Annotated in this window: 52 protein-coding genes (1 of these 52 running past the window's edge); 25 read left to right on the forward strand and 27 right to left on the reverse strand. The window is 49.5% G+C overall.

Annotated features, from left to right (window positions below; all coding sequences use genetic code 11):
• Positions 1 to 134 precede the first annotated feature (134 nt).
• Both KJI95_RS02565 and KJI95_RS02570 read right to left on the reverse strand, forming a co-directional pair.
• Positions 135 to 1,619 carry a putative bifunctional diguanylate cyclase/phosphodiesterase gene (locus KJI95_RS02565; RefSeq protein WP_214505592.1) on the reverse strand — a complete coding sequence of 495 codons (1,485 nt, stop codon included), beginning with the start codon at positions 1,617 to 1,619 and terminating at the stop codon, positions 135 to 137.
• A gap of 87 nt (positions 1,620 to 1,706) precedes the next feature.
• Entirely contained in the window at positions 1,707 to 2,549 is an 843-nt protein-coding gene (locus KJI95_RS02570; protein ID WP_214505593.1) for an HDOD domain-containing protein, read from the reverse strand.
• A 229-nt stretch (positions 2,550 to 2,778) separates the two neighbouring features.
• Here KJI95_RS02570 and trhP point away from each other — a divergent pair, with 229 nt between their 5' ends.
• On the forward strand, positions 2,779 to 4,170 hold the full coding sequence (gene trhP / locus KJI95_RS02575; RefSeq protein ID WP_214505594.1) for a prephenate-dependent tRNA uridine(34) hydroxylase TrhP: 1,392 nt from the start codon (positions 2,779 to 2,781) through the stop codon (positions 4,168 to 4,170).
• A gap of 84 nt (positions 4,171 to 4,254) precedes the next feature.
• Here the strand turns inward: trhP and KJI95_RS02580 are convergent, their stop codons facing one another.
• From KJI95_RS02580 to KJI95_RS02605, 6 genes are all read right to left on the reverse strand, one after another.
• The gene (locus tag KJI95_RS02580; RefSeq protein WP_214505595.1) at positions 4,255 to 4,497 is read right to left on the reverse strand and encodes a hypothetical protein; all 243 of its coding nucleotides are present in this window, start codon (positions 4,495 to 4,497) and stop codon (positions 4,255 to 4,257) included.
• A gap of 316 nt (positions 4,498 to 4,813) precedes the next feature.
• Positions 4,814 to 5,311 carry a DUF4144 domain-containing protein gene (locus tag KJI95_RS02585; RefSeq protein WP_214505596.1) on the reverse strand — a complete coding sequence of 166 codons (498 nt, stop codon included), beginning with the start codon at positions 5,309 to 5,311 and terminating at the stop codon, positions 4,814 to 4,816.
• A 111-nt stretch (positions 5,312 to 5,422) separates the two neighbouring features.
• Positions 5,423 to 6,025: a DUF805 domain-containing protein gene (locus tag KJI95_RS02590; RefSeq protein WP_214505597.1), complete on the reverse strand. Its 603-nt coding sequence runs from the start codon at positions 6,023 to 6,025 to the stop codon at positions 5,423 to 5,425.
• Positions 6,026 to 6,236: 211 nt separating this feature from the next.
• Positions 6,237 to 7,028 carry a nuclease-related domain-containing protein gene (locus KJI95_RS02595; protein WP_214505598.1) on the reverse strand — a complete coding sequence of 264 codons (792 nt, stop codon included), beginning with the start codon at positions 7,026 to 7,028 and terminating at the stop codon, positions 6,237 to 6,239.
• Between the two features lie 393 nt (positions 7,029 to 7,421).
• A complete protein-coding gene (locus KJI95_RS02600; protein WP_214505599.1) occupies positions 7,422 to 8,429 on the reverse strand; it encodes a DUF4917 family protein in 1,008 nt (335 codons plus the stop codon).
• A gap of 66 nt (positions 8,430 to 8,495) precedes the next feature.
• Entirely contained in the window at positions 8,496 to 9,062 is a 567-nt protein-coding gene (locus KJI95_RS02605) for a hypothetical protein (protein ID WP_214505600.1), read from the reverse strand.
• Between the two features lie 1,279 nt (positions 9,063 to 10,341).
• Between KJI95_RS02605 and KJI95_RS02610 the strand changes: the two genes are divergently transcribed.
• The 3 genes from KJI95_RS02610 to KJI95_RS02620 all read left to right on the forward strand — a co-directional run bounded on the left by KJI95_RS02610 (position 10,342) and on the right by KJI95_RS02620 (position 11,833).
• Positions 10,342 to 10,734, forward strand: a complete 393-nt coding sequence (locus tag KJI95_RS02610) for a hypothetical protein (RefSeq protein ID WP_214505601.1) — start codon at positions 10,342 to 10,344, stop codon at positions 10,732 to 10,734.
• Positions 10,735 to 10,829: 95 nt separating this feature from the next.
• Entirely contained in the window at positions 10,830 to 11,228 is a 399-nt protein-coding gene (locus KJI95_RS02615) for a hypothetical protein (RefSeq protein ID WP_214505602.1), read from the forward strand.
• A gap of 353 nt (positions 11,229 to 11,581) precedes the next feature.
• A complete protein-coding gene (locus KJI95_RS02620) occupies positions 11,582 to 11,833 on the forward strand; it encodes a hypothetical protein (protein WP_214505603.1) in 252 nt (83 codons plus the stop codon).
• 145 nt (positions 11,834 to 11,978) lie between these two features.
• Here the strand turns inward: KJI95_RS02620 and KJI95_RS02625 are convergent, their stop codons facing one another.
• The 4 genes from KJI95_RS02625 to KJI95_RS02640 form a co-directional block, all read right to left on the reverse strand.
• A complete protein-coding gene (locus KJI95_RS02625; RefSeq protein ID WP_214505604.1) occupies positions 11,979 to 12,263 on the reverse strand; it encodes a hypothetical protein in 285 nt (94 codons plus the stop codon).
• A 219-nt stretch (positions 12,264 to 12,482) separates the two neighbouring features.
• On the reverse strand, positions 12,483 to 13,127 hold the full coding sequence (locus KJI95_RS02630) for a hypothetical protein (RefSeq protein WP_214505605.1): 645 nt from the start codon (positions 13,125 to 13,127) through the stop codon (positions 12,483 to 12,485).
• Between the two features lies 1 nt (position 13,128).
• On the reverse strand, positions 13,129 to 13,911 hold the full coding sequence (locus tag KJI95_RS02635; protein ID WP_214505606.1) for a DUF4276 family protein: 783 nt from the start codon (positions 13,909 to 13,911) through the stop codon (positions 13,129 to 13,131).
• A gap of 155 nt (positions 13,912 to 14,066) precedes the next feature.
• The gene (locus KJI95_RS02640; RefSeq protein ID WP_214505607.1) at positions 14,067 to 14,984 is read right to left on the reverse strand and encodes an FRG domain-containing protein; all 918 of its coding nucleotides are present in this window, start codon (positions 14,982 to 14,984) and stop codon (positions 14,067 to 14,069) included.
• A 323-nt stretch (positions 14,985 to 15,307) separates the two neighbouring features.
• Here KJI95_RS02640 and KJI95_RS02645 point away from each other — a divergent pair, with 323 nt between their 5' ends.
• A complete protein-coding gene (locus KJI95_RS02645; RefSeq protein WP_214505608.1) occupies positions 15,308 to 15,658 on the forward strand; it encodes a helix-turn-helix domain-containing protein in 351 nt (116 codons plus the stop codon).
• 484 nt (positions 15,659 to 16,142) lie between these two features.
• On the forward strand, positions 16,143 to 16,448 hold the full coding sequence (locus tag KJI95_RS02650; protein ID WP_214505609.1) for a helix-turn-helix domain-containing protein: 306 nt from the start codon (positions 16,143 to 16,145) through the stop codon (positions 16,446 to 16,448).
• Positions 16,449 to 16,705: 257 nt separating this feature from the next.
• Here KJI95_RS02650 and KJI95_RS02655 read toward each other — a convergent pair whose 3' ends face one another.
• The 4 genes from KJI95_RS02655 to KJI95_RS02670 all read right to left on the reverse strand — a co-directional run bounded on the left by KJI95_RS02655 (position 16,706) and on the right by KJI95_RS02670 (position 19,979).
• Positions 16,706 to 17,479 carry a hypothetical protein gene (locus KJI95_RS02655; protein WP_214505610.1) on the reverse strand — a complete coding sequence of 258 codons (774 nt, stop codon included), beginning with the start codon at positions 17,477 to 17,479 and terminating at the stop codon, positions 16,706 to 16,708.
• A gap of 106 nt (positions 17,480 to 17,585) precedes the next feature.
• Positions 17,586 to 18,167 (reverse strand): SOS response-associated peptidase, encoded by a 582-nt coding sequence (locus KJI95_RS02660; protein ID WP_250885542.1) that lies wholly within the window; start codon positions 18,165 to 18,167, stop codon positions 17,586 to 17,588.
• A gap of 53 nt (positions 18,168 to 18,220) precedes the next feature.
• Positions 18,221 to 19,030, reverse strand: a complete 810-nt coding sequence (locus KJI95_RS02665) for an NYN domain-containing protein (RefSeq protein ID WP_214505612.1) — start codon at positions 19,028 to 19,030, stop codon at positions 18,221 to 18,223.
• Positions 19,031 to 19,196: 166 nt separating this feature from the next.
• Positions 19,197 to 19,979, reverse strand: a complete 783-nt coding sequence (locus KJI95_RS02670) for a metallophosphoesterase (protein WP_214505613.1) — start codon at positions 19,977 to 19,979, stop codon at positions 19,197 to 19,199.
• A gap of 141 nt (positions 19,980 to 20,120) precedes the next feature.
• Here KJI95_RS02670 and KJI95_RS02675 point away from each other — a divergent pair, with 141 nt between their 5' ends.
• Together KJI95_RS02675 and KJI95_RS02680 are read left to right on the forward strand one after the other, a co-directional pair.
• Positions 20,121 to 20,366 carry a type II toxin-antitoxin system CcdA family antitoxin gene (locus KJI95_RS02675; RefSeq protein ID WP_214505614.1) on the forward strand — a complete coding sequence of 82 codons (246 nt, stop codon included), beginning with the start codon at positions 20,121 to 20,123 and terminating at the stop codon, positions 20,364 to 20,366.
• A complete protein-coding gene (locus tag KJI95_RS02680) occupies positions 20,366 to 20,683 on the forward strand; it encodes a CcdB family protein (RefSeq protein ID WP_214505615.1) in 318 nt (105 codons plus the stop codon). The genes KJI95_RS02675 and KJI95_RS02680 overlap by 1 nt, the downstream gene beginning before the upstream one ends.
• 45 nt (positions 20,684 to 20,728) lie before the next feature.
• Here KJI95_RS02680 and KJI95_RS02685 read toward each other — a convergent pair whose 3' ends face one another.
• From KJI95_RS02685 to KJI95_RS02710, 6 genes are all read right to left on the reverse strand, one after another.
• Positions 20,729 to 21,439 (reverse strand): hypothetical protein, encoded by a 711-nt coding sequence (locus tag KJI95_RS02685; protein WP_214505616.1) that lies wholly within the window; start codon positions 21,437 to 21,439, stop codon positions 20,729 to 20,731.
• Positions 21,440 to 21,562: 123 nt separating this feature from the next.
• Positions 21,563 to 22,381 carry a DUF2971 domain-containing protein gene (locus tag KJI95_RS02690; RefSeq protein ID WP_214505617.1) on the reverse strand — a complete coding sequence of 273 codons (819 nt, stop codon included), beginning with the start codon at positions 22,379 to 22,381 and terminating at the stop codon, positions 21,563 to 21,565.
• 161 nt (positions 22,382 to 22,542) lie between these two features.
• Positions 22,543 to 23,853 carry a hypothetical protein gene (locus KJI95_RS02695; protein ID WP_214505618.1) on the reverse strand — a complete coding sequence of 437 codons (1,311 nt, stop codon included), beginning with the start codon at positions 23,851 to 23,853 and terminating at the stop codon, positions 22,543 to 22,545.
• 1,026 nt (positions 23,854 to 24,879) lie between these two features.
• A complete protein-coding gene (locus KJI95_RS02700; protein ID WP_214505619.1) occupies positions 24,880 to 26,502 on the reverse strand; it encodes a UvrD-helicase domain-containing protein in 1,623 nt (540 codons plus the stop codon).
• Positions 26,499 to 28,202 (reverse strand): ATP-dependent nuclease, encoded by a 1,704-nt coding sequence (locus KJI95_RS02705; RefSeq protein WP_214505620.1) that lies wholly within the window; start codon positions 28,200 to 28,202, stop codon positions 26,499 to 26,501. Before KJI95_RS02705 ends, KJI95_RS02700 begins: the two co-directional genes overlap by 4 nt.
• Positions 28,203 to 29,394: 1,192 nt before the next feature.
• Complete coding sequence (locus KJI95_RS02710) at positions 29,395 to 30,351, reverse strand: hypothetical protein (RefSeq protein WP_250885545.1); 957 nt, start codon at positions 30,349 to 30,351, stop codon at positions 29,395 to 29,397.
• Positions 30,352 to 30,906: 555 nt separating this feature from the next.
• Between KJI95_RS02710 and KJI95_RS02715 the strand changes: the two genes are divergently transcribed.
• The 3 genes from KJI95_RS02715 (at position 30,907) to KJI95_RS02725 (ending at position 31,989) form a co-directional block, all read left to right on the forward strand.
• Positions 30,907 to 31,101 carry a hypothetical protein gene (locus tag KJI95_RS02715; protein WP_214505621.1) on the forward strand — a complete coding sequence of 65 codons (195 nt, stop codon included), beginning with the start codon at positions 30,907 to 30,909 and terminating at the stop codon, positions 31,099 to 31,101.
• A gap of 57 nt (positions 31,102 to 31,158) precedes the next feature.
• A complete protein-coding gene (locus tag KJI95_RS02720; protein ID WP_214505622.1) occupies positions 31,159 to 31,344 on the forward strand; it encodes a helix-turn-helix domain-containing protein in 186 nt (61 codons plus the stop codon).
• 459 nt (positions 31,345 to 31,803) lie between these two features.
• Positions 31,804 to 31,989: a helix-turn-helix domain-containing protein gene (locus KJI95_RS02725; protein WP_214505623.1), complete on the forward strand. Its 186-nt coding sequence runs from the start codon at positions 31,804 to 31,806 to the stop codon at positions 31,987 to 31,989.
• 231 nt (positions 31,990 to 32,220) lie between these two features.
• Here KJI95_RS02725 and KJI95_RS02730 read toward each other — a convergent pair whose 3' ends face one another.
• Both KJI95_RS02730 and KJI95_RS02735 read right to left on the reverse strand, forming a co-directional pair.
• Positions 32,221 to 33,846, reverse strand: coding sequence for a tyrosine-type recombinase/integrase (locus KJI95_RS02730; RefSeq protein WP_214505624.1), 1,626 nt, complete (start codon positions 33,844 to 33,846; stop codon positions 32,221 to 32,223).
• Positions 33,847 to 34,229: 383 nt separating this feature from the next.
• On the reverse strand, positions 34,230 to 35,852 hold the full coding sequence (locus tag KJI95_RS02735; protein WP_214505625.1) for a site-specific integrase: 1,623 nt from the start codon (positions 35,850 to 35,852) through the stop codon (positions 34,230 to 34,232).
• Positions 35,853 to 36,104: 252 nt separating this feature from the next.
• On the opposite strand from KJI95_RS02735, the gene KJI95_RS02740 reads away from it, so the two are divergent.
• Positions 36,105 to 36,356 (forward strand): YfhL family 4Fe-4S dicluster ferredoxin, encoded by a 252-nt coding sequence (locus tag KJI95_RS02740; RefSeq protein ID WP_214505626.1) that lies wholly within the window; start codon positions 36,105 to 36,107, stop codon positions 36,354 to 36,356.
• Between the two features lie 98 nt (positions 36,357 to 36,454).
• Here the strand turns inward: KJI95_RS02740 and ubiT are convergent, their stop codons facing one another.
• Positions 36,455 to 37,024: a ubiquinone anaerobic biosynthesis accessory factor UbiT gene (gene ubiT, locus KJI95_RS02745; RefSeq protein ID WP_214505627.1), complete on the reverse strand. Its 570-nt coding sequence runs from the start codon at positions 37,022 to 37,024 to the stop codon at positions 36,455 to 36,457.
• A gap of 150 nt (positions 37,025 to 37,174) precedes the next feature.
• On the opposite strand from ubiT, the gene ubiU reads away from it, so the two are divergent.
• Positions 37,175 to 38,176, forward strand: a complete 1,002-nt coding sequence (gene ubiU / locus KJI95_RS02750; protein WP_214505628.1) for a ubiquinone anaerobic biosynthesis protein UbiU — start codon at positions 37,175 to 37,177, stop codon at positions 38,174 to 38,176.
• A 23-nt stretch (positions 38,177 to 38,199) separates the two neighbouring features.
• Complete coding sequence (locus KJI95_RS02755; RefSeq protein WP_214505629.1) at positions 38,200 to 39,051, forward strand: U32 family peptidase; 852 nt, start codon at positions 38,200 to 38,202, stop codon at positions 39,049 to 39,051.
• Between the two features lie 124 nt (positions 39,052 to 39,175).
• On the opposite strand, the gene KJI95_RS02760 is transcribed toward KJI95_RS02755, so the two are convergent.
• Entirely contained in the window at positions 39,176 to 39,874 is a 699-nt protein-coding gene (locus tag KJI95_RS02760) for a DUF998 domain-containing protein (RefSeq protein ID WP_214505630.1), read from the reverse strand.
• 307 nt (positions 39,875 to 40,181) lie between these two features.
• Between KJI95_RS02760 and KJI95_RS02765 the strand changes: the two genes are divergently transcribed.
• The 11 genes from KJI95_RS02765 to torD all read left to right on the forward strand — a co-directional run bounded on the left by KJI95_RS02765 (position 40,182) and on the right by torD (position 56,110).
• Positions 40,182 to 41,726: a methyl-accepting chemotaxis protein gene (locus KJI95_RS02765; protein ID WP_214505631.1), complete on the forward strand. Its 1,545-nt coding sequence runs from the start codon at positions 40,182 to 40,184 to the stop codon at positions 41,724 to 41,726.
• 234 nt (positions 41,727 to 41,960) lie between these two features.
• A complete protein-coding gene (locus KJI95_RS02770) occupies positions 41,961 to 42,173 on the forward strand; it encodes a hypothetical protein (RefSeq protein WP_214505632.1) in 213 nt (70 codons plus the stop codon).
• Positions 42,174 to 42,395: 222 nt separating this feature from the next.
• A complete protein-coding gene (locus KJI95_RS02775) occupies positions 42,396 to 43,754 on the forward strand; it encodes a YjiH family protein (protein ID WP_214505633.1) in 1,359 nt (452 codons plus the stop codon).
• Positions 43,755 to 43,864: 110 nt separating this feature from the next.
• Positions 43,865 to 47,572: a sensor histidine kinase gene (locus KJI95_RS02780; RefSeq protein ID WP_214505634.1), complete on the forward strand. Its 3,708-nt coding sequence runs from the start codon at positions 43,865 to 43,867 to the stop codon at positions 47,570 to 47,572.
• A gap of 387 nt (positions 47,573 to 47,959) precedes the next feature.
• Positions 47,960 to 48,802 carry a UDP-2,3-diacylglucosamine diphosphatase gene (locus KJI95_RS02785; RefSeq protein WP_214505635.1) on the forward strand — a complete coding sequence of 281 codons (843 nt, stop codon included), beginning with the start codon at positions 47,960 to 47,962 and terminating at the stop codon, positions 48,800 to 48,802.
• Positions 48,803 to 48,930: 128 nt separating this feature from the next.
• Positions 48,931 to 50,721 carry a bifunctional ornithine lipid synthase OlsF gene (gene olsF / locus KJI95_RS02790; protein ID WP_214505636.1) on the forward strand — a complete coding sequence of 597 codons (1,791 nt, stop codon included), beginning with the start codon at positions 48,931 to 48,933 and terminating at the stop codon, positions 50,719 to 50,721.
• Positions 50,722 to 50,893: 172 nt separating this feature from the next.
• Positions 50,894 to 51,313 (forward strand): CBS domain-containing protein, encoded by a 420-nt coding sequence (locus tag KJI95_RS02795; protein ID WP_214505637.1) that lies wholly within the window; start codon positions 50,894 to 50,896, stop codon positions 51,311 to 51,313.
• A gap of 168 nt (positions 51,314 to 51,481) precedes the next feature.
• Positions 51,482 to 51,646 (forward strand): periplasmic nitrate reductase, NapE protein, encoded by a 165-nt coding sequence (locus KJI95_RS02800; protein WP_214505638.1) that lies wholly within the window; start codon positions 51,482 to 51,484, stop codon positions 51,644 to 51,646.
• Between the two features lie 18 nt (positions 51,647 to 51,664).
• The gene (gene torC, locus KJI95_RS02805) at positions 51,665 to 52,840 is read left to right on the forward strand and encodes a pentaheme c-type cytochrome TorC (protein WP_214505639.1); all 1,176 of its coding nucleotides are present in this window, start codon (positions 51,665 to 51,667) and stop codon (positions 52,838 to 52,840) included.
• Between the two features lie 13 nt (positions 52,841 to 52,853).
• The gene (gene torA / locus KJI95_RS02810; RefSeq protein WP_214505640.1) at positions 52,854 to 55,340 is read left to right on the forward strand and encodes a trimethylamine-N-oxide reductase TorA; all 2,487 of its coding nucleotides are present in this window, start codon (positions 52,854 to 52,856) and stop codon (positions 55,338 to 55,340) included.
• Positions 55,340 to 56,110, forward strand: coding sequence for a molecular chaperone TorD (gene torD, locus KJI95_RS02815; protein ID WP_214505641.1), 771 nt, complete (start codon positions 55,340 to 55,342; stop codon positions 56,108 to 56,110). Before torA ends, torD begins: the two co-directional genes overlap by 1 nt.
• Positions 56,111 to 56,177: 67 nt before the next feature.
• Here torD and torS read toward each other — a convergent pair whose 3' ends face one another.
• On the reverse strand, positions 56,178 to 57,671 hold the 3' end of the coding sequence (torS, locus tag KJI95_RS02820) for a TMAO reductase system sensor histidine kinase/response regulator TorS (RefSeq protein ID WP_214505642.1). The gene runs 1,728 nt beyond the window's last position; the window shows 1,494 of its 3,222 coding nt (coding positions 1,729-3,222); the start codon falls outside the window, past its right edge; the stop codon is at positions 56,178 to 56,180.

Consider the following 57,671-nt stretch of genomic DNA (forward strand, 5'->3'; position numbering starts at 1 on the left):
GTATTACAGCAACAAGCCGACTAAGGGTTGGTGAGTTGCCGCCAGCCGCAGTCCGTCACGCAGACTGGCTTTGGCGCTTCAAGCGCATGATGCTTTCGGGTATTTAAGGCTTTGGCGCTTAAAACCATACGCGCTTATGCGCCGCAGGCGATACCCAAACGGCGTAAATCCACCTCAAGCTCCATCGCCCGCATTGGCCGGGCAAAAAAATCGCCCTGGATATTATCCGCCCCCATGTGCTTGAGAATTTGCCGAAGCTCATGGCTCTCGACCCCCTCAACTGTCACCTCAAAACCCAGCCCCTTGGCGAGCTGAATGCTGGTCGCCATGATATTTTGCGCCCGGCTGTCGTGCTCTATCCCGCTCAAAAAGGCTTTATCGATTTTCACTTCATCGGCGGGCAAATCTTTAAGGTAGGCCAGCGACGAGTGGCCGGTGCCAAAGTCATCTATGGCAATTTTAACGCCAAGCGCCCTGATTTTATTAATATTCTCAGTCGCTTTACTGGGGTTTGACATCAGAGTGCTTTCGGTGATTTCAAGCGCCAGCACTTCGCCGGGCAATTGATGGCGTGCCAGCGCCTGCTCAACGGTCAGCGGCAGGTTACCCTGCTGCAAATCTTCCACCGACAGATTTACCGCAACCCTCAGCATAATGCCTTCACGGCGCCAGCGGCCTTGCTGCACCAGCACCTGTTCAAGCGCCCAGGCGCTGACCAAATCTATCATGCCGGCGTATTCGGCAAGCGGAATAAACTCCCCCGGTGAGATAAAGCCAAGCTCGGGATGATCCCAGCGAATAAGCGCCTCGACCTGCTCGCAGCCGCCCCGGTGCAGCGACTCCTTGGGCTGATACACCAGATACAGCTGATGCTGCGCCAGCGCCTTGGGCAGGCTGTTGATAATGGAGAGCTCCCGCCGCTGACTGATGTCATCATCCAACGCATAGGCGGCTATCATCTCTTTGTTGCTGCGGGCGCGCTTCAGCGCCAAATCCACCCGGCGCAGCATTTGGCTTACATCGGCATGGTGCTCATCAAGCTGCAGATAGCCAAGCTGAAGCCTTAGCGCCACCGGGGTGTCGGCTATCAAAAACGGCTGCTGCAACCTCTGTTTGATGTCACTGAGCTCGGCCTCATCGAGCGCCGTTTCGAAATACAGTAAAAACTCATCACCATTCATCCGTGCCAGCAATTTGGGCCTTGGCGTCATCAGCCGCAGCCGGTCGGAAAAACCGTGCAGTAACTTATCGCCAAACACAAAGCCAAACAGGTCGTTAACGTAACGAAAGCGGTACAAGTCGATAAGCACCAGGGTGCCGCAGGTAACAGGCATGGCGTGGGCCATGGCGCGTTTAAAGCCAACCCGATTGGGCAGGCCGGTCAGCTTATCTTTACCGCTGTGGCTTGGGGCGCTTTGCAGTAATTGCTGCAGATTTTGCAGCAGCGGCCAGAAGGCATCGGGGACTGACGTGAGACTCAACGGTTGGCGGGTTGGCGTTTTAGCCGCAAGTTCCTGGCTCAGGCGGTGCAAAAACAGCTCAAGCTGACGCGACTGGCGATACCAAAGCCAGCACACCAGTACAAGCACCAGCGCCAACAACACTGCAACGTAAATCATCGGGCAACCTTCAGTCCAACATCACTTGGATGGATAATGGAATATGCCCCATCCCTGGGAACGCATCAATCACACCAGGGCCTTAAGTTACTCGTAACTGGCCTTGATGGAGTGGTAAATATCAAGGAAGGTGTCGCTTGCCAGCTCATCCGGCGTCACCGGCAGGCCTCGGGCGGCGAATACTTCAAGACGCTGCTCAAGCTCGTTGCCGGCACGCAGCTCGCCGGTGTAAAACGCTGCCGCGCGGATAAAGTCAAGATACGTGACCTTTTCAGGCAGATAGGGCAAATCTGCCCAGCGCTCAACCACTTCCATTACCTCAGGCGCAAAGTCCCAGCTCTTGAGTACCGCGCGGCCAATCGGCCCCTGCATCTTACGCACCAGTGAGCGCAGATGCTCGATATTGGTAAAGAGCTCGGGATGGGCTTCGGCTTCAGTGAGCACAGGCAAGGCGCCGATATTGTGCACCAGACCCGCCAGGGTCAGGGTGTCGTAGTTCAGCCCGCTGCCGGGGCGCTTTTTATTGTAAATCTGCAGCAGTGCGCAGGCGGCGGCCGTTACGTCAATCGAGGTGCGCCACACTTCATCCATCACTTCCCACACCATTTCGTTGGTGGAGATAAACAGCTGCTCCATGGCCACCGAGGTCGCAATGGATTTAATCTGAGTCAGACCGATACGGGTCACGGCGGCATTGATGTTCTCGGCGGGCACACCGCGGCTGTACAGCGCGCTGTTGGCCACCTTGATGATACGGGCGGAGATTGCGGCATCCTGACCAATAATTTCGGCCACTTGCTTAAGGCTTGAATCGGGACGGCTTACCACTTCCTGAACCCGCATGGCCACTTCCGGCAGGGTCGGCAGCACCAGGGCATCGTCCTTCAGTTTTTTAAGCAGTCCGACCAACAGCAGGTGATCGTTCGACATCTTGGCTCCCATCTATAAATATTTATTGCGATGATGTTTGCAGTATATCAGTCTGAAGCCGCAGGCGAAGTTCAAAATTTCACCAAGCAATGACAAAGCAGCAACATTTTTACGGTGTTTGCAGGTAATTCCTGACTGCTACACTCAGGATTTGCACATTGGGGTCAGGATTGAGTAAAATGCCGCCCCGCTAAACGCGAACCGTTAACCATTTTCTTCGGGAATTATTATGTTCAAACCTGAGCTTCTGTCGCCGGCAGGCACACTGAAAAACATGCGCTACGCCTTTGCTTACGGTGCAGACGCCGTGTATGCGGGCCAGCCCAGATACAGCCTGCGGGTACGTAACAACGATTTCAAACTCGAAAACCTGAAGACAGGCATCGAAGAAGCCCATGCACTTGGCAAAAAACTGTACGTGGTAAGCAACATCGCCCCGCACAACGCCAAGCTCAAGACCTACCTTGACGATATGGCGCCGGTGATAGACATGAAGCCGGACGCGCTTATCATGTCTGACCCAGGTCTTATCATGATGGTACGCGAAGCCTTCCCCGACCAGGTAGTACACCTGTCGGTACAGGCCAACGCCATCAACTGGGCCTCGGTCAAATTCTGGCAATCGGTTGGCATCAAGCGCGTCATTCTGTCCCGCGAATTGTCGCTGGATGAAATCGAAGAAATCCGTCAGCGCTGCCCGGACATCGAACTCGAAGTATTCGTGCACGGCGCCCTGTGCATGGCCTACTCCGGTCGTTGCTTGCTGTCTGGCTATATTAACAAGCGTGACCCCAACCAGGGCACCTGCACCAACGCCTGTCGCTGGAAGTACGACGCCCACGAAGCCACCGAAAACGAAGCCGGTGACGTGGTGGCCATTCATACCCCAGAAAGCGCTGTTCAGCTCGAAACCCCAACCCTTGGCAATGGCCCGGTGACCGACAAAATCTACCTGCTGCAGGAAGAAAACCGTCCCGGCGAATACATGCCAGCCTTTGAAGATGAGCACGGCACCTACATCATGAACTCCAAGGATCTGCGTGCCATCCAGCACGTAGAGCGCCTCGCCAAAATCGGCGTGGATTCATTGAAAATCGAAGGCCGTACCAAGTCATTCTACTACGTGGCCCGTACCGCTCAGCTGTACCGTCAGGCCATCGAAGATGCCGTGGCTGGCCGTGGGTTCGATCCACATCTGATGACCCGCCTCGAAGGTCTGGCCCACCGCGGTTACACCGAAGGCTTCCTGCGCCGCCACGTGCACGATGAGTACCAGAACTACGACTACGGCTACTCCATCAGCGACAGCCAGCAGTTTGTGGGCGAGTTTACCGGTAAACGCAACGAAGCAGGCCTTGCCGAAATCGATGTAAAAAACAAGTTTATCGTGGGCGACAGCGTCGAGATGATGACCCCGCAGGGCAACATCAACCTGACCGTTGACACCCTTTACAACCGTAAGGGCGAAGCCGTTGAGGCCGGTCTGGGTTCAGGCCATATGGTGTACCTGCCGGTACCGGCCGAAGTCGACGTGAACATGGGCGTGCTGCTGCGTAACCTGCCAAATGGCAACAATACCCGTAACCCACACGGCGATGCCATTCCGGTGAAAACCGAATAAGTCGGGCCATATACCATAAAAAAGGCTGCACCTCTGTGCAGCCTTTTTGTTTTGCAAATTTAAGCTTACCGTAGGCTACTGCCTCTAAAGCGAAAATCGGTGCTTTAGCCCCTTAAGCAGACTCTCAGAGCCGGACAAACGCCACTCAAGCCAATTGTCCCACTCCAATTTCAGGGTATCGCCCGAACGCACCAGCTCATAGCTGTCGTAGTCGATACCCTTGTCAAACGCGAAGGGGCTATACTGGGTTTTCACCTGCCATCCTTCGGCCTTTAGGCTTTCAAGTACCTGATTTCCTTTATCGGTAGCTATCCATTCAAGCATCATGGCATATCTCCTTTGCCAAGTTCACTCTGGCTCGCCAGCGAGAAAATCGTCCCCGCCAACTGCGCTAACAGAAAATCGGCGGACACGGCTTAAAAATGTAGCACATCGGCAAGCCTTGCGGGTATGCGCCAAAAGCATCAAGCTGCGCAAAATTCAACCTTGATTGCGACCTTTTCGCGCTCAATACCAAGAGGCAATCCGGCAAGCAGACTGCTGGATAAGTGGGCTGTTAGATAAGTGGACTGCTGGATAAGCGGACTGCTGAATAGGTGGACCGTTAAATGGTTGGCCAAGTGGAAAACCGGCAAGCAGCCGGTTATGCCCCTCGCGGTGCCAGCGCCGCAATCGCCGCAGCAACGGTCGCAAACTGAATTTTGATAAGGCAGGTTTGGGCACGGCTGAACTCATGGGCCTGAATAAGGGCCGACATAGCCACAGCGTCAAGCTTTGTTGGCAAGCCCTTGAGTGGCAAGCTTTTGAGTGACAGGCTCTTGGGTAACAAGCTCTTGAGTGACAAGCTCTTGGGTAACACTAGCGCCTCAAATTCAGTTCCATTAAGTCCAGTTCCGTAGGCGCTATCAAGCGCAAAACAGCAACCCCCTGAATCGATTAACATGTCACCGTCACACACAATCAGGCCGTCCAACTCCGCAATTAGCGCCGCTTCGTCGGCGAGATACGTCAGCTCATCCTCGCCGCCGAGTTTCAGCACCGCAGGCCAGCTTATTTGTATCCATGACCCAGCCGTCTTTTCTGAGACTGCAGCCAAATCTGCCTCAGCAGCCACCTCGTTGTGCTTGCCTGAATCTTCCATATCACCTCACTTTTGTTCGTCAACTCGGACCATCATCGCTACACTGCCACTGTCGCCACACTGGCACAGTCACCACGCTGATGTCAGCGGTAGCAGTTTATCGAAGCAAGCTCAATTTGACGTCGCATCCTGCGATGCAGCCACTTTGGTCGGTAGAGTCAGTAAATACAGCAGCACCAAAATACCGGCTACCGGAACCAAGCTGATGAGCTGCCACCAGGGACTGAGTCCGGCATCACGCAGGCGGCGGGTGCAGGCAGCAACCCACGGCAGCAATACCGCCAGTGAAGCAATCTGCAATGGCAGCGGTCCAAGGGCTTCACTGAGGAGCTTTGCGAAAGCCAAAAACATCACTACACCGAGCGCAAACCACCAGAAATCGGTTCGCGGCGTACTGCCTGTGAATTCAAGGCCAGCAATAACCCCTTCACGCATCGCTTTGAGTGCTGTTTTGCCGAGCTCAGGCCGCATCTCAGGCTCAGGCCTAGTCTCTGGCTCAGGCTCTGGCTTAGTCTCAGAGCTGCTAACCAACAAACTCTCGGCCGGCACCTCAAGACTGGCCGCCAATGCCCGCAATGATTCGGTCGATATTTTCGCACCTGACTCCAGGCGTTGAATGGTACGCAGGTTTAAACCACTGACACTGGCCAATTGCTCCTGCGACCATTGGCGGGCAAGGCGCAGCTCCCGAAGTCGGCTACTGTTCACGTACATGATAAAGGCTTCTCCATAAAGGCTCTGTCAGCCGCTATTATTGGCGCAAACGGCGCTGCAGCGTGACGACATGAGCACGGCACTAGCACGACATCAGCCCGACATAAGCCCGATATAGCGCTTTCGGCCCCGTGTTAACAGCAGAGCAATCGGCCCAAGGGACATTTGCAGCTTTCAGTGTACTTTGGCGTCGGCAGCAACTGAAATACAATCAGCTCAGTTCTTCAATAGCCCTGCATTTGGGGTAGGAGGAACAACCCCAGAACTGTTTGCCTTTGTTGTCACCGCGCTTGGTTTCCCGCATGACCATTTCTGAGCCACAGCGAACACAGCGCTTAGTTTGGCTTTTGGAAGCTACCAGCGCCTTCACATGCTGCCTGTGTTTGATGTCGGTGAGGATGCCACGCGTTAACTTCACCTCATGTATCTGCTCAATGAGCCTGCGGTACTCCTCATCTGAAAAAACCACCTTTTCGAAGGTTTTGATATACCGCGAGCAGCCGCCAGCATAAGTGACATTGTCCGGCATCTCGGTCTTAAATGTGCTGTCACCGATGAATACAATCACAGAGTGCAGCTTATCGATGTCAATACCTAACAAAGATTCCAGTGTTTTGATGTGCTTGTAGTTTTGATGCAGCGGATTCTGAAATTTGGAGGAATGGCGATAGATTTTCTGTGTCCATTGCCTTTGTTTCTCGGAGCCAAAAATCCAGCCTTTCATGTTCTTGGTTTCCACCACAAACACGCCAAAGCGGGAAACCAGAATATGATCAACCTGAGTGGTGCCATCCTCGGTCGGTAAGGTCACATCCTTGACCAGCGTATAGTCCGCCGTTGTTTCTTTAGCTGGTCGGCACAGCTTCAATAGCTGCCGATTTACCAAAAACTCACCAAAGACGCCTTTAAACCAGCGACTCTTAAAGAGAAGCGCAACGATGACCAACGGAAAAACGTACCAAACTTCGGCAAACGCACCTGAAAATAGCGCCCAAAAATCCACAAAACCTCCTTGTTTGCTCGCGATGAATTAAACCCGTTTGGATTACTGACGGGACAGTTTATCTCCCTTGGCAGGGAGTCGCTTTGCAAGCGACTGAAATCGAAGCCTTCCAGGCTTCACCCGGGGAAAGGGGGCAGTATCGACTTGCCCCCTTATCCAATCCCCCAGCGACCCCAGACGAAGCCGAGCACTTTGGCCTTTTGGGCTGAAAACGGCCACCGCGACCGACTCGCTCCTGCTCGACGGTCTCTGCCTCGATGTCCCTATCTCGGCTTGCCCGTTTCACTCAGCCCAACGCCCAAAGCGGCTTCGATGGGGTTCAAAAACCGGCGCAATCTGTACGTGAAGAATTGTGCCTGCCCTATCTTTCATTAATCACTCTTAAGTGATTTGTTATGCTACAGATTCGTTTAAATCCAACGTTCCAAGAGGATGTGTCGTAGAGTCAAAGAAGTATAAGTCTTTGCCTTGTAAGCATTGAGATAATCGAGATTTAAACGAAACGATTTCAGCATTATCGAGAAGCGGCCACACACTTACAGCAACACGAGATATACCGCTGTCGTTAATCGCATCAATGATATGTTGATCGTAATCCTTATGTAACGAATGCCCGAGCACCACTAAGCCACCCTTGGTTTTGGTTAGTTTTTCAAAGCAGAAACGCAAATAATCGTTACGTTTAATTCTTGATAATTTCCATTCGGAACTACCCTCAGAAATGAATAGCGGAAATCTTTCAGGGTGGGCAAGATCAAATAGGTCTGTTAAACGTTCTAACCCGTTAGCTGTTAGCTTTTGAGTTGTCCCGTCACTTCGTTCAACCAAATGTATAGCTCCATGCAGATAGTGAAGCTTAGTTCTATCGGCTGGCACTTCTGTGTCTGAGACATCAAAACAGTTTCCCTCACCCCAGAAATAGTCCTTGAAGCGCCATAAATCTGAGTCCATAACTGCCCAATAGGGAATTAGATCATAATTTGTTGTAAATACATTTTTGTATGGTCTTAACTGTCTATTGATCTCCGCCACATCTGCAACACCTGGCGCAATATGTGCGTAGTTAACAGCAGATCCGAGCGCATTCTTAGTGTTTTCATACAAACGCTGGATGTCGTCTTTCTGTGGCTCACCAAGCTGTTCATCGACTAACTTAGCGTGATACAAAATCCTCAATACATCTTCAAAGTTTGAACTATTTAAGTGATCAAATAGTGCTAAGCCCTCAGCTTCAAGCTGAACATCAACACGATCACTTTTAGCAAGGTCAAAGAGTGTCCCATAACCAAACTTTTCCCAAATATTGATACTAAAGCCGTTTCCCAAAAGTAAATTTTTCCAGCCGTGTTCGGAAAGTTCGTCCCACTGTACTAAATTTTCATCAATCTTTAATTCAGGCAATTTAGCCTCCCAATTTGATATGTAGCATAACGCTTCAATAACCGGCGCGCGAAGTTAAATGACTTGTTATGTTTTATTAGCCAGTTCATTAAATACTCGTTCAAAGCGTCTAGCTAGAGAGTTTGGGTCTGCTAATGATGAAAGCCGTGCGCCTACATGTTTAGCAAAGTCTTCAAGGACTACTAAATTGTCATCACTTGGCATCTCTGGTTTCGCCAGTTCATCCCGTAATGTGCTGAATGACATTACAGAAAGGAGGGATTCCTTATCTTGATCTGTAACTGTTCCTGATAAATTGTGGGCTAATTGATTTCTAATTTTGTTTAGGCGTTTAATCCCTCTAGCCAGCTCTTTAGTCTCTTCTGAATAGCCTTCTATCAAAGTTAGTTTCTGAGAAAAAGTCAGGCGCGCTTCCTTAATGTTCCCGAGTGCCGGATTAAACGATACCAGACACTCGGTTATAAAGTGCTCTACAAATAAATGCGCTCTCAGAATACGACCAATAGCATCAACATCTTGATTCCACTTTTCGTTGATTTTAGCGAGCTTGCTATCCATTTCCTCATTGAGCTTATCTTTTCCTCCCGATAACTCTATGACTCGTTTTACTACTTGTTCATGGTCAATATTCAAACTTCCTCCTGAAGACATAACATTTTGTTCATACGACCATGCAAGGTTATCCAAGCTTGTAAGCGGGCCCAATCTTGCAAGGTAGCTCTATTTCTCAATAACGACTCGGCTGCTGACGGTTACTCCCCTCCCCCTCGAAGCCGCTTTGGCTGTTGGGCTGAGTGAAACGAGCGAGCCGAGGCATGGATGCCTCGGCAGTGACCGTTGAGCTTGGAGCGAATCGGTCACGGTGGTCGTTTTCAGCCCAAAAGGCCAAAGTGCCCGGCTTCGTCGGGGGGCGCCCTCGGGTTTCCAAAGGGCGCTGGGCGAGCAGCGCCATTTGGTCGGGTGTGGGGTGAAACTCCACGACTTTCGCCAAGCGCAGCTTGGCATGCCGCAGGCATAAAAAACGCCCGACAGTTGCACACAGCAACACCAAATAACCAATAAAAATAACGCTATAGCAGGATGAAGAAAGGTTCTGTGAACAAGATCAGAAGACTGGCTGCATCCCTGCGCAATTGCGGATATCTAAGGGTGATTTCTGTCGCTGACGGCTCAATCCCAATAAACCAACAACCACACACTAGCGACCCAATCTACCCGAGCAAACACCCTAAAACAAGCGTACAAACCAGCAAAAAACCAAAACAAAACATGATGCTAACTCAAGAAAGTAAATAGCGAAAAACGCTGAGAGCAAACCACAAAGTTCAAACTGCTCGACAGCGGCCACGGGATACACCCAAACAGCTGCCATGGCGCTCAGCCAAGCGCCCAGCAACCTGTGGGCAGAGCCTCCCAATGAGTGGTATACTCCCCGCCCCGACGGCAAAGCTGTAGTAAAGAGCCATGCTCTGTGCCCAGCGCCAACAGCCTACAGCGGAGCAAAAGCGCAAGCCGGTTTCATCGTGTGACCACCGCCCAAAGCGGTAATATTTTCGAGGTTTTTCAAGGCAATGGCCTTAATAATTGACGACAGCTGCATTAACTGCGCTGTTTAAAACATCACTCTTTTTCAACTGCCTTTTCAATTACTTACCATGTCGTGTTACGAAACGTGTTACAAACTCCCTGAGTTAGGCCACACGTTCCGCATCTCCTTATAACACAACTCTTAACCCGAATCAGTCCCCCTCCGGCAGCAGTAACACAGCTACGAGTCAGTGCGTTATCTGTTCAATATCCACTCCCATCAAAACAGCAAACTTACGCTTCATTGAAGTAAGGATTTAGCATTCAGTTCCCCTCCCCCGCACCTACTTATCGATGACCTTAATTAACTACTTTGGAGGACAGAATGAATCCACTGGTCATCGAACAAACACGTAAGGGCTCTCAATTCGGTATGCAGCGTCACAGGGTACTCCTGTTGGCAGACACCAAACTGAATGAGAAAGGACAGCTTGAGCCAAAGATGAGCCGATACATAGTGCTGCATTACAATCTGCAGGGACATCAAATCGGGATCAGCATCAGCAGGTCGATTCGGGCGAAACATCCTGAGCTTGCAGGCAACTACCTTACTGGTAATGCCATGGCGGCGATCTTAGACCACTATCTGAAGGACATCGAAGCGTTTTGCGAGCAGTTCAGTGAGCCTTTTGAACAGCTTTTCGGCAAACCGCCCAAGGTGTTCATCGAGGAAACTGAAGCCCACCTGGCAACAGCAGTCCTTGAATTTAGGCACTAAAACCTGAGCGAGCCACATGGCTCGCTCTTTCATTAGCAATTTCCCCTCCCCGCGAACCTACCTATCTTCGAGGACACATAAACAAGGAGACCATAATGTCTGTCGCAGATACTCAGTTCGTTCGCATCTACAAACGCAAGTCCAAATCCCCGTGGGATGACCACAACACCATGCTGTTGCTGGCGGATGTGGTAGACAGTGATGAGGACTCAATCGAGCTCGGATTCTCACGCTACATCTACCTGCACCGCAATATCCTTGGCCAGATCCTGGGGATCAGTACCAGCAAGTCTATCCAGGCAGAACACCCTGAGTTTGAAGGCCAATACCTGTCAGGAACCGACATGTACGCCATCCTGCTGTGTTATCTGGATGAAATAGTACGCTTCTGTGATTTGTATCGGGATGAGTTCAGGCAGGCGTTTGGGTTGACGCCGGAGGCCTTCTTTCAGGCCGCTGAGGACTTATGGATAAGAGAACTGACGGAGGATTAATCCTCCAAACTCAAAGCGCCCCAGTGGGGCGCTTTTTTAAGGCTGTGCTGGCTACTTCCCAAGCTTGCTTGGCAGATATTCTACAAACAGCAGCCAGAGCGTGAGGCCGAAAGCAGCTATCGATAACAGAGCCATGGCAACACTCATGGTACATCCCCTTAAAGTGGTTGAATTAAAACTTTATCTCATTAAATTCAATACTAATGATGCAAGTGATCTTTGCAAGGGCTGTTCGTTTCCCCCGCAGTAAAGGCAATACAGAAACCATAAACCCGAGCGCTAGAACGGCACTCGTCAGCAAACACAGCCTTAGTTTTGGTTCTACCCAGTTGAATTGAATAAGGGACTATTTGATGCAAGTAAAAACCGCTGTCGACTACGCATTTGTCATCGCATTTCTGATGACCTATTACATCCTCAAAGAGCTGGGTTGGCCACTGCTGGGCTCAGCCATGATGTCCATACAATTGCTGTCATTCGCAGGCTATCGTCGATACCACGTACCCAGGTCAGGTGAGTCTTTCAGCATGGCGCTGAAGTACACCTACTTACTGTGGATAATCCTCCCCGTGACGTGGGCACTGAGTTACCGCTGGGGCAAGTGAAGTTACAGGACGGAAGAGTGGTAATGTATGGAGGGGTAGAGATGCGTGCCCACAGCCTTGTTGGGAAACAGGTCACGTAAGTGCACCCGCTGTGGGTTTAAGCTGCAAATGGTGGAATGCCACGGTCACTTGTTAGGAGCAGTGGTCACATCAAGTCTATCAACGGTAAATGCAGTGCTTCCCCTACACCCCGTGGGTCACCACTATCAATTGGTGCTGAAAGATGTCTGATACGTACATCCACATCTATGCTTGTCACTATACCATCAGCCCAATAACGCCGTCCCGATTGATGCTCTAGTTCTTTCTTGGCTTTGGGATCAACAAACAACAGTGACTCCCACTCATCGTCTTCATAGAGGAGGCCAACTGATAAACGGATATCGATATTTTCTCTTTCCTGATATCTATCGCCTCCAGATTCATCCATAGCAACAATCGTGACACCATCAACTACGATGGTCGCCTCAAGATAACCGCTTTCCGTATTTTCAAAATTTCTTTCAAATATTCCCGACAGCTAACGTCCTGTTAAAGTTTGAGCAATATAATAGCTTAGCCTCCGCATGCCGCCTCAAACACTTAAACTAGCGCATAGTGAAAATTCCACGCATTGCAAATCACTATTAAACAGTTTGCTATAAATATATTACCAAAGAATCGGAGCTGGAGCTCCAGGGTGAACAACTGAACCATATCCTGGTAACCAGATTTTTTGTTTTTCCCACATCTGCTTGACACTAATATATGCAGATAAAGTCGGTGGTCCACCATTTGACAAGGTTATTCCATCTATATGCTCACTTTTATGAGCACACAACAACTTTAAGTTGTCGAGAAAATTCAGCGCTGAATTATCACAAGACACATTAGGGAAGTTTTCGAATATAAAACTAAAAATATCCACATAAACATTTAGCAAAGATGAATCAGTCTCCGGAGGGTTGATTGGCTCAACAAATCCAAACCACTTAATATTATTCCGAGCTGCTACCTCGCCCAAAACTCTTGACGTATTACATGCATAAGCAAAAATATTGAAAGATTCACTAGCAGATAAGGAAGCCAAAATTTCTTCGGTAAATGTATCATTACCCTGTTGATCGCAAAGCTTGTTATCATCTCCATGAGACATGGCAAATACATCTCTTGATACTACAGTAAGCTCAGAAACCAAATTTCTAGCTATAGCATTATCGCCTAATAATGAAATAGTTGGGTTAAGGCCACAATTACCGTACACCTCGTAATTACAAGATGTTGCCTCATCATAATTAGTAACAAATGAAATCATATTATTTCTTATGAGCCTCTCTACTTAGTAGGTCTCTAGCTACTCTCAAAACCTCAACTGAGTAAGATATCCCTATTTCTGTACCATCATGGATTTCCCGGACCATCTGCCCAGCGGTAATAGATTGACCATTAAGTGTCTTGTACAAAACAACATCGGCGGGTGTAACTTCATCAACCAACTTAGAAAAAATATCTCTTCCCGATGTTCTTACGTACTCTCGTTCCCAATTCAGAGTCGCCTCAACACCTAACAACTTTCCAACCCCAGTAATAAATTTTCTAAGAGATGGAGATCTTGATGCCGCCACGTTTATATTAATGTCTTGATTTACCAGCTCAAACTTTTCATCTAATTTGAAAAGCCTTGTTGCTAGGTACTTAGGATAAGGAATATCATCGGGTAGAGATACTCTTGACAACAACTCACTTGCTCTCTCTAAGTTTCTAGCTTTAGTTTTAGCTGCATTTAGGTCTGCAAACAACCATGATTCAATTTCAGGAACAGCTGTGAACACAGAGATAGTTGAATCAACAAGGTTATATTTGGTTATAGCCTTTTTTTCCGATTCAAAGTTATCATTAGAATCAAAATCTATTAACACCGCCACTTGAGATTCAGGCTTGTTATTAATTATTGATTTCGCTAATTTAATTGAGTTAACTAGACTATCTGCCACAATAAAATTTATTCTATTTATAGGGAGTCCTGCCGCTGATAGAAATGCAGAAGCTAACCTACAACCAAAACTACCTTCCACTATTAAATATAAAACATTATTCATATCTTTTTCACTATATTGAATATCTATAACGCCACAACCAAGGTGTGAGACTCACAATGCCATTGCGAGTGCGAAACACCTTAATAACTAAAGTCAACGTATAGTAAAAATACCACTAACGCCAGACCACTAATAAATTTTTCATTATTCACTTTCTATAATTCAAGCTTAGATTTCGTCATTTTAACCGCAGTATCAATGATGTCGAGGTTTTGGTCCGCATTGGGATAAACAAACACTTCGTTTATACCAAACTTGCTCTCCAACCTCCTTAATATTGTTGGTTTAAGTTTATTGGGGATTTTATATACTCGACGCCCTGGGTAGTAGGGGTCCGTTGATGCGGTGTACATAAGTTGATCCATTGGAACTACATCTCGATGGTATATGAAAGCTCCCTTTTGATTCAGTATGCGCTGTCCGTATTTGATCTTATCAAGTTCAATCACGGGGGTAACAGTCGATAGTCCATTCCTCGATAGTTTTGTACAAAGTTCTCTAGCATGATCCGCTCTTTCACTTGGTTCCATCAATGAACCATTTGGCTTTTTACAATACCCAATAGCTCCGGAGGCATACAGCTCCATCATTTCTTTTACACGGGAATAAATATCAAACATATACACACTACAATCTTTTTCAGGCATCTCACAACACGCAAAATATAAAGCTATTTTTGGATCATAACTAAAGTCGATCAAGTCCGTCGGCAATCCATAATGCTGTGCTAGGTATGCAACTGTTTCAAATGATAGTTCTTGAGAGCCAAGCTTCCTTAAATTGTCATAAAAAACATCAAGAATTTGGAATGACAGTCTTTTATATTCGTCTAGATCGATTTCTGGGAGTAGAACCTTTGAGTTAAAGCCGACATCAACTTCGGACCAGTTCAGAACACGACAAGAGATGAAGTATCGGTAAAAGCTGGATATACATACAAAGTCATAATTTGGCATCCCTCTAAAGAACAACTCACCATCTACCTTCTTGTTAAAAAACGCTTCTTCAATTTGTTCAATAGTAGTTAATTCCGTTTGATACCACTGTCTAAAATCAAATGTTGGAAACTGCATAAAAAACTCCAAATTTATTAAAAATGCAAAACATTTTAATAATGTACCCTCGCAAGTTTCCCATACACTTCACACATGTCCTAGCTTTCATGATTGCATCTACCCTAACCAGCTTTTTATTCACGTCAGCGGAGCAGTGGTTATTGGCCAAGCTAAGTCACAAGGTATCAGCATCACACTAGCACCTACCCCAGAAGCGGGACAAGCTCTCGAGTGCCTTTTTACGTTCCTGTTCCGCCCACTTTCAATAGTGCAAATTTACACTATAATGGCGATATGCCGCCTCTATATTGCACACAAGCACTATTATGATAGACATCAGAATGAGCAACAAAGCCATAGCCGTGATGATTGGCGAAAGATTCACACTGGCCCGCATCAATGAGGGGCTTGAGCAGACCGAGCTTGCCGAAAAGGCTGGCGTTAACGTCAGCACAGTGCAGAGCCTTGAAAGTGGCAAGCGAAGTGTCGGGCTGGAAAAAATCATTGCTATCCTGCGTGCGCTGGACAAACTGCATGAGCTGGACAACTTTATTCCTGCGCCGCCTATACGAGCTGCATCCTTGCTGACCACCAAAAATCAGCTCAGAAAGCGCGTTCGCAAAATCAAAAGTCAGAACCAGGAAAGCACGCAACCTTTTGCGTGGCGCAGAATAATAAAAACTGAAGAATAAACTGACTAAGGGTTACGCCCAATCACCTGAGCAAGCAGGTGTTTGCCATTGGGTTGCTAAGGTTTGTAAAGCAACAGGGCAAAGGAACCACGGCCTCTTTATGCGCGATGCGCCACAGCGAACTCTGACATTAAACCCTGGGCATCGAACATTTCGCATTGAACTTTTCGCATCGAATCTTTGTCATCGAACCTCCGTCATCGGACTGCGCCAGTCACCGCGCCTCCTAACAACAAGCCTTAGTCATTTAGCGAAACTAGTTGGAAACCGTCGAAGTGCTTGGCTCAATCGACTGGAAGTTAAGCTAACAATCATTAGGCTAACGTTCGTTAGCTTAGCGTTTTTCATCGACTTACCTCTGGTGGATTGTGGTGTTTAGGCGCTCGTATCATCGCTTTGGACAATGTCTAAGCCAAACCGAAAAGTGGTACAATAATCCAATTATATGCAGAAAAATGGGAATACAGTCCCACTGGATGATGCAATGGCTAAGCGTAATTTACACAATGTATTGTTTCCAAAGCAGCGTCAAATCCTGACTAGTTTTGGTGAGGATTTGCTGTTGGCGATGAAACGACGTGGTTTTACTAAAAAGCTGCTGTGTGAGCGCACTGGCTTTGATCATAAAACCGTAAACAAAGTCTTCGCAGGCGATCCAGGCGTTGCCATAGGCACTTACCTAAAGGTTATGGCCGTACTTGGCATGGAGAGAAATTTTGCAGAAATGGCCGCCCACGACGAAGTTGGTATCAAGCTGCAAAACATAAAATTGCTGGAAGGCTCAAGATGAGCCGTGAGACCGTCGAAGTCTATGCCGACTGGTAACCAATCGAAACGCCTTTGCTAATTGGTCAGCTTGCTTACAGCGATTCCTACCGAGGTGGCGAGTTTAGTTTTGCCTACGGCAAAGCGTTCAAACCTCAGCCTATCGCTTGCAAATCAACCCAATCCTGACGTTTTCAGTCTGGCGAACTCTACACCGATAAAGCCGATAAAAAAGTCCGTGCATTTGTCGATTAATCGCTCAGCCCTCACTCTCTTAATTCTTTATGCCTCTGCGTCCACTCCTTCGTTATCCACAATATCAGGTTCCGTAATAACCTTTAATAGGTATCGTATTGGTTTACTGACGATTTCCTTTAGTTTTAAGGCTCTTGCGGTAAAAGAGTCCAACTTGTCTATTAACTCACCTAATCGCTCAATTACATCTTGGTTTTCATTTCTAACCGTACGCAACTCTTCCTGATTTGCGACTATCGCACCAATTGTTCCCTGTAATGCATCCTTCAAACCCTTAGCCCCTTTGATTTGATACATTGTTACAGCATGTTTAAGACGTGCAACTTCTTCCAAAATGGTAAGGCGTAAAGTGTCTGGTAGATTTGAAGAATTTACCGAATCGAATAGTGCTTCAATTTTACTAACTATGTTCTTTAGCTCCTCTTCTGATAAACTTTCCTCAGTATAAAAGCGAGAAAGTTCTTCGGCACAAAACTGGAGTCGCGTCAATGACTCTTCAGTTAAATTACCTCTAATATGCCCCCACGTTAAAGACAAGTTTATTGGAATGAGAAGTCTTTCAATCTGGTTGAATGAGCTGAGATACAAGTCATGATTCAGCCCTTTTTTCATTTTAATTAGGAGCTGAGTATGGCTAGCCAAAGAATATAGTTCCAAAACAGCTTTTGTTATTTCGATATCATTGTCCTCAACATTCAAAACATTAGACCAAACAGCTTTTACGGATTGATTATCGGCGTGCCCTTTAGCAGTAAGCAATATTTTATATAATCTACCTGCTGGATTTGTTTTATCAATCAATTAAACTACTCCCTTTAACTGAAAATATTTTTACAGCTCTACTTTAAAATATTTTACTTTATTATTTACTGTAATAAGTAACCGCTGGCTTATCGGCCACAATAACCTATAAAATCTTACACAGCTTTTCAACCTGTACCCCAAACCCGTTGTCGTTGCAAAGCAATGGCTGCAACTGTTCTGGGGTTGAACCAAACCAGAAATCGACGTTGGAGACATCGACAAACAGCGGCATGCGGTTGTGGTAAGGGGCGCAGCTGGGTATGGGGGCTGTGGTTAGGGTTACCAGCTTGGCTCCGCTGGGTTCGTTGATTATCAGTCCGGCCATTAGCAGAGGCTTGTTGTCGGCGGCGCTGAAGAGGTACTTCATCTTTCTGGTTTTTTCATTAGCGCCTTCCTGGCGCCACTCGTACCAACCGGAGCAAGGCACCAGGCATCTGTGCTCGGCAAAGGCCCTTTTGAAGGTGGGCTTTTGCATCACAGTTTCGGCTTGTGCATTGATAAGGATGTTCTTGGCCCAGGCAGGCTTGATGCCCCAAGCCGTGTCCAGCTGTTTTAGTGAGCCCTGCTGGTGAACGACCGTAGCTACAGCCTGTGTCGGGCGTAAATCCAGATTGTCGCTGGTATGGAAATCCAACCCCAGGGTCTCACCAACCCACTGGCACAAAGGATCTGCTATCACATTCATCCGGCCACACATTGGTCTCGCCCCCGATGTTGTCTCACTGATGAAGCATACGCCTACTTTCGAGCACGCATGTACAGGTTTTTATGTGTAGAACCAGGGGCAAGCCGCTCTTCTGTTTCGAACAAATCTGTCTTGGCTTTCACAAGGTCTGAGAGCTTCTTATAGCCATAGGTTCGTGAGTCAAAATCTGGCTGAAGCTTGTTAAGGTAACTGCCAAAGGTGCCTAAGTGCGCCCAACCGGAATCGTCACAGGAATGCTCAAGCGCATCGAGAACAAACGTCTTCGGAAACTCAGGCCGAACTAATATGGGTTCACTGGTTTGCGGTAGCCCGTGGGAAACTTGCTCAGCAGGGTGCGAATTGGGCACAGCAACCTCTGATGCTATCGCCCCAGGGCGAAGCACTTCGGTAAACAGAAATTTATGGCAGGCGTTGCGAAAAGCCTCAGGGGTCTTCTTTTCACCAAAACCCAGCACCGTTAAGCCTTCTTCCCGCAGCCGCATCGCCAGCCCCGTAAAGTCACTGTCGCTGGTCACCAGGCAGAAGCCATCAAACTTGCGGGTGTAGAGTAAATCCATCGCATCAATGATGAGCGTGCTATCGGTAGCGTTTTTACCTGTGGTGTACGCAAACTGCTGCATTGGCTTGATGGCATACTTTTGCAGCACCTTTTTCCAAGATGCGCTGGTCGGTGCCGTGAAGTCACCATAAATCCGTTTAACCGTTGCTTCGCCAAAACGGGCTATTTCGGCCAGCAGGCCATCAATCACAGCCGCCTGGGCATTGTCGGCGTCAATGAGCACCGCCAAACGTAGCGTAGGTTCTTCTGCTTCAATCTTTGCGACCAGTCTAGGAGTTACCATAAATATTCCATTTTTTATTAAGTAATTACATGGCTTCGAGGGGCACTACAACCATTAGTAACCCACTGTTAACTGATGTAAGGGCTGTCCCGTGCTTAGATTTCATAGAATGGGCCCTGTACAACTTGTGGTCGAAGCCATTCAAAGAATCGTAAGGAGCAACTGTTCAAGCCTTTGTATTGCTCGCCCACGCACCACGCTTAGCCAGCGTTAAGCTAAAGCTGGGGTCAAAGCTTTCATTGACTTCGCCCTTATAGCCCTTCGGATTAGCCAGAACCTGGCATGCGCCCAGATAGTAATTCGAGCTTGTATGTAAATGCCCATGCAGCCAGTAGTCCGGTTTATGCTCGTCAATAAAAGCACTCAAATCGGAAGCATAGGCAGCTGTCACTATGTTGTCCTGGTAGTAAGCTGGAACCGACAGCATGCTCGGTGCATGGTGAGTAACCACCACATTCAGGGCATTCTTGGAGCTGGCCAGGCTTTCAGCAAGCCAACTCAGGGACTGGCTGTGAATACTGGCCACATCAATGGATCTCAGCTTTGAGTAAGAGGGTTCTTTGCGGATTTTCTTGTAATCTCTCATCACTTGCTGGCACTCGTAACCAGCCACCCGAGGGTCACCAAACAGTTTGAAGTCAGTCCACAGCGTAGCGCCATGAAACCGCACACCATCAATCTCAACACTCTCGTTTTCGAGGATATGAATATTCTTGCCAGCAGCGTGCTGCTTAACCTTGCCTAACAGGCTTGGGTAGCGATGGTTATAGTACTCATGGTTTCCCATGACATAAATCACCGGACAGCCAAACTCCTGCCGCACTATCCAGTCAATGCCTCTTACACCAACGTCTACGTCTCCGGCCAGCACAACCACGTCCGCGCCATCGGCTGGTGCATGGAAATCTTCAAATTCGATGTGTAAGTCGCTGTAGAGTCGGATGTTCATATGAAGTTCTTAAGACAGCAGATCCGAGTAGGCATAACCGAATCAAATCACAATTGATGGTCTGAGTGCCACAGTCACTTGTTACATACTTGCATTGCCCCTATAATTTATGCGCACACACAATACGCATAGGCCGCTGTCATGAGAAACGCATATAGTACGCAAGCACCAAAGAAAGCGACAAACTTAAGCTTAAACAGCGAGTTACTCGCTGAGGCTAAACGCTTAAATATAAACCTTTCGGCAACAATGGAAAGGGCGCTTGAGAAAGAAGTGAATCAACGCCTGAAAGCTGAATGGTTAGAGCAAAATGCTGATGCCATTAATGCTTGCAACAAGCTAATTGAAGACCACGGATTATTTTCTGATTCTTACCGAGTATTCTAATGCCACAATTTTCGCTATACAAAAACAACGATAAAAGCACTTCAACCGCATACCCATACTTTGTTGACGTACAAAGTGAATTGCTTGATACATTGAACACTCGATTAGTTATTCCCCTAACGCCTACTGCGTTGTTAGAGAAAAAAGCGCCCAGTCATCTATGCCCCCTAATCCATATTGATGAAGGTGACTTCGTAATTCTGACTCATCAAATGGCAAGTGTACCAACCAAAATTCTAAGAGAGCCTGTAAATGATCTAAGCACTTTTAGAGACGAGATAATCTCTGCTATCGACTTTCTGATTACTGGCATATAAAGTCGTGAACAGGTGCGCCGCTAGGCTTCATCCTGCTTTACCTTGTTAGCCTCCCAACACCACAGCGAGTAACAGTGCAAAAAAAATCACAGCAACCGCTACCCATTTAGTGCTTTTACTATCTTTGCGGGTGTTAGATGGCTCTGGAAGAGCGTGTTTAGCATTAACGCCCATGCCAATACTATTTAAAAACAGCTGTTCTCTTTGCTTTCTCTTACCTTTAAGTTTCAATTCATATTCAACCCAAACATCATTGTGCATTTGATGAAGTGTTGTATGCTCATCTGGCTCTCCCCAGCTTTCGGTAAGCCACTTGATGTCTGTTTTATTCAATAATGCTAGTTTTTCATAGCCAAGTGATTTATAAGAAAAAGAAAGTCCTTTCAGTTTCATTCCAGGAATGGACTCGAGCACATTATAACCAGGCTCTTTGAGGACTTCTGAATAGGGGATTGAAAAAGAGTTAATTGCGGCCAGCCAATACAAAAGAGCGAGCTCTTCATCATAGGAGGCTTTTTGCTTTCTTTTATCCCGTATTAAAGCTCTTGTAGCAATCGCTGCCTCTCCAAAAGAAGCGGGCAAGGGAATATTTTCTAAAGCAACTGCCAGTCTCTTTACAGGCTCTCCTCGTAACTGTTTGATTCTGTCGGCCCAGAACTCACCCGATTGCAATTCGTCACGATGGCGAGACCAAAAATCACCAACATGTTTTTCTGCGTCTATATCTGTTTCAGTTTTATGCCAAGACTCGCTCATAGTTTCCTTGGGAGGCTAACGCCCAATTAAGGTGTGAGCCACGCTACCAATACACTTAATTTGGACGCCGTAAACACGGAATTAAACCTAAACCAAAAATGCCACGCGTGTGGAATCACTCTGTTAGCTTTGTTGGTTGATTGATTGTTCTGCTATTAACTGCCATGAGTGTACATCAGGCTGACATTGCAACAATTGTAAATCTTTGCGTCCCCATGAAAGAAGGATCTCTTGAAGTTCATCACCGGAGAAATCATTCTTTTTAGTTACATTCTTATATATATGCCGACCTAAATATATTTCCTTAATGGCATTTTCTGGTATATCAAAACAATACAGTGGACGCCCTGCTACTGAGATTTTATTCCAAGCGTTACTGCGCCCCTTTCCGAAATGGTAGGTAAACGGTAGAGCTGATATGTCCTTAACAACTCGAACTTCTTCTTCGTAGCTCCACTCAATTGATTTGTACAAAAATGCCCTTTTGACTAAATTAAACGACTCAGAGTTAAATTTGATGCCATTTCCAATACTCATCAATTCTTCACTGCTTAAAGTAGACAAATTTTTATGTGGCTTGGTTGCCGAATAGACGATTTCTCCATACTGACAAGGTATGACGCATGCATTTTCATCAGTAAATCCAGCTAATTTGACATCAAAGCCAATTACTACACCTTGGTGTTCATCCCCATAGTGAGCCCACATTAACGGATTCAATGGCTGCCTAGTAAGTGACAGCACACCATAGTTTCTTGAAAACCGAGTTTTACATGCATTCGTAGCCATTCTTGCAGATACGTATGAGTCACTGTCCTCCTCGAATCCAAAGGCAGTGCATTCAAATGGATCATTCAGGTCTTCGAGGCAAGAAAAGCCAAGTGATGAGTTTTTAATAACTGAAATAGCTGCTTTAAACGACATATATTTATACAGAATCAATGTGTATCCTCAAAAAGCAACGCTCGCCTGAGGGGCTGGCAACGCATACCATTAAAACCAAACACAACAACTGCAACCACCTCGGCTCAATAGGACTGGAAACGCCGCACGTTGACACTCCCTCTTGAGGCGTTTGTTGGCAATACGTTTTAGGCAAAACTTTACTCATCAAACAATTTACTGACATCGAGTTCATCTGCATAAGCAGAGATTAAACGAATATACTGCGTAGTTTTGGCATTTTTCCCTTGTACCTTGGTGTTAGAGAAGTTACTAATAGAGACCCCAAAAACTTTTTCAATACGCTTCAAGAATGCGTCGGAAAGTACATCAGGAGCAACTATGTCATATTTTCTAGTCACGCTATTCCTAATAATATCGTTAAAATGTTCGTCTGCACTGTTAAAGGAATAACCAATCACTACCACTTTTTCTGAGTTATGAACTAGTTCAGCAGCTTTCGCCCAAGTATCAATATACTTATGGGACAATATTGGTTTAAGTTTTAGAGGGGGAACCATTGAGGGTATTACATGCTTTTGTTCCTCTACAATGCTACTTGTGAAATCAATATTTGAAGATATCTCCCCTTCAATAAACTCTTTTAAATCAATCGAATCTAAGTCATTAATCGGTAATAACTGCCTTGTGTCCATACGCACATATTCTGATAAGCCGCCATGGAAATAAATAACATTTCCCAATCCAGAATTTGCCAAAAACGTTGTATAGTTTAGCGTTATTGCATCAATACCTTTAGGCAATTTAGAGTAAAATGGCATGCCCCCACTTTTGAAATTCGACAATACTTGGTTTTGCTTCCATACCAAATAGCCCCACAAACACCATGAAATATATATATAGTTTTTAACATCAGCTTGATTATGGCTATAAAACCCTAAAAACTTTTGAATCAACAGTTGTTCAATGTCTAGCATATGAGATGCAATAGCATCAGCTATTGGGTTCCCATCTGAAGTTAAACTTTCCTTGAGTGTAACTTTGAGGATTAGTTTAAATGTCTCTGATAACGACATTTTATGAACGTCAATTATGAAATCACTCTCTGTAAACTCTGAACCAAATGCTTCTGAGATCAATTTAAACGTTTCATCGTCAATATGGCTAACATTCTTAATTTCCACAAGTTTTTCAAACAAACGAATTATTACTAACCCTCTTTTTTTAGACAGGTCTGATTCATCTTGAATCTTGGTTTCAGCTTCACTTACTAATTCAACTATCTTCTTTAGCTGTTCTATGTCTTTCTTAGTAATATTTTCAATTTCATTATTAATAAAACGATTAAAGTCAAAGCGAAGACCAGGAAGAGCATTTCTGATAGCTTTTTCAAAACTTGCCCCTTCTCCATTGATAAATCTCGATACTTCAGTTAAAAGCTTATTCGCTAGTGGAAAATCAATGCCTGACGTCTTATCAACACCTGCACCAGTAATGAGAACTTTATTCATAACTAAACCTACTCAAGTAGCAAATACACAACCTAAATATTGAGGACACCCACAACTCCTCCGACTCGGAATCGGCAGGAGAGAAATCGAAATACCCAGAAGGGTAGGATGTTCAGGAACAGCTAGCCTCGCCCACGCCATTTCGCTCAACGCCCAGCGACTTCGATAGGGAGATTGCTGGTGATATATCTAAGTGAGGCATTGTGAATGTCCTACCACTTTACTATACGAGTTATTTTTTAACACAGGAGTAAGTCATTTCTCTATCGATTGAGGTTCCATAATGAGAAGCCTTTAACGTGTTAAATTTTGGATCCCATGTTAAGGTTCCAAATCCCTTTTCATGTATAGTAACCTTACCATCAGATTTAATAACCTCATTGTTTACGAATTGAAAAGGCCATACATACGAAATTGAATGCTGCGTGTTGAAATATGCTTCATGGATGCTACCAATTTCACCAACTTGCTCACGGTGTGTCCTTGTGTCACCTTTACTAACGTTATCCCCAACTAACTTACATTCCATCTTGTATGGTTGCTGATTAGCTTCAATTAGAAATGCCAAATCAATCACTTAAAACCTCAAAAATAATTTACATTAAAAAAGACTAATGTAATAAAATCCGACTTAATAACGCAATAGGTCGTTCCAAAGAATTTCAGAAATCGAGTTTCTTAGTTTAACCATGTAGTTCGCTTCTGAGCGCTCTCGCAATATTAAATCCGACTTTAACTACAATCCGCATTATCGCTGGTGTGGAACTCCAACACTAGGGTCTCATCAATCTACGGGCACAAAGGATCTGCTATCTCATTCATCCGGCCGCGCATTGTTCACGCCCCCGATGTTGTCTCACTGATGAAGCATACGCCTAGTTTCGAGCCCGCATATACAGGTTTTTATGTGTAGAACCAGAGGCAAGCCTCTCTTCTGCTAGTTATGCCTGTTCCCACTCTTTTTTGTCCACACTCTTCTTTCTTTTTGAGAAAACACTTCCAGTGCTAGTAAACAATCAAGAAAAGTTAACCGTAGAGTCCTTCAAGTTGAGGGAGCCTAAGAAAATAAGATGGAGCAGATTGAGTAAAATTTCCTAAACTGTTTTGTCTTAACGTTACTCTTATAAGGACACAACAGTTTTCAGCCCGTGTAATACCAACGTAGTGTAGGTTAGTATCTTGAGCCAAACTAGGGTAGATAGGGTTATTCCAATCATTATTTTCTACACGCTGGAATGGAAAAGACCACTCTTCTAGATCAAAATGAAATACAACTTTAAATTCCAACCCTTTGGACTTGTGCAAAGTCATAACCTGAACCTCACTTTCATCCAAAGGCATAAACTGTTTGATTAGCTCATATTGCTGTAGGATCGTGCGCACTGCTATATCTGATGCTGCGGTCTCATTAATGTTCAACATTAACGCCAGCTCTTGAAACTTCGTAATAATCTGTTCAACGTCTTCTATTTCGCGAATCACTCTTATTGCTTTCCTAATCGAAGCTATATTACTATCTCTTGATAAAACATGTTCAAATTTTATTTCAATTAGCTCTTGAGTTGTTGCAATTGCCCCATATTTAAACGCTAGTAGGTGAGAATACAACTCAGAACAATCCGTACCGACTTCATCAAGAGGGTTGTCAGAATAGATTCTATAATTTACCTCTAAACCTGATGTTAATAGTCTAAGAGACTTTTCACTCTTAGCTAATATTGCAATATCAGAAGCTTTAGTTATTTCCCACTCACCATTTTCTATCCAATTTGATATCCAATTAGATATTTCTTTAGCAGCGTCTTTCAGGTTCCCAACAATTTCCCGCCTAAATATATTTTTATGCGCACATTGAATTAGCTGAAAGCTTGGTTCAAGTAGCCTAGATGCGTAGTTGACAATCGAATCGTGGCTTCTATGATTAATATTTATTTCAAAGTGTTTAAAATTATCTGAATCATTCACTAAGCCATTTAACAACTCTGGATTACCACCTCTAAATTCATAAATTGATTGAGATATATCACCAACCGCTGTTGCTGTTAGCCCTAGCATGTGAAGTTTCTCAAAAAGTTGGTGCTGACTTACAGATGAATCTTGATATTCGTCAATAAACACATGTGAATATTTAGCTTTAATGTAACGTTCTGCAGCTGCTGACCTCCTTAATATATACAAGGCCATTGCGGCAAATGAATTCATCCACAAAAGACCAGAATCATATAGACGTTTAAAACCGTCATCATTAAAGATATTTTCAACAGTTGGAGAACGATATTCTTCTTTTATAAAAAGCAAATACGGATTTTGCAGTCTTTTGACTACTTTACATTCCGTAGGATTGCCTCCCCAGACTCTGGATATAAAAGGCAGGATTAGTTCTTTTAAGCAAAAACTATCAATTGTGCCAAAAAAGCTTTGTTTCGTATCATGTGCATTATGCTTACATCGCATTTTTAATTCTTGGCTTGCTTTTTTGGTAAATGTAATTGCAATCACGCCTTTGTGCTGTGGTAACTCACGAGTGATTTTTCTAATTTTTTCCTTCATCACCGTTGTTTTACCACTCCCAGGGCAAGCTGTAATAACCATGCTGCCGTCGTAATCTATAGCAGCTTGCTGTTGCGTTGTTGGAGTAAACGTTTTCATAACTCAGCCTTACTTATCTCAACCAACTTATATAGCGGCTTTGCCAGTTCACCAGTATTCAACAGGTTTAGATTCGGCTTTATACTTTTTAATAGATTACGCATATGAAGCGCTTTTTTCTTCTGAAGATACTCAATAGCGCTAGAGTTGCTTGTCTTTCCTAAAATTGTAATAATTTCCTTTGACAGCTCATTTACTAAGTCAGTTTCTAAGTCGACCTTGGATAAGAATATTCCATGTTCTAATGTATGCGCTGAAACAAGGTGCCAATACCCCAGGTCTACAGTATTTTGAGCGGACAGCTCAACATCGCTATTTGCGTACTTAAATTCCCCAACTAAATCTAAGCATCTATTAATACCTGCAAATTGCCATTCCGTTTTGTGAGGAACCTTAGAAATATCATTGTCAGTACGCATTACCCAAGGTATTTCTAGCGCATCCAAGATTCCAGTGTAAATTTTAAAAGCAATACCATCCACAGAAAGTATCGATAAATTTTCGTAATCCAAATCTATGTTTATTGCTGCGGCAAGTTCGTTATAGAAAAGAACTTCCGATGGTCCTTCAACAAGAAGAACGCCGTTTGAAAAAAAGGCTTCCGCTGGCAAAACGCTCATACGGTAGCTCATGTCTTCCCAGCCTTCAGCAATGCAACTAGAACACCCATTACTCGCCGCAACAGTTGCTCCACCTTTTGCTAAAAGTCGAATTATTGAGTCTGGCTTAAAATTGATTGCTATCTGAGGCGAGTGAGAGGAAATAATTATCTGGCCAGGCAGTTCATCGATCAGATAAGTTGCTAGCTTTCTTTGTTGATGAGGATGTAAATGAGCCTCTGGCTCTTCGATAACATAAAATACTACCTCGTGGTCTGCATCGTGTTCGATTATACTTTTTGCTTTCCAAAGAGCGAGAAGAATTTGATTATTCCGGCCATCACCACCTAGCATTACACTAGAACCATTAGTTACTGCTCCGAGCTGGAGTTTTTCGATAAAATCATTAACTTCAATAGCTCCAGTATCTAATTGAACATTGTAATCAGTGTGGTGGTGAGCTAGCTTTTTTAGTTCATCATTGACATCTTTAGTTGCTGAGCTCACATATTTTAGCCTTGAAATTTTTCCATTTAACGTAGTTAAATCATTACCTATCTCAATAAGTAAGGCTTCATCGGCAATTATGTCGTCATCCTTCAGTAACTGCTGTGAAATTCGTAATAGTTGCTTTTTCTCTTTCCGAATAAATTGTTCAAGATCTCGTTGAGACTGAATATATTTAAGATTCATGTGTTTTAGATAGAATCTACTTGGGACCTCTTGTAACTCTTCCAATGAGTGCCCTATAAAAATTCTGTAGCTTAGACTTGATCTTTGAGCGACATACTTTATGACCGTTTCACTTTCATCGCTCACATTACCTTTTAGTACTGATAAGACAGCATCTTCAGTAATGTTAGCAAAAGTAATAGTAATTTCGGCATGTTCAACAATACCACTTTTGCTGATATGAAAATCAAGTTCAGATGGTTCTATATCTGCTTCCGACAGGCTTTTATCAAGGAGAATCCGCAAGGCGTGGAGCATGTTACTTTTGCCAATATCGTTTGAACCAAGAACAAGTGTGCTCTTATTGAAGTTAACAAAAGCATCATCAAAATTTCTAAAACCTTTTAAGTGTAATGAGGAAATTTCCAACTTATTATCCTAGTTATTATTTAGTGTTTGGCGAAAATTTAGCCACAGAATCGCCACTGAGTCCCAATAAAGCTATCTCAAATTGACGCGGATATCGTCGATAGAAACTTAACATTATATCAGTGTAGACTTGTAAGCTTGCTCTATGCATTAAGAGGCAGAGCACACATAACACACGATTTAAGATTGCACCTGTAATTCCACCTTTTAAGCCGCTTAGGCCTTTGGACTGAATGAAGTGCTAAAGCATCTGATAGGCAAGCTACCGCCCTAGTTTTGGCTACCAGACAGCAGTGGACACCTGATTTTTCACTATCTAGCTGCTAACAGCTCTTAGCAGTCTAAAAGCTAACAATCTAAACACTAACAATGGGTTAGCTTGATTAAGCTATCGCAAGAAGGGAGGTGGTCTGTGATGGGGGTCGAAAGACGGGCGCATCCCTGCTGCGAGCGCTGCCAGTTGCTCATGATCGAATGCCTATAGCTAAATCACCAAAGCATTCGACATCTAACCTAACCGCTGCGCTATCAATGCGCCTCAATAAGCGCATTGTATGCAATCCATTGTTTGTTATTGCTTAGGCCAATTTATCCCAATCACACTGGTAAGACAAGCGTACTAATTGGCCGCAGAATGCTTAGCTAAAATAATGATTATCAACACGATTCAATACATTCATTCGGGTGTAAAACTTACGTTTTATGCTGCATTTCAGGTTCAGCTAATTTGCTTGGAATGAGCAGTTTGTCTTGGTAAACAGGTTTCTTGAGTGGGAAATGGCCTCAGATCGACACAGATCCCAATTGTTTGCGTGGGCTGGGCGTAACTAATCAGTGAGAACCCAAACCGGATGTAGATGAGTTGAGGGCGTAAGCAACTTCGCCAAAAAGGCTGGGGTGGTTTAAGCCAGTATTAACCCATCGGCAAGGACAGGGTGGCAGCTCTCAGGCTTCTTGCGACAAAGCAGCCTGGTGTTCTCTGGCACTTTTTTGAAGTGGCCCGTGACCCAATTCCACCGAGCTAACTATATGAGTACGTGATGTTTGAGGGAATTCGAACCCACGTGACCTTTCGGTCTGCCACCTGAATGCGATTGGCTGCAGCGAAAATGCTGCAACTCAATCCGCTCGGTATGTCACGGAGCAGCGGCGCTTATGCGCCGTTGTTCCGTTTTTGTGTATGTGAAACTGTTTAAGGGTAAAACAGCGCTGTGAGTTCCTGGCAGTAGACAGTGCGATAGATGATGGCCTTCTGTAGTCGCTCAACCTCGGCTTGGGTAAGTGTATCTGCCTTACTGCTGCGTCTGGCGGCGTTTGCGCTTAGCGCTTCTGTGAGCAGCTGCTGATGCAGCCGTTTGATGTCGGTCAGGATGTCCATATTGTGGGAAAACAGCATCACCTTTTGATAAAGCCCTGACTCTAGGCCATTGGCCCACTTTTTAAGAATGGTTTGACGCTGCTTTTTGGTTTTAAAGGCGTGCTCCATTTCGATAGCGGCCAGGGTGCCGGAGGGCTCCTGCACCAATCCATCAATATTGCGGGTACTGTTTTCGGGGTGCAGGCGGCGAAACTCGGTTTCGCTGATGAAGCGTTGCCACTGGGGGCTGAAATCCGCTTCCTGACGGGTATTGAGTAGCCCACGCATGATGACAAAGGCGCACATCAAATCGTGCATCACGGTATTTTGGTTAATCCGCTGCGATGGCTCAGAGACCGAGCGGTAATGGATAGCAATGCCCATCAGCTCCTCCGCCATTCTGGCACCGGAGAAACTGAGTACGTATACACGGCCATCCACCGAGCGCGGCGTGCGCACATCGACCAGTAGGCCTTCAACAACCAGATTATTAAGGTGCTCCAGCGCGAGGCGCCTGCTGGTGCCATAGAAGACTTCAATCAGACTGGGGCTGATAAGGCCAAAGCGAGCCACCATCTTGACGGTGAGGCTTCGCCTGAATTTACCCGTTTGGCAGCGATTGCTGCCGACCTGATAATCCATATCGATGTTTAAGAAAGGCCGATATTCTGACTTTAGCGCTTGATGCTGTGGCTGGTGATTGACCTGGTGATGGTTCTGGTAATTGTTCTGAGGTGCATTGCTGCTGGCTGAAAGTGGCTGAGTTGGCTTAGTGCCTGAACTGTTTTTCATACATCCTCCCTGATGCGTGCCTTTGACAAGTTCAGCATTAGGTAGGGCGGTGCGTGGCAAACTCAGGCGCTTTTGCACGGTGTCAGTATCTGTATGGTGCTGTGAGCTTCGTCGGTATCAAGAAGCGGCGTTGCACTCATGTGGCAACGGGAGCCATACCGACAACAGCAGCGGGATGCTTCGCACCCCGCACCGATATCGCGCCCGCTTTGATTCTCGGTATAAAGCACCGCCGTTGGCGGTTTCGGCCTTGGCCTTGCCAATGCCTCATATGCTCTGGAGCGCCCGCCGCTGCTGATGTCTTGCCATCATCAGCGGCTTACGAACTTCGTTCTAGCGCCCCACAGCATGAAGCGCGCATGTACCGAGCTACGCTCTGTACTACCCGCATTTTTGCCGCGTTCGGTACGGGGCGATGTGGCCATCGCATTTCCCGTCCCTGCCGCGCCCCTGTTCTGGCGAACGGGGCAAGGTTTAGCTTGTCGTTGTTGCCAACGCCGCCGCTAAATTTTGCTTACGCAAAACCAAAATACGGGTAGTACAGACCAGCTGTACATGCGCGCTGCTACAGCAAGCGGATTCGATGAATCCACTCGCTTACGCGGCTGTTTGCCAGCCTTGCTGGCGCTTTTGTCGCAAAAAAACGTGCCGTTTTTTGCTGCAAGCACACATGCTGTGAAGAGCAAAAGCGCCTGCTGCCGGATTACTTCAAAAAAAAATGAAAAAGAAAGCTTAATGCATTTTTGGTGATCTAATAGCGAGCCCCTTACCATCTAACCTCCACAGCAACAAAACGAGGGTAATGTTATGGAAAATCTGATCACACCTGATGAAGCTGCCAATTTTCTTGGTGTTTCTAAAAAGACCCTTTGGGTCTATAGAACGAAACATAAGAATCGAAAGCTGATTAAAAAGTATGTCATTTCACCGAAAAATGTTCGCTATTGCCGTGACTCGCTTCAGGTGTTTATCGAACGCAGCAAGTCAGCCTAACCTGTAATAGCTCAGACCTAACCCAACTGAAGCAATTTTTTTGTCCATTCACATCCCTTCTTTTTGGCAAACGACGAAGGTTAATTCTTTAAGTGCTTTGATTGTTGTTTTTGTGTAAACCCTTGTCTTGCCATAGAAGCCCCGTCCTGGGGCTTTCTGCTATCTACTAACCGGATTTTTTCGTATCAATACCTTTAACAGACAAAAAGGCCGAGACATCAAACTGCCTCGGCCACATTCACATATCCCTTGCTTTGCTGTTTGCCAGCCTTGCTGGCGCTTTTGTCGCAAAAAAACGTGCCGTTTTTTGCTGCAAGCACACATGCAGTGAAGAGCAAAAGCGCGTGCTGCCGGACTACTTCAAAAAAAAATGAAAAAGAAAGCTTAATGCATTTTTGGTGACTTCATAGCGCTCCGGATATCATCTAATTCGTTATGAACAACAATGAGAGCTAACAAATGGAAAATAGGATCAAACCTGAAGAAGCCGCCGCTGTACTGGGCGTTTCAAAAAAAACCCTTTGGGTCTATGCCACAAAGCATAAGCATCGCAAACTGATTAAAAAGTACGTGATTACAAAGAAAAACGTACAGTACTGCCAAGACTCGCTTTTTGTCTTCATCAAGCAATGCCAGTCGGCCTAAGCCAACTGATGAATTTTTTGTTGCTATTCACTTCCCTTCTCCTGGCAAACGACGAAGGTTAATTCTTTAAGTGCTTTGATTGTTGTTTTTGTGTAAACCCTTGTCTTGCCATAGAAGCCCCGTCCTGGGGCTTTCTGCTATCTACTAACCGGATTTTTTCGTATCCATGATTCGCAGATACAAAAAAGCCGAGGCATAACTCAACCTCGGCCACTTTCCTCCATCCCTTACTTAACTCTGCGTTGAAGCCAACGCCATCAGCAACGCATTTACCTTCTTACGTCCTTCAGGACACAGTAAAGCCTTCTTAACGCTTGTGCCAATATCGTCAACTTCCCGCTGCAAGAATTCGGCGTATTCCTTTTTGCCATACCTGTTTTTGATTTCTTGCCTCATCTGCTGGCGTGCGGCATTTTCCTTGGCAAGTGCTGCCTTTTTGGCATGCAAAGGAATGCTCCATCGCGGTTGGTCTTTTTGCTTCTCAACATTTCCCAGAATTGAGCTTTCGTGTAACGTCAAGCCAAGTAAGTGACCACTGTACATGGTTTCATGGGTACCATCGTACAGATAGTTGTAATCCAGGTTGTTGTAATCAAACTCTTTACCGACGGAGTGACCAAGCGCTACTGCAGAAAACAAGCGACCATCCGCAGCAGACTTCCCCGCCTTTTCCAACAAGCCTGCAATATTCGATTTAGCAAACTTTCGAAACAAGGTACAAAATGGACTATTCTTTCCTTTGACGTTTGGCTCTTCCACAAAAATCATGCTGTCCACTGGGTAGTAGTTCTTAATCAGCTTATCCAAAGAGCGTTGAGGAAATGGTTTAGTGAGCTCTGTTGGTTTCAAAAAGACAAACTCTTGGTTGATTTCCATGACAGCATTCTTGCGAAACTCCCACTGCTCTTTAATCACCTCAATCAATGTGGGTGTAAGCGGCAATATAAACTTTCTTTTTTGCTTCATTGCTGAGACAAAATAAGTAATTTTTGTTGGATTCTCTGGGTTGTCGACACAACTCCACTTCAGATTCACCACATTTTTAGGCCTTACGCCAGATAAGATCAAAAACCTCACCGCATTGCGCTGTTGTTGGCTGTTCATCATTCTGGTGTTGATATAGAGCTCGGCTACGGCCTTTGGTTCAGGGAAGATCCTGGTCCCCTTATTTTTCTTTTCACAACGGGAAGAAACATAGTTTTTAGGGATCGTGTCAACCACATTCCGCCCCATTGCATACAGTGGGCTGCAAAACTTCCAAACACGTTTCAATTCTTTAAAAAGTTCACCAGCATAATTAGCGCTTTCATTGGCTATAATTTCGTCCAATGCGAACTGCACGTCGGCGGGAGTAACCTGAGCAAACAGGATTTTAGTATCAAAGTACTTCGCCAACTTTTGGGTGCGGCATCTGTAAGTCGGAATGGAGCTTTCCGAAAACGAGCCAAATTGAACTCTTTTTCGCAAATCATTTTCATAGCTGGCGATAGCAACTTGCACTGTAACACCAGATACAGCGCACTTCCTTAACGATTTACCCGCCACTTTCGCCATTTCTAACGTCATTTCAGGATACTCGCCAAGCTTTTTATTTCCGCCATGACTGTTCCCATGCGAATAAAAGCTTATCTTGGTTTTACTGAAATGAACCCGAAGACCACAGTCACGGTCGTATTTGCTGATTCGCTTGTCCCTTATGTATGGAAACATCGCCAGTGCAGCTTTGTGTGTTTCGAAAAAGGCCTTTACAGATTCTGTGGGTTTGCAGCTTTTCCACTTTTTCCGAACCTCCTCCTCCCTCGGGTCCATAAGGGGGACTTCAGGTACTGCCACATCAGTTGAATGGTTAAAAAGCATTTTGTCTCCACCGAAGTAACTCTACGTGCACAGCTGCACTGACGGCGAGATGATAAACAAGAGACAAACATAGCCCCAAAAAACGAATAAGCTTCACATGATTTAAAAATGCATTGCGTGATAAAAGGGGTAGACTATCTCGCACTGCCAAAGCAAGATAAACACCCTTCAAATTCAATAATTTCCGACATCCACAACAATCAATAAAGGTCTTTTTTAAGTAATATTAATTTTGTTTAATACATTTTATTGCCCTTAAAGAAAGCTCTTTAAGTGTCTTTTTTTATCCACCGAACCGGATCTTCCTTTTTGGTATCCATGATTCGCAGATACAAAAAAGCCGAGGCATAACTCAACCTCGGCCACTTTCACCCATCCCTGACTTAACTATGCGTTGAAGCCAACGCCATCAGCAGCGCATTTACCTGCTTACGCCCATCGGCACTCAGTATGGCTTCCTTAACCCTGTTGCCCTTCTTGTCCACACTCCGCAGCAAAAAATCGGCGTAATTATTTTTGCCATAAATATTTTTGATTTTTTGCCTGATTTGCTGACGCGCTGCGTTTTCCTTGGCGAGAGCTTCCTTTTTGGCATGCAAAGGAATGCTCCAGCGCGGTAGATCCTTTTGCTTCGTAACATTATCCAGAATGGAGTTTTCATGCAGGGTTAGGCCCAGCAAATGACCTTCGAGCAAAGTATTGTGGATGCCATCGTACAAATAGTTGTCATCTAGATTATTGTAATCAAACTCCCTACCGAGGTTGTGACCAAGGGCAACAGCAGAAAACAAGCGACCATCCGCAGCAGACTTCCCCGCCTTTTCCAACAAGCCTGCAATGTTCGATTTGGCAAACTTTCGAAACAAGGTACAAAATGCCCCGTTCCTTCCTTTGATGTTGGGCTCTTCCACAAAAATCATGCTGTTTAACGGGTAATATTGCTTAATCAGCTTATCCAACGAGCGCTTAGGAAAGGGTTTAGTGAGCTCCGTTGGCTTCAGAAAGACAAACTCTTGGTTGATTTCCATGACAGCATTCTTGCGAAACTCCCACTGCTCTTTAATCACCTCAATCAATGTGGCTGTAAGCGGCAATGTAAACTTTCGTTTTTGCTTCATTGCTGAGGCAGGATAAGTAATTTCTGTCGGATTCTCTGGGTTGTCGACCCAGTCCCATTTCAGGTTCATCACATTTACAGGCCTCACGCCAGATAAGATCAAAAACCTCACCGCATTGCGCTGTTGCAGGCTGTTCATCATTCCGGTGTTAATATAAAGCTCGGCGACTGCCTCTGATACAGGGAAGACCCTGGTCGCAGTCGGCTCACCTACTCGAGACGAGACATAGTTTTCCTGAAGCATGCCAACGACATTCCGCCCCATAGCGTACAAGGGGCAACAGAAGGCCCAAATCCGCTTCATTTCAGCATGCAGTTCGCGAGCGTAATTGCTACTCTCACTTTCAATAATTTGGTCCAAAATCTGCTGCAGGTCACCAGCGGACAGATCTGCGAACTGACTATTGCCTTTGAAATAAGCCCCCAGCTTATTGACGCGGCATTTGTAAGTTGCGTATGACCCCTCCGCCATAGTTCCCAACTTAACTCTACGAGCCAAATCATTTTGGTAGCTAGCAAGTGCCGCATGCACGGTAATTCCCGAGTTTGCACCTTCCTTTAACGCTTTACCCGCCGCTTTTGCCATTTCCAAGGTCATTTCAGGGAAATCACCAAGCTTTTTCTTCCCGCCATTGCTGTTTCCATGAGGATAAAAACAGATCCTGGTTTCACTAAAAAGGATCCTAAGCCCAAACTCAGCGTCGTACTTACTGAGGCGTTTTTCCGTCATGTATGGAAACATCGCCAGCGCAACTTTCTGTGTATCGAGCAAGGCCCGCGTGGATTCCGTGGGTTTGCAGCTTTTCCACTTTTTCTGGATCAACTGCTTCTTTGGGTCCACAGCGATGGTCACAGTCTCTGTTGCATTAGTTGATTTTTCGAGCAGCATGTTGTCTCCAACGAGTTAAGTTTATGTGCATCGCTGCACCGTCGGTGACATGGCAAACAGCAAGAACAAGTTGCCTTAAAAATGAATCAGCTTTACGTCATGTAAAAACAGGCTGTGTTACGTTTTGTGTTACTAGTGTGGTAAAATCATCGTCTTTCATCCTACTTAACCGTAATCAATGGGAATGTGCTTACTTTATAAGCAAATACATAACCTTTTGTTAAATAAGCATTTAGCAGGAATACATCCCCAATGGCACTAATAATCGATGATTCTTGTATTAACTGCGATATGTGTGAGCCTGAATGCCCCAACCAGGCGATTGCCATGGGGGCGGAGATCTATGAAATCGATCCGGATCGCTGCACCGAATGCGTGGGCCACTATGCCAAGCCTACCTGCGTGTCTGTCTGCCCAATTAACTGCATCGACCCCGATCCAGCCCACCCTGAGAGCCAGGATGAGCTGCTTATCAAGTACGCCCGCCTCACCGGCAAGCTTTAAGCTAACATACGAACAAAAAAGGCGCTGAAATTCAGCGCCTTTTACTATCTGTTTCAACTTTCCAATTTTGCTGTGCAGTCTGTCTTTTTACAGCGCACTCAGGCCCAGGCAGGCTCGGCCTTACGCTCCAATGCCTGCAGCGCGCGGGCAAGCTGCGACAAGGTCGCCGTTACGGGCGATGGCAGGCGAGTCAGGTCAATCGAGAGCAGCAGGTTTTTCACCATCAGCCCAAGCTCGGTATCGCCTTCGATGGCGAGTTTGCGCTGGAAGAACAGGGTGTCCGGATCTTCTTTTCCGGCGGCAATCAGCAGCAGCGCCTTAGAGCCTGCGCTGAAACGCACAGCTGCGCCGTCCTCGCCATGCAAGGCTTTGGCGTCCCGCACGCACAGACGATTACCATCAAAGCTCACGTCGAACCTAAGCGCCAGATCGGTCACTTCAATACCGACCCAGCGGCCGTGCAGAAAATCCAGCTCCCCGTCGTTAATTTCCTGTGCCAGCAACAGATTAAGCCCGGGCCTTAACAGCGCGGCCTTGGCGGAAAAAGGCACCTTGGAGAGGGGCAAACGCACCAGAGTGGGGGCCAGGTCGAGCACGTCTTTCGCCATGCGGGCGGCAATGCCAGTGGCGCCACTTTGGGGCTCGCGGGCAGCAAAAGGATTGAACATGGGTTCCTCAGTACGGCAAACAAACATCGGCTAAGTCTACCCCGCCCTTATTCCAATGCGCTTGTCTTACATCAATTTTCTGCCAGCCAAACATGGGTACACTGCGACCGTTTTTTGGTTTTGCCGATATTTTTTGAAGAGAGTCACACTATGGAACTCCTGTGTCCGGCCGGAAATCTCGCGTCGCTCAAGGTGGCGCTGAATGCCGGCGCCGATGCGATTTACCTTGGGTTAAAGGATGACACCAACGCCCGCTCCTTTGCCGGGCTTAACTTTACCCCAGAGCGGCTTAAAGAAGCCCGAGCCCTCACCCGCGCCGCAGGTAAAAAGCTGTTTCTGACCTTAAATACCTTCCCCAAACCCGGCGAAGAGCAGCGCTGGTACGCAGCAATCGATTTGGCCGCAGACATAGGCGCCGATGCGCTGATTGTGGCAGATATTTCCCTTTTGGATTATGCCCATAGCCGCTACCCCGCATTGCCGCTGCACCTGTCGGTACAGGCAAGTGCCACCAACCTTGCCGCCTTAAGCCTCTACAAAGACGCCTTTAATGTAGAGCGGGTGGTGCTGCCACGGGTGCTGTCGATGAAACAGGTGCGCGACCTTGCCAAGGCATCGCCGGTGGATTTGGAAGTATTTGCCTTTGGCAGTTTGTGCATCATGGCCGAGGGCCGCTGCCATTTATCATCCTATGTTACCGGGCAATCCCCCAATACCGGCGGCTCCTGCTCACCGGCCCAGCATGTGCGTTGGCAGGAGCAGGGCTCAGACAGGCTGACCCGTCTCAACGAGGTGCTAATCGATAAATCCGGCGCGAACGAGCAAATGGGTTATCCGGTGGTATGCAAGGGCCGCTTTATTGCCGATGACAGCGACTCCCCTGAGTATCTGCTTGAGTCCCCCACCAGCCTTAACACCTTGAGTTTGCTGCCTGAGCTTGCCCGCGCCGGGATAGTGTCGCTCAAAATTGAAGGCCGGCAGCGAAGCCCGGCCTATGTGGAGCAGGTCACCCGGGTGTGGCGCGCCGCCATCGATACCTATCTTCGAAACCCGGACGGCTATCAGGTGCAAACCGAGTGGGACCGCGTTCTTGGCAAGCTCTCGGAAGGTCAAATCACCACCCTTGGCGCCTACGAGCGCCGCTGGCAGTAACGGATAACAGCAGGAAACCGCATATGAAAACCAGTTTAGGCCCCCTGCTTTACTGCTGGGATAAAGGCAAAGTCACTGACTTTTATCAGCATGTCGCCCAAAGCGATATTGAACTTGTCTATCTCGGTGAGGCCGTGTGCAGCCGCAGGCGCGAGCTTAAAAACAGCGACTACCTTGAGCTTGCCAGAATGCTTAAAGGCAGCGGCAAGCAGGTGGTGCTCTCGACCCTTGCGCTGATTGAAGCCGCTGGCGAGCTCAGTGAGCTTAAAAAGCAGGTTAATAATGGCGAATTTATGATTGAAGCCAACGACATGGCAGCTGTGGGCTATGCCCGCGAGGCTGGCGTACCCTTTGTCTGCGGCCCCCATATCAACCTTTATAATGCCGCGAGCATTCAAAAGCTTGCCGATTGGGGCATGCAGCGCTTTGTAATGCCGATAGAGCTCTCCAAAAGCTGGCTTGCCAAGGTGCTTGAGCAGCTTGGTGGCAACCCAAACCGCCCCGAGGTCGAAGTGTTCGGCCACGGCCATTTACCACTGGCACACTCGGCGCGCTGCTTTACCGCCCGTCACAAGGGACTTGCCAAAGATGGCTGCCAGACCATTTGCCGCGACTACAGTAAGGGGCTTTTGGTGCAAACCCAGGAGTCGCAGCCGCTTTTGCGCTTAAACGGTATTCAAACCCAATCGGCGGCCTGCGTAAACCTTGCCGGTGAGTGGGCGCATATGGAGGCCATGGGGGTGGATTGGTTCAGGATATCCCCTGCATCTGGCACATTGCCCACGCTTGAGCGGACACAGGAGATGGGCACAGACGAGTGCAACGGCTACTGGTTTGCTGAGGCAGGCTTTAATCGGACGCAGCCGGAACCATAACAGGTAGTTGGCCCGGATTGACTGAGTAAGCATTGGCTGAGTGAGCCTTGCCTGAGCCTGCGCCGCTTGGCTTATCAAGTTTTGGCCAAGCAGGCGCAATCAGCCGCAGACGTAAACAACTCGCTTAATCGGGGCGGCGCAGCATTTCAGCCTGCCACAGCAGCAGGCTCAGCAGGCTGATCCACTCAAGAGCGGCCGGCCACCACCAAAGCGGTCTGGGATATGGACTGTACGCCTCTTCGTAAAAGGGCCGACTGAAAGGCACCGAGGCCAGCGACAGCTGCGGCAGCAGCAAAAATGCGCTGACAAACAGTAACATCAAAGCGCAAAAGACCAGCGCCAGCGGGCTTTGCGGCTTGCTTTTGCCAAGCGCGAGCCACAGCAGATAGCCAAGACCTGCAAGCAGCGCACAATAAAAAAACCACTTCAGCGCCGCCGTGTGCAGATGATACACGTTGGAGGGAAACAGCCCCGACAGCGCAAGCGCAAGCCAGGCGGCCGCAAGCGCCAGCCACACCAAAATCCCAAGCCCCTGCACGGTTCTTAAGCCCTGCAAACTGCCAAGCACCAGCACCAGACCACCAAAAAACAGCCCGCCATTCGCCAACACCGCCAAGGGCGAATAGCCATAGGTACCAAGCTCCGACACGCTGACGTTAAAGGGGCTGAACGGCGCGCCATCGGTGCCGGTAAAGAGCAGCGCCGCGAGCAGTACAGCCGGACACAATATCAAAGCCCCCAGCGCAAACATCTGCCGCGCAAGTCGCAATAATCTGAATCGCCTGACGTTTTTACTGTCAACGTCCTGGGTGCTGAGCCCCATAAGTCCTTACCTTTCATCAGGTATTGAAAATCCGTTTTTAACATACAGATAAAAAACGAACTTTTATAGCGCGGTCGCCAGATAATTTTCAGATACGGACAATTTTAATTGCGACGATTACTGATACTTTCGTTAGCGAAAATACAATTTATTAACCAAGCCTTAAAAACAAGCACAAAATAACACCAACACGCTAATTTTATGAGTAAAAAAGCAATAAAAATCCACGCAAAGACCACAGTAAAAATGTTACATTAACCACAAATAACGTAGATTTTTTGAACCAAGTCACCCTGAGACAACCAAAATGCCGAGTTTCACTCAAACCAACAATCGCGAAGTCACCCTAAGGCGGGACGATGAACTTATTTCCACCACGGATTTACGCGGCACCATAACCTACGCCAACCAACGTTTTGTTGAAGTATCGGGTTTCAGCCGCGACGAGTTATACGGCAAGCCCCACAACATAGTGCGCCACCCCGATATGCCGGCCGCCGCCTTTGGCGAGATGTGGTCAATGCTCAAAGCCGGCAAGTCCTGGCGCGGCATAGTGAAAAACCGCTGCAAAGACGGCGGCTATTACTGGGTCGATGCCTTCGTTACCCCCATCTTTGAAGGTGGTCAAATCACCGGCTATCAATCGGTCCGCCGCGCCCCCGAGCACAGCTGGGTGAAACGCGCAGGCGAGCTGTATCCCAAACTTCGAAGCGGCAAAGGCGTTGGACGCCATTTAACCCTCGGGCAAAAACGGCTGTTGTCGGCCGTGGTGGTTGGCTCGGGTCTGGTGGGCTGTGGCCTTGTGTGGGGGCCGGGCGTGATGGTTGCAGGCGCGGCGCTGATGGCCATCAACCTGGGGATTTTTTACGATGAAGCATTCAAGGTGCCGGCCAAACTGATGGCACTCAAGGCCAACTACGACTCCGTCAGCCGCTATATTTACGCTGGCCACGACACCTCGTCGGTGCTCGAATTTCAGTTGCTGCTGCAACAGGCGCGCATGACCGGCGTGCTTGGCCGCAGCTCAGATCAGGCGCAGGCGCTGCAGCAGGTGGCGGAATCGCTGGTGGTCGCCACCGGCCAAACCCAGACGGGCCTCGATATGCAGCGCCGTCAGCTTGAGCAGCTTGCCTGCGCCATGGAAGAGATGAGCGCCACCATCGCCGAAGTGGCCGCCAACAGCCAACAAACCTCGGCCAAGATTGAAGATGCCCACCAGCTTTGTCGTCAGGGCGAGCACACCATGTCGCAAAACCGCACACGCATTGGTCATCTGGCGCAGGCCGTGGCTACCGCAGCCAGTAACGCCGAGCTTTTGAACCGCGAGGCCGAGCGGGTGGCGAGTGCCATGGGCGAAATTGATGCCATTGCCGAGCAGACCAACCTGCTGGCACTCAATGCCGCCATTGAAGCGGCCCGCGCCGGTGAACAGGGCCGCGGCTTTGCGGTGGTGGCCGATGAAGTGCGGGCGCTTTCGGCCCGAACCCAGCAGTCGACCCAGAGCATTTCCCGCAGCGTCGATCAAATGTTCAGCATGCTTGGCAACTGGGCAGAGGAGATGAATCGCAGCCAGCAGGAAGCGCAAAGCTGCGCCGAAGCCATTGCCGGCAGTGTGCAGGATATGAGCGCCATTTACCGCCAGATAACCGATATCCACGACTTTGCCCGCCAGAACGCGGTTGCGGCCGGACAGCAGGATACGGTAGTGGCGGAAATGAGCCGCAATCTGCAGCAGCTTTCGGAAGCGGCCAACGAAAACCTGACCGCCATGGCCACAGTGGCCGATGCCGCTACCACACTGCAGCAGGCGGCGGACAAGGCAGGTTCACTGCGCCATACCTTTGGTCAGTAAACATTCAGAAAGAGTCCAGCAAGCCCGCTGTGGCGGGCAAGTCAACATTCCGTATCGACGGGTCAGGCTCAACGGGCACAGCCGCTGCTGTGCCCTTTATCGGCAACAGCAATACAGCAGCAGTGCAGCAGCAATAACGCCACGCCTTATTTTTTTACAGCCTTGTTTTGCAAGCCCCGGATTCACGCGGCTTGGCTTTCAGAGCTTTTTTTGCGAGCCCTGGATTTCAGAGTCTTGGATTTCAGCGTCTTGGATTTCAGCGCTCTGGCTTTAGATGCGGTTGCCGCCCATGGCACGCATCCGCCCGCAGGCTCATCTGCTCCCACAAAGCCTGTCGTTACATCAGCGCATCCTCAGCACAAAACTTCAAAAACCAGCCAAGAACAAAATCATTACATAATTATTATCAATAACTTAATTGATGATATTTCCCGAGTCTGCCGTTAAGATATATCCAGTCATTTGACATCAATAACTATGCTTGAGCTCAAACTTGAGCAAGTTCGGCGGTGAATCATTTTACAGAGCCCTGCTTAGGGAGTAATCTTGCCCCCTCGTCAAATCTGCCCCTGCATGGACATGCAACAGGCATGACAATTTCAGATGAAAGCCCCGCGCCTGTGATTGGCGTTATCGGGTTTGGTTGCAACAAGTTAAGGTGCTGACACCGTGGTTACTGAAAAACAAAACCATAACATCCGGACGATCCTGACCTTTATCGTCCCCTCGCTGATTGGTCTGCTGCTGTTTATGACCCCGGTCAGCTATCAGGATGCGATTACCATCCCGATCGCCATTATCTCCAAGGCACTGCAAAATGCCCTCAGTGATTCGGCCACCGCCGTCGTCACCGCTGTGGTGGTGTTTACAACGCTGGCGTCTGTGCTGACCAAGCTGTTTAAGCCAGCCTTTGTGACCAATAACGCCTTCCTCAATGGTTTGCTGAACGTGAGCCCTATGTGGTTTGTTATCCGCATTCTGGGCGCAGTTTTTATTGTGCTGACCTTTGCCGGTATCGGCCCTGAAGCCATTAAGTCGGGCAGTACAGGTGGTCTTGTTCTGAATGACCTGCTGCCGGTGCTGCTCAGCGTATTTATCTTCGCCGGTATGCTGCTGCCGCTGCTGCTGAACTTTGGTTTGCTTGAACTTTTTGGCGCGCTGCTGACCAAAATCATGCGCCCTGTGTTCAACCTGCCGGGCCGCTGCGCCATCGACTGTATGGCGTCCTGGCTCGGTGATGGCAGTGTGGGTATTCTGCTGACCAGCAAGCAGTACGAAGGCCGTTTTTATACCGCCCGTGAAGCGGCTGTGATTGGCACCACCTTCTCGGCGGTATCCATTACCTTCTCGCTGGTGGTGATTTCCCAGGTGAAGCTGGAAGCCCTGTTCGTGCCTTTTTACCTGACTGTGTGTCTTGCCGGTATTGTGGCCGCGATTGTGGTGCCCAAACTGCCACCGCTTTGCTGGAAAAAAGACAACTATATCGATGGCAGCCCACGCCACCCTGACGATGAAGTCATTCCGGCTGGTCACAGCGCCCTGAGCTGGGGTTATGACAGAGCCTTGACCAAAGCCGCGGCCAGCGGCGGCGTGAAAGAAACCCTCACCGAAGGCGTTAAAAACGTTGCCGATATGGTGTTTGGTATTCTGCCTGTGGTGATGGCAATCGGCACCATGGCGCTGATTATTGCCGAATACACGCCGATTTTTGACTACCTCGGCATGCCGTTTATTCCGCTGTTGGAGCTGCTGCAAATCCCCGAGGCCACTGCCGCCTCCAAGACCATAGTGGTGGGTTTTGCTGACATGTTTATTCCGTCGATTCTGGCGGCGAGCATTGAATCGGATATGACCCGCTTTGTGATTGCCGCACTGTCGGTGACTCAGCTCATCTATATGAGTGAAGTGGGCGCCTTGCTGATTGGCTCGCGCATTCCGGTGAACCTGCCAGAGCTGTTCGTGATTTTTATCCTGCGTACCCTGGTAACGCTGCCGGTGATTGCCGGTGTTGCCCACCTGATTTTCTGATAAATATCCCGCACATCAAAACCGGCGCCCCGCGCCGGTTTTTGTTTTTCTGGCTCGCATCTTTTGATTCAGCTTCTACACTTTAACTACTTAATCAAAGGGTTTTGTACGTGAAGCTAATCCCGACTGTGCTGATCATTCTGGGGTGTCTGGTTGGCATTGCCAACGCCTCCGGCTATCAACCGGCGTTCCAGACACTGGAAGCCGAGCACGGCCTGTCGATGAATACAGTGAACGACTTACTGACCGACAAACAGGGATATTTGTGGGTCGCCACCCAAGCCGGCCTTAACCGTTTCGACGGCAAAAAATTCAAAGTCTATACCCAAAGTCAGGCACCCTTCGGCCCCTCGGCCAATGACATTGCCCAGCTGCATCTCTCTGCCAAGGGCGAGCTGTGGCTCCTGACCGAAAACGCCGGTTTAAACCTCTACCACCCTCAGGATGACAGCTTCAGCGTGTTTGGCCTTGATGCAGGCGTGTCGTCGGCGGGATTTTCCGGCATCGCCGAAGATGGCGATGGCAACCTGTGGCTGGCAACCGACAGCCGCGGCATTCAACTATTTTCCCCCCACGAGACACGGGTGGTACGTGAGCTTAACTCCCAATCCAGCCCCGCCCTGCCTTCCGACACCTTAAGCGGCATCATAGCGGATGGCGATAAGGGCTTTTGGATTAACACCAGTCTCGGGCTCTATCATCTCAGTACCAATGGCGACAGCAAACAGCCACTTGCCCTTGCAGGTCTTAAGGTCAGCGCCATGGCAGCCGCTAAAGACGGCACCCTATGGCTTGGCAGTGACGATATGCAGCTTTACCGCTACAGCAGCGATATTGCGAGCCTTGAACTTGTGGCCAACTTCAGCAGCGCTGGCAGTGAGAAGGCGCCAATCACCGACCTTAAGTTTGATGGCGATGGCCGCCTGTGGATTGCCACCGCAGGCGCCGGACTTGGACTCCTGGATCCCACCAATGGCAAGCTGCGACGTTTTGAGCATGCCCCCAGTAACTACTTAAGCCTGTCCAGTCAAAATCTGACCCGGCTGTGGCTTGACGATGAACAGCAGCTTTGGATAGGCACCCGCAGCTCCGGCGTGTCGCATATGTCGCTGCCCGCATGGAATTTTCGTCATATCCACGGCCAGAGCTTTGCCAAAAACAACTTAAAAAGCACCGATATCCGCAGCATTTACCGCGACAGGCAGGGCCAGCTTTGGATAGGCTCAACCGCAGGCTTGATGCGTGCGGATGAAAATACCCGCGGCGACATCACAGGTTTTCTTCCCCATGGGTTGCCCTTTGACGGACTGGAGCAGAGTTTTATCAGCTTTATCCGCGAAGATGCGCCCGGCAACCTGTGGGTTGGCACCCGGGGTCAGGGGCTGATAGTCATAAGCCCAAACCGAGACACTGCCGAGCAATTCAAATACGATCCCAGCAATCAGCGCAGCCTGCCAAGCAACACCCTCTATAGCCTGTTTGTTGATTCGAAAGAGCATTATTGGGTCACCACACTGGATGGCGGCATCAGTCGGGTGAATTTGGCCGAGCGCAGCTTTGAATCCATTGGCCGCAAAGGCAATGATTTGCTGCCGGAAGATCAGGTCACGGGCTTGGCCGAAGGCAAGGATGGACGCCTGTGGGTCTCTACCTACGGCGGCGGGCTTGCGGTTATCGACAGCGACGGCAACAGTCGCCATTTCAACACCCAATCCACACCTGCGCTGCCATCGAACCACCTGTTTTCAATTCACATGACCGACGACAATGTGCTGTGGGTTGCCTGCGATAACGGCGTGTTTTCGCTGGAACCTGACACGCTGGCGCTGCGGCACATCAACCGTGAGCAGGGGCTGGTCGGGGATGTGGTGTATCTGTCGGTGCTGGATAACAGCAAACATCTGTGGGCCGGCAGTGCCAGTGGCCTTGCGGTGATAGACACCCACACCGGCGATATTCGTAACTTTACCGAGCTGGACGGGCTGCAAAATAACGAATTTAACTTTGGCGCCGCCTTTGTCGATGCCGATGGCAGCGTTTACCTTGGTGGCATCAACGGCTTTAACCACATTAATCCGGCCATGCTGCCCAAGCGCCCTGTGCCGAGGGCGCCGGTGATAGATGAATTTTTGCTGCTCAATAAGCCCGCCAAGTTGCCCTCAACGCTAGAAGCCAAACCCGGCGAGATGCCCTCTATCAGCTTAAGGTATAACGAATCCCTGTTTACCTTCGGGTTTCAGTCACCGGCACTGACGGATGCCTCGCAGCTCAGCTACCAATACCGCCTGCTGGGGCTTGACGATAACTGGCTGAACAGCCTTGGCGATCAAAAAGCCAGCTTCACCGGCCTTTCGGCGGGCCATTACCAGTTTGAAGTGCGCGCCCGCAATCTGGATGGTCAGCTAAGCCCTGTCACCTCGCTTGATATCGTCATTACCCCGGCGCCCTGGCAAACCTGGTGGGCCTATGCCCTGTATCTTGGGTTTATCCTTGCCATCGCCGCGCTTATCCTGTTTATGAGCCTGTCAAAGTATCGCGCCAAAATGGCGCTGATGGGCAAAATTGCCATCAGCGAGCAGCGACTGCAACAGGCACTCTGGAGCAGCGGCGACGAGTTCTGGGACTGGGAAATCGCCAAAAAACGACTGACCCGCTCCAATACCTTTTTACGCTACCCGGACACAGAGCAAAGCCTTGAAAACACGCTGCAAAGCGTTATTCACCCGGAAGATTTGCCACTGGTACGCGATGTGATATCCGCCTGCCTGTATCAGGGCCATGATGAGTTTGAAGTGAGTTATCGCGGTATGGTGGACGATGAGTCCTGGCTGTGGGTGCTTAACCATGGCAAGGTAATTTCCCGCGATGAGCGCGGCCGCCCAAACCGCATCATGGGCACCATCAAAAATATCCAGCGTCTCAAAGAAGCCGAAGAAGCGCTCAGAAGCCTTAACGCCGAACTTGAGCACAGGGTACTGGAACGCACCCAGGAGCTGATGCAAAAAAACGAGCAGCTCAATAATACCCTCGAAGAGCTGAGCCAAACCCGCGATGAGCTGGTCGACAAAGAAAAAATGGCGACCCTGGGCGGCCTGGTTGCATCCATTACCCACGAAGTGAATACCCCGATAGGGATTTCCGTCACCGCCGCATCACACCTTAAAGACAGGGTGCGGGAGTTCACCACCGCCTTCAATAAAGGCGAAGTGGACGAAAGCGACTTTGTGCAATACCAGAGCGAGGTGAACGACTGCTGCAAGTTAATGCTGACTAACCTCGAGCGCGCCGCCAAACTTATCAGCAGCTTTAAAAAGGTGTCGGTGGATCAGTCCCACGACGAGCTGCGGGAATTCGATTTGTGCCAGTACGTGGAGGAGATTTTCCTGTCGCTCAATCCGCTGCTGTCACGATCCGGCCACAGATACAGCTATGAGTGCGACCCGCAGCTGTATATCAACAGCAACCCCGGCATTTTTTATCAAATTATCAGCAACTTGTTTAACAACTCCATTATTCACGCCTACCCCGATGGCAAGGAAGGTAAGCTCGAGCTCAACATCCGCCAGACGGAAAACGGCATCGAAATCGATTATCGCGACGATGGCTGTGGCATGAATGAGGAAATCCAGCAGCATATTTTCCACCCCTTCTACACCACCAAACGCGGTAAAGGCGGCAGCGGCCTTGGGATGAACATAGTCTACAACCTGGTGCATCAGGTGCTTGGCGGCGACATCCAGCTGTACACCGCGCCGGGCGAAGGCGCCCGCTTTGTCATCACCCTGCCCGCCAGCATACTGGTGCAAAAGCCCACATAGGCACTCACATAGAGACACGCATAGAAGCACGCATAGAGGCACGCACTCCCCAAATATCGGCGCCCAGTCAGTGTGCCACTACACAGGTGGCTGAATTCACGTTGCCACGGCGGCTCAACTGCCACAGCTAAAAGGCAATAGCCCAAATGCGCTCCTACTGACACTTTGACTCCGTCAATGTGACGAAATCCGTGTGTCTAAACCCGTGAGACTAGACCCATGAAACTCGGCCACTCAGGCTTCGCCAACGCCACTCAAGCAATGCAACACAAACAGTAGCCACTCAATCACAGCTGCCGCCACTGTCATGGCTCGGTCACCTCAGCGTCATAACAGCGTCACCCGCGCTCCTTAGCCTGTGCTCATCGACCGCTGCCGGAGCTGAACATGGCTGCAACCAAGGTAAACGCCACCGCAAACGGACATTCAGACGAGCGTTTTCGCTGTATTTGGATATCCGATGTGCATCTTGGCACTCCCGACTGCCAGGCCGAAGCCCTGCTTGGCCTGCTCAGGCGTTACCGCTACGACAAACTGGTGCTTGCCGGCGACATAGTTGACCTGTGGGCTCTGAAGCGGCGCAGCTACTGGCCGGACAGCCACAGACAACTGCTGGAGCTGCTGCTTAGCCTCAGTGACAGGCGCTGCGAAGTCATCTTTGTCCCCGGCAACCACGACGAGTGGTTCAGGCGTTTTGATGGCATCCGGATCCGCGGCATCCGCATTGAGCAAAGCCACAAACACCAAAGCCTCTCGGGCCTTAACACACTCACCATCCACGGCGACCGCTTTGATGCCGAGATAGCCATAGGCCGCTTTCACGCCCGCCTTGGCGATAGGCTTTACGATGTGCTGCTGTGGCTTAACCGCGCTCTGCATCAGGTACGCAAACGTTGTGGCCTGCCCTATTGGTCACTGGCAAGTTACATCAAATCCCGGGTCAGCAAGGCCCAGAGCGCCATCGCCAAATACCGCTCGGCCGCCCTGCGTTACTGCGCCGCCACCCGCAACGACATGCTGATTTGCGGCCATATCCACCAGCCAGAGCTGCTTGAAAGCCAGGGCCTCATTTACGCCAATACCGGCGATTGGGTCGAAAACACCACCCTGATAGCCGAAACCGCCGCCGGTAATCTGCAACTGCTGCGCTGGGATCACGCCAACGCAAGCTTAACGCTGGAGCAGGAGATGTTGCTTGCCGAGCCGCCGGTGCATCAGCTTGCAAGCTGAAACCGCGGCGCCCGCGGATTACTGATTAGCATCGCTGATTCGCATCACTTATTCGCACCACTGATTCGCCTCACTGCGCAGCACCTTGAAAACACGGCACTGAAGCCCAGTTACCATAAGGAAACGCCATGATATTTACCGTTGATGCCCTGATTGACAGCCAATTGCCGAGCCTCAGCACCAGTTGGCTCAAACGCCCGCTGTCGGCGGCACTTAAATTTCTGCTGCAGGAAGAAGACTGCAACCGCATCGCGTCACAGTTCGCCTTTTTACGGGGCGTGGATTTTGCCGGCGCAGTGCTTGAATCCCTCAATTTCAGTTTCAGCGTGCCCGATGCCGATATCGACAACATCCCCCGAAGCGGCCGGGTGGTGATTTTTGCCAATCACCCCATAGGCTCACTGGATGCGCTCGCCATGATCAAGCTTATCGGCGAGGTGCGGCCCGACATCAAGGTGGTGGCCAACGAGGTGCTGATGGCCATAGCGCCGCTGCACCCCATTTTGCTGCCGGTGCGCAACATGGGCGGCGGCACGCCAAAACAGCAGCTTGAAGCCATTCATCGCCATCTGCAAAACGAAGGTGCGCTGCTGATATTTCCCTCCGGCGAAGTCTCACGGCTGCGGCCAAATGGCGTGCGCGACACCCAGTGGCAGTCCGGCTTTTTAAAAATCGCCCAAAGCTGCGATGCGCCGCTGCTGCCGATGTTTGCCGATGCCCGTAACTCCGCCACCTTTTACGGCACATCGATGATTTACAAGCCGCTTTCCACCCTGTTGCTGGTGCGGGAAATGTTCCGCCAGCAAAGGCGTACCATGCCAATCCGCATTGGCGAGCTTATCCCCATGGACAGCCTCAGGGCAAACGGCTTTGACCGCCACACCATGGTCAAACTGCTGAAAAACCACCTGTACCGCATCGGCAAAAACCGCCAGCCGCTGTTTCGCACCCAAAGCCCGATAGCCAGGCCCGAGTGCCGCGCCGAGCTTAAGGCCGCCATTGAAGCGTGCGAGCATCTCGGTGATACCGCCGATGGCAAAGGCATTTACCTCTACTGTCATCAAAGTGCCAATCCTGTGATGCGGGAAATTGGCCGCCTCAGGGAAGTGGCGTTTCGCGCCGTTGGCGAAGGCACGGGCAAACGGCGCGACATCGACGCCTTCGACAGTCAGTATCAACATCTGGTGCTATGGGACAGTAAGGCGCTGGAGATAGTAGGCGCTTACCGTCTTGGCTCGGCGGCAACCCTTTATCAGACCGAAGGGCCGCAGTGCCTGCGCCGCGAGCACCTTTACAGCCAAAGCCTGTTTGATTACAGCGACGCTTTTGCGCCCTTTTTTGCCGAGGGGCTTGAGCTTGGCCGAAGCTTTGTGCAGCCCAAATACTGGGGCAAACGCAGCCTGGATTACCTCTGGTTTGGCATAGGCGCTTATGTTGCCCGCCATCCCCAGTACCGCTACCTGTTTGGCCCTGTATCCATCAGCGGCCAACTGCCACTGTGCGCCCGGGAAATGCTGGTGCACTATTACCAGCGGTTTTACGGCTACCAGCGCTTTTATGGCGCCGACAAACCGCTGGCACGGGCAAAGCAGCCGTTCAGGCTGTCGGATGAGCGGCGTCAGGCGCTCAACACCCTGTATCAGGACATGGATGAAGAAGAAGCCTTCAAACGCCTCAAGCATACGCTGTCGGGCATGGGGGTGGCGGTGCCGACGCTGCTTAAACAATACAGCGAGCTTTGCCATGAAGGCGGCGTCTGTTTTGCCGATTTCGGGGTCGACCCGCTGTTCAATCACTGTATAGACGGGCTGGTGCGGGTGGATTTAACCCAGCTGAAAGATAAAAAGCGTGAACGCTATCTGGAGGTGCATCGCAGCAGCGCTCAGGCCGAAGTATTCGCTAACACACAAGGAGTCTGATATACCTAAGGAAGGTGCGAATAAGTCCCGTGCTTGCTCTGCGTGAGCTTACAGTGAGTAGATGCAAGGCACAGTTAGCAGCGAATGGCTCTATCCTTCGCACCTCTTTTTTTCAAAAGCAGGTAACTCCGCAGATACCGCTCTAAAGAAAACAGCTTTACTCGGGGGTAGTATGGAACTCTTTGTTGCCGACATCATGGTCACCCGGGTGGTGACCATCGAAATGGATGACCGACTGGCGCTGGCGAAAGAGATTTTTGATCAGGCGAGTTTCCATCATTTGCCTGTGGTCGATGAAGGCATACTCTACGGCATGCTGTCGGAGCGGGATTTACTGCGCGCCATCAGCCCCCACCTTGGCGCCATCGGCGAAACCAACCGCGATCAGGAGACACTCCACAAGCGGGTGCATCAGGTCATGACCCGCGACCCTGTGACCATCTCACCCCACAAGCGCATCGATGAAGCAAGCGAGCTTATTCTGAAACACGGCATAGGCTCATTGCCTGTGCTGGAAGATGGCAAGCTGGTCGGCATTGTCACCTGGAAGGATTTGCTCCGGGCCTACAGCCACAGCGCCAGCCGCCCTTAGGGAAGGTGTAAGTACGTCCTCACACGGAAACGCGGGATCTGCTCGCCCCAGCGCCAGCCATTCTGTTCATATTTTTACATAATTTATCAAAAGCCATTCACGCCCACCCGCAAGGCCATTCACATCCTTTTTTTATAGTGGACGCATCAAAAATGCGGAGATGCGTCCATGTCACACCAATCTCAATCCCCCAAGGAGAACAGAAGCCGGGAGCTTAAGGGCCTAGGCTTTATTGTTTTTCTGCTTTTTCCGGCACTTACCGTCACCTTTATCAGCCTCTACGGTTTGGCGCTCTGGGTTTACCAGGCCGTCACCGGCGTTGCGCCCCACTGATTTTCGAGGATATTGCATATGAAATGGTTCTCTTCTCTCTGGCAAACCCTCGGTAAGCCCGCACTCACCCTGAGTCTGGGCTTTATTGCCATCAGCGCCTTTATTATGGGCATAGTGTTCTGGGGCGGCTTTAACACCGCACTGGAAGCCACCAATACCGAAGAGTTTTGTATCAGCTGCCACAGTATGGAAAGCAAGCCTTATCAGGAGCTGCAGCAGACTGTGCATTGGTCAAATCACTCCGGCGTGCGTGCCACCTGCCCCGACTGCCACGTGCCCCACGACTGGAGCCGCAAAATCGCCCGCAAGATGGAAGCCTCCCACGATGTGTGGGGCTGGTTATTCCAGACCGTCAACACAGACGAAAAGTTTGAGGCCAAGCGTCTCGAGATGGCGAGCCGCGAGTGGAAACGTTTCGACAGAGACAACAGCCTTGCCTGTAAAAACTGCCACGATTACAAGTCGATGAAGTGGGACAGCATGTCACCGCTGGCACAAAAGCAGATGAAACGCGCCGCCGAAATCGACCAGTCCTGTATCGATTGCCATAAGGGCATTGCCCACAAGCTGCCTGACATGGGCACCGCCCGTGCCCCTGAGCTGATTGCCGAAGTCGGCAGCGGCGTTACCCCAAGCGTGGGCGAAAGCTACTTCAGCGCCCTGACCAAGCCCTTGTATCTGGATGCCACCAGCACCGAAGAAGCGGGCACCCTGAACGTGGCCACCAAGGTTAAAGTGCTCGAAACCAAGGGCAAGCGCGTCAAAGTGGCGATTGAAGGCTGGCGCAAGCGCATCGGCGCAGGCCGGGTGATTTACTTCGACTTCGGGGTAAATATTCTTTCAGCCGAGCTGTCGCTGGATGCCGCCAAAACCCAAAACCTTATCCGCACCTTTGAAGAAAAACAGGACCCCATGACGGGCCTGATGTGGGAGCGGGTTGAAGCCGACATCTGGACCGACGCCGACTACCTGCTTGGCGACATAGCCCCGCTGTGGAGCTACGCCAAAACCACCTACAGCAGCAGCTGCAGCGTGTGCCACACCCAGCCTGAAGAAGCGCACTTCGATGCCAACACCTGGCCGGGGATGTTCCAGGGCATGTTGGCCTTCGTCAACATGGATCAGGACACCCAGGCGCTGGTACAGAAGTACCTGCAGGAACACTCAGCCACCTTTAACAAAGATGCCCACTAAGGGAGACATGCAGATGAAAAGACGTGATTTTTTGAAAGGCCTGATGTCAGCCTCCTGCATGGCCATCGGCTCCACCAGCCTGCTGAGCCCACTAAACGCGCTGGCCGCGCCCCGCGGCCGTGACGAATGGCTCACCACCGGCAGTCACTTCGGCGCCTTTAAAATTCGCCGTAAAAACGGCGTGATTGCCGAGGTCAAACCCTTCGAGCTCGATAAGTATCCAACGGATATGATTAAGGGCATCAAGGGCTTGGTCTATAACCCATCCCGTATTCGCTACCCCATGGTCAGGCTCGATTTTTACAAGAACGGCCACAAGAGCAATACCGCCGAGCGGGGCGACTTCCGCTTTGTGCGGGTGACCTGGGATGAAGCGCTGCAGCTCTTTAAAGAGTCGCTGGACGAAATCCAGACCAAATATGGCCCAAGCGGCCTGCATGCCGGTCAAACCGGCTGGCGCGCCACCGGTCAGCTGCACTCCTCCACCAGCCATATGCAGCGCGCAGTGAGCATGCATGGCAACTTCGTCAAGAAGATCGGCGACTACTCCACCGGCGCAGGCCAAACCATTCTGCCTTATGTGCTCGGCTCCACCGAGGTGTATGCCCAGGGCACTTCCTGGCCGCTTATCCTTAAAAACACCAAGACCCTGATTTTGTGGTCGAACGATCCGGTGAAAAACCTGCAGGTCGGCTGGAACGCCGAGACCCACGAGTCCTTTGGTTACCTGGCTGAGCTCAAAGCAAAAGTCGCCAAAGGGGAAATTCGGGTCATCAGTATCGACCCGGTTGAAACCAAGACCCAGGCCTACCTTGGCTGCGAGCGCCTCTACATCAATCCCCAGACCGACGTGGCCATGATGCTCGCCATCGCCTACGAGCTGTATCAACAAAAGCTGTACGATGCCGAGTTTGTGAAAGGCTACAGCCTGGGCTTTGAAGACTTTTTGCCTTATCTGCTTGGCAAAACCGACAACACGCCCAAAACCCCTGAGTGGGCCGAAGCCATTTGCGGCGTGAGCGCAGCAACCATTCGTGACCTCGCCAAGGTGATGGTGCAAGACCGCACCCAAATCATGATGGGCTGGTGTATCCAGCGCCAGCAACACGGCGAGCAGCCTTACTGGATGGCGGCGGTGCTGGCCACCATGATTGGGCAGATTGGTCTGCCCGGCGGCGGCATCAGCTATGGTCACCACTACTCCAGCATCGGCGTGCCCGCCACCTCGGCGGCAGCTCCCGGCGCCTTCCCCCGTAACCTCGATGAAGGCAAAAAGCCGCTCTTTGACAGCAACGACTTCAAGGGCGCCAGCAGCACCATTCCGGTGGCGCGCTGGGTGGATGCCATCCTTGAGCCCGGTAAAACCATCGACGCCAACGGCAGCCGGGTTACCTTCCCCGACATCAAGATGATGGTGTTCTCGGGCAACAACCCCTGGAACCACCATCAGGACAGAAACCGCATGAAGCAGGCATTCCAGAAACTGGAAGCCGTGGTCACTATCGACGTGAACTGGACCGCCACCGCCCGCTTCAGCGATATAGTACTGCCCGCCTGTACCACGCTGGAGCGCAACGATATCGACGTATACGGCAGCTACGCCAACCGCGGTATTCTGGCGATGCACAAGATGGTGGAGCCGCTGTTCGACAGTCTGTCCGACTTTGAAATATTCACCCGCTTCGCCGCTATCCTCGGCCGCGAGCAGGAATACACCCGCGGCATGAACGAAATGCAGTGGATTGAACAGCTGTACAACGAGTGCCGTGAGGCCAACAAGGCCAAGTACCCGATGCCGGATTTCGCCACCTTCTGGAAAGAAGGTTATGTGCACTTTGGTGAGGGTGAAGAGTGGACCCGTCATGCGGATTTCCGTGCCGACCCGGAAATCAATCCGCTCGGCACCCCTTCGGGCCTGATTGAGATTTTCAGCCGCAAGATTGCCGCCTTTAACTACGATGACTGCCCCGGCCACCCCATGTGGATGGAGAAAAAGGAGCGCAGCCACGGTGGCCCCGGCAGCGACAAGCACCCGCTGTGGCTGCAATCCTGCCACCCGGATCAGCGCCTGCACTCACAGATGTGCGAAAGCGAAGAGTACCGCGCCACTTACACAGTCAAGGGCCGCGAGCCGGTGTACATCAGCCCCGAGGATGCCAAGGCCCGCGGCGTGAAAGACGGTGATATAGTGCGGGTATTCAATGACCGCGGCCAGCTGCTCGCCGGTGCTGTGATTTCCAAGCGCTTCCCCAAAGGGGTTATCCGTATCCACGAAGGCGCCTGGTACGGCCCTGTGGGCAAGGATGGCAGTAAAGAAGGCGGCAGCGAAATCGGCGCATTGTGCTCCTACGGTGACCCAAACACCCTGACCATGGACATTGGCACGTCCAAACTGGCGCAGGCCTGTGCGGCCTACACCTGTCTGGTGGACTTTGAGAAGTTTGAAGGCAAGCTGCCCGAAGTCAGTTCGTTCACAGGCCCTGTAGAGGTAACACTGTAATGACAACGTCTCACTCTTCGTTTGTAGAATCGTCGTTTGTAGAAATAGATGACGGCATGGCCGCGCACGACATGGACGCTGGCGACATGGCCTCTAATGAAATGAATGCCGTGCGCGCCTCGGTTTGGCAGCTTCTAAGCTCACTCTTTGCCAAAGAGTTAAGTGCTGAGCGCATCGCCGAGCTTGCCGGCGCAGATCTTTGGCAGGCATTTGCCGGGGAAGCTGAGCTTAAGCTAGCCGCCGCGCAAATCCAGAGTGCGCTGATAGAAGCCAGCCAGGCTCAGGACGACAATGCCCGCCTCGAGCTTGCCGCCGACTTTTGCAGCGCCTTTTTGCAAAACGCCGAGCACTGCGCCGCGCCCTACGCAAGCCTGTATCTTGGTGATGCTGGCGAAAACGCGAAGAATGAGACGTATGATCATGATAAAACCGCCCAAAACAAAGCCGAGCGCAGCCTCTACGGCGAGAAGCATCAGCTGATGAGTGATTATCTGCGCTCGGCAGGTCTTGGGCTTGCGGATGATTTTCGTGAGCCAAGCGACCATCTGGCGGTGATCCTTGCCTTGATGGCGCACCTTTGTGAGCAGGCGAGCGCTGAGAGCCAGCGGGCGTTTCTTGAAAGCGCGATTTTAAGCTGGCTGGCGGAGTTCAATGCAAGGCTTGGCAAGCTTAAGCTTGTAAGCCCACTCTACGGTGCCCTTGGCGACTTTACCCTTGCCTGGGCAAAGCTCGACGCTGAGCTTTTGCAAGACGAATCGGCTGTCGCCTGATGTCAGCAGATTGATTCAGGCGCTTGATTCAGGCATTTGATTCGGGCATCGGACACCGACGAGAGCGCTATAAATCAGCGCTGCCTTCAGGCTTTACGGATTGACGCCAGAAAGCCAACACCTTAAGTGACGCCTGCCACAGTGCTTTGAGCTCAGGCAGGCGTTTTTGTTGCCACTCAGATTCATCCGTCTGGGCCTTTTCAAGCTCAGCCGCTTTCCTCGCAAGCTGATAAAGCCCCATGCTGGCGCTTGCGCCTTTGAGGGCATGCAGCCTTTTTTGCCGCTCGTTAAAGGCAACGCCCTTATCAAAAGCGACAAACTGCGCCTCGCTGGACGATAAAAATTGCGCCGTCATTTCATCCAGCGTGTCGATGCCGAGAATGTCGAGGTCGAGTGCCAGCTGCTCAAGGTCGAGCAGCGTCTCTGGCTCCAGAGCTTCAGGCGCCTTGGCTTCAGGAGCTTCAGCATCAGGCTGCGGCTTAAGCTGCAGATAAGACATAGGCGCCGTCTCAGAAACGGCCGCATCGCCAGTTGCAATGGCAGACAGCAGTGCCCCCATCTCATCGGCAAGCTTTTCGCCCATAGCGTCCACGGCCTCGCCGCCATTAGAGTAACCATCAAGGGCAGCGTCATAAGCACCTTTAGCAACATCGTCAGCCGCCAGTGCTTCAGCTGGGCTTGAGTCTGAATGCTCGGCGGCATTTAACGTCAACGCTGCGCTTAAAGCCAAAGCCTCGCTGCCGCTCGAACCCGAGGCATCCCCCAGCCACTCACCAAGGGATAAAAGCGCCAGCGGTTTACTGAGCACAGTGGCAATGCCAGCCCCCTGATATCGGCTAAGGGCGTCGCTGTCCACCTGAGCGGTAAAGGCCGCGACCGAAGTATCAGGCTTTACATAAGGCAGCAGCGCCATGCCATCGCCATCCGGCAGCTGCATATCCAGCATCAGCGCATCAAAGCGCTCACTGCCAAGGAGGCGCCGGGCTCTGGCCAAATCCTGCGCCCAAAAAGCATCATGCCCGAGGGAAGCGAGATACCCCCTCGCCACCAGTGCATTGATTTTATTATCCTCCACCACCAGCACCCGCTTACTCTGCACGGCCTTACGGATACTTGGCGCTTGGGTTTGTGGCTGAGAAGCTTCAACCAGCGGCAAGCGGAAACTGAAACAGCTACCCTCGCCCTCTCGGCTCACCACCTCAATAATGCCGGGCTCTTCGCTGCCAACTACCCTGAGCGGCGCGGGTTTGGCCATCAGGCACACCAGCTCACGACTGATGGCAAGTCCAAGGCCGGTGCCGCGCACCCGCCCCTGCACCTCGCCGGTTTCATAGGGGGTAAAAAGCCGCGACCGGGTCGCCTCATCCATACCTATGCCGGTATCAGCCACGCTGAAATAGAGCTGCCGCCCCTCGGCAACCACGGTCAGGGTCACACTGCCCTTAGGGGTAAACTTGATGGCGTTGCCAAGCAAATTAAGCAGCACCTGGCGTAATTTCGGGCCATCAAGGCTGACAAAGCGCGGCAATTCGCGGCTCACCAGCTCAAGTTTAAGCCCTGC

The organism is Shewanella jiangmenensis (assembly GCF_018596335.1).
In the GTDB taxonomy this organism is placed as follows: domain Bacteria; phylum Pseudomonadota; class Gammaproteobacteria; order Enterobacterales; family Shewanellaceae; genus Shewanella; species Shewanella jiangmenensis.

Coding starts and splice junctions, on each gene's coding strand:
- KJI95_RS02675 (WP_214505614.1), top strand. CDS start 20,121: ATGAGAAACGCATATAGTACGCAAGCACCAAAGAAAGCGACAAACTTA.
- KJI95_RS02720 (WP_214505622.1), top strand. CDS start 31,159: ATGGAAAATCTGATCACACCTGATGAAGCTGCCAATTTTCTTGGTGTT.
- torA (WP_214505640.1), top strand. CDS start 52,854: ATGAAAAGACGTGATTTTTTGAAAGGCCTGATGTCAGCCTCCTGCATG.
- KJI95_RS02665 (WP_214505612.1), bottom strand. CDS start 19,030: ATGGTAACTCCTAGACTGGTCGCAAAGATTGAAGCAGAAGAACCTACG.
- KJI95_RS02620 (WP_214505603.1), top strand. CDS start 11,582: ATGCAAGTAAAAACCGCTGTCGACTACGCATTTGTCATCGCATTTCTG.
- KJI95_RS02735 (WP_214505625.1), bottom strand. CDS start 35,852: ATGCTGCTCGAAAAATCAACTAATGCAACAGAGACTGTGACCATCGCT.
- KJI95_RS02670 (WP_214505613.1), bottom strand. CDS start 19,979: ATGAACATCCGACTCTACAGCGACTTACACATCGAATTTGAAGATTTC.
- KJI95_RS02585 (WP_214505596.1), bottom strand. CDS start 5,311: ATGGAAGATTCAGGCAAGCACAACGAGGTGGCTGCTGAGGCAGATTTG.
- KJI95_RS02730 (WP_214505624.1), bottom strand. CDS start 33,846: ATGCTTTTTAACCATTCAACTGATGTGGCAGTACCTGAAGTCCCCCTT.
- KJI95_RS02660 (WP_250885542.1), bottom strand. CDS start 18,167: ATGAATGTGATAGCAGATCCTTTGTGCCAGTGGGTTGGTGAGACCCTG.
- KJI95_RS02700 (WP_214505619.1), bottom strand. CDS start 26,502: ATGAAAACGTTTACTCCAACAACGCAACAGCAAGCTGCTATAGATTAC.
- KJI95_RS02615 (WP_214505602.1), top strand. CDS start 10,830: ATGTCTGTCGCAGATACTCAGTTCGTTCGCATCTACAAACGCAAGTCC.
- KJI95_RS02590 (WP_214505597.1), bottom strand. CDS start 6,025: ATGTACGTGAACAGTAGCCGACTTCGGGAGCTGCGCCTTGCCCGCCAA.
- KJI95_RS02740 (WP_214505626.1), top strand. CDS start 36,105: ATGGCACTAATAATCGATGATTCTTGTATTAACTGCGATATGTGTGAG.
- KJI95_RS02645 (WP_214505608.1), top strand. CDS start 15,308: ATGAGCAACAAAGCCATAGCCGTGATGATTGGCGAAAGATTCACACTG.
- KJI95_RS02685 (WP_214505616.1), bottom strand. CDS start 21,439: ATGAGCGAGTCTTGGCATAAAACTGAAACAGATATAGACGCAGAAAAA.
- KJI95_RS02580 (WP_214505595.1), bottom strand. CDS start 4,497: ATGATGCTTGAATGGATAGCTACCGATAAAGGAAATCAGGTACTTGAA.
- olsF (WP_214505636.1), top strand. CDS start 48,931: ATGATATTTACCGTTGATGCCCTGATTGACAGCCAATTGCCGAGCCTC.
- KJI95_RS02760 (WP_214505630.1), bottom strand. CDS start 39,874: ATGGGGCTCAGCACCCAGGACGTTGACAGTAAAAACGTCAGGCGATTC.
- KJI95_RS02625 (WP_214505604.1), bottom strand. CDS start 12,263: ATGGATGAATCTGGAGGCGATAGATATCAGGAAAGAGAAAATATCGAT.
- torD (WP_214505641.1), top strand. CDS start 55,340: ATGACAACGTCTCACTCTTCGTTTGTAGAATCGTCGTTTGTAGAAATA.
- ubiT (WP_214505627.1), bottom strand. CDS start 37,024: ATGTTCAATCCTTTTGCTGCCCGCGAGCCCCAAAGTGGCGCCACTGGC.
- KJI95_RS02695 (WP_214505618.1), bottom strand. CDS start 23,853: ATGAATAAAGTTCTCATTACTGGTGCAGGTGTTGATAAGACGTCAGGC.
- KJI95_RS02610 (WP_214505601.1), top strand. CDS start 10,342: ATGAATCCACTGGTCATCGAACAAACACGTAAGGGCTCTCAATTCGGT.
- trhP (WP_214505594.1), top strand. CDS start 2,779: ATGTTCAAACCTGAGCTTCTGTCGCCGGCAGGCACACTGAAAAACATG.
- KJI95_RS02565 (WP_214505592.1), bottom strand. CDS start 1,619: ATGATTTACGTTGCAGTGTTGTTGGCGCTGGTGCTTGTACTGGTGTGC.
- torC (WP_214505639.1), top strand. CDS start 51,665: ATGAAATGGTTCTCTTCTCTCTGGCAAACCCTCGGTAAGCCCGCACTC.
- KJI95_RS02800 (WP_214505638.1), top strand. CDS start 51,482: ATGTCACACCAATCTCAATCCCCCAAGGAGAACAGAAGCCGGGAGCTT.
- KJI95_RS02725 (WP_214505623.1), top strand. CDS start 31,804: ATGGAAAATAGGATCAAACCTGAAGAAGCCGCCGCTGTACTGGGCGTT.
- KJI95_RS02785 (WP_214505635.1), top strand. CDS start 47,960: ATGGCTGCAACCAAGGTAAACGCCACCGCAAACGGACATTCAGACGAG.
- KJI95_RS02795 (WP_214505637.1), top strand. CDS start 50,894: ATGGAACTCTTTGTTGCCGACATCATGGTCACCCGGGTGGTGACCATC.
- ubiU (WP_214505628.1), top strand. CDS start 37,175: ATGGAACTCCTGTGTCCGGCCGGAAATCTCGCGTCGCTCAAGGTGGCG.
- KJI95_RS02570 (WP_214505593.1), bottom strand. CDS start 2,549: ATGTCGAACGATCACCTGCTGTTGGTCGGACTGCTTAAAAAACTGAAG.
- KJI95_RS02650 (WP_214505609.1), top strand. CDS start 16,143: ATGGCTAAGCGTAATTTACACAATGTATTGTTTCCAAAGCAGCGTCAA.
- KJI95_RS02755 (WP_214505629.1), top strand. CDS start 38,200: ATGAAAACCAGTTTAGGCCCCCTGCTTTACTGCTGGGATAAAGGCAAA.
- KJI95_RS02715 (WP_214505621.1), top strand. CDS start 30,907: ATGCGCGCTGCTACAGCAAGCGGATTCGATGAATCCACTCGCTTACGC.
- KJI95_RS02640 (WP_214505607.1), bottom strand. CDS start 14,984: ATGCAGTTTCCAACATTTGATTTTAGACAGTGGTATCAAACGGAATTA.
- KJI95_RS02765 (WP_214505631.1), top strand. CDS start 40,182: ATGCCGAGTTTCACTCAAACCAACAATCGCGAAGTCACCCTAAGGCGG.
- KJI95_RS02680 (WP_214505615.1), top strand. CDS start 20,366: ATGCCACAATTTTCGCTATACAAAAACAACGATAAAAGCACTTCAACC.
- KJI95_RS02635 (WP_214505606.1), bottom strand. CDS start 13,911: ATGAATAATGTTTTATATTTAATAGTGGAAGGTAGTTTTGGTTGTAGG.
- KJI95_RS02710 (WP_250885545.1), bottom strand. CDS start 30,351: ATGAAAAACAGTTCAGGCACTAAGCCAACTCAGCCACTTTCAGCCAGC.
- KJI95_RS02630 (WP_214505605.1), bottom strand. CDS start 13,127: ATGATTTCATTTGTTACTAATTATGATGAGGCAACATCTTGTAATTAC.